Source organism: Sphingomonas sp. Sph1(2015) (assembly GCF_001970915.1).
Taxonomy (GTDB): domain Bacteria; phylum Pseudomonadota; class Alphaproteobacteria; order Sphingomonadales; family Sphingomonadaceae; genus Sphingomonas; species Sphingomonas parapaucimobilis.
Genome location: NZ_MQUI01000022.1, coordinates 1 through 55605, shown reverse-complemented (window position 1 = coordinate 55605; position 55605 = coordinate 1). Strand labels below are relative to the sequence as shown.

At 67.4% G+C, this 55605-nt stretch carries 56 protein-coding genes (1 of these 56 only partly in view); 31 read left to right on the top strand and 25 right to left on the bottom strand.

The window, feature by feature from the left end; genetic code table 11:
• From BSZ14_RS10730 to BSZ14_RS10720, 3 genes are all read left to right on the top strand, one after another.
• Positions 1–512, top strand: partial view of a hypothetical protein gene (locus tag BSZ14_RS10730; protein WP_076710907.1) — the 3' portion only. It extends 127 nt beyond the left edge of the window; the window shows 512 of its 639 coding nt (coding positions 128–639); its start codon lies beyond the left edge, outside the window; the stop codon is at positions 510–512.
• A 33-nt stretch (positions 513–545) separates the two neighbouring features.
• Complete coding sequence (locus BSZ14_RS10725) at positions 546–1007, top strand: RidA family protein (RefSeq protein WP_076710906.1); 462 nt, start codon at positions 546–548, stop codon at positions 1005–1007.
• A 224-nt stretch (positions 1008–1231) separates the two neighbouring features.
• Positions 1232–2362: a GNAT family N-acetyltransferase gene (locus BSZ14_RS10720; protein WP_076710905.1), complete on the top strand. Its 1131-nt coding sequence runs from the start codon at positions 1232–1234 to the stop codon at positions 2360–2362.
• Positions 2363–2415: 53 nt separating this feature from the next.
• Here the strand turns inward: BSZ14_RS10720 and BSZ14_RS10715 are convergent, their stop codons facing one another.
• Complete coding sequence (locus tag BSZ14_RS10715; RefSeq protein ID WP_076710904.1) at positions 2416–4080, bottom strand: hypothetical protein; 1665 nt, start codon at positions 4078–4080, stop codon at positions 2416–2418.
• Between the two features lie 109 nt (positions 4081–4189).
• On the opposite strand from BSZ14_RS10715, the gene BSZ14_RS10710 reads away from it, so the two are divergent.
• Positions 4190–5386, top strand: coding sequence for a glycosyltransferase family 87 protein (locus BSZ14_RS10710; protein WP_076710903.1), 1197 nt, complete (start codon positions 4190–4192; stop codon positions 5384–5386).
• On the opposite strand, the gene BSZ14_RS10705 is transcribed toward BSZ14_RS10710, so the two are convergent.
• Positions 5334–6554 carry an argininosuccinate synthase gene (locus tag BSZ14_RS10705; RefSeq protein ID WP_076710902.1) on the bottom strand — a complete coding sequence of 407 codons (1221 nt, stop codon included), beginning with the start codon at positions 6552–6554 and terminating at the stop codon, positions 5334–5336. The genes BSZ14_RS10710 and BSZ14_RS10705 overlap by 53 nt on opposite strands.
• A gap of 147 nt (positions 6555–6701) precedes the next feature.
• Between BSZ14_RS10705 and BSZ14_RS19650 the strand changes: the two genes are divergently transcribed.
• On the top strand, positions 6702–7067 hold the full coding sequence (locus tag BSZ14_RS19650) for an EF-hand domain-containing protein (protein ID WP_042488312.1): 366 nt from the start codon (positions 6702–6704) through the stop codon (positions 7065–7067).
• A gap of 437 nt (positions 7068–7504) precedes the next feature.
• Here the strand turns inward: BSZ14_RS19650 and BSZ14_RS10695 are convergent, their stop codons facing one another.
• The 4 genes from BSZ14_RS10695 to BSZ14_RS10680 form a co-directional block, all read right to left on the bottom strand.
• Positions 7505–8872, bottom strand: a complete 1368-nt coding sequence (locus BSZ14_RS10695; protein ID WP_042488309.1) for an ammonium transporter — start codon at positions 8870–8872, stop codon at positions 7505–7507.
• A 16-nt stretch (positions 8873–8888) separates the two neighbouring features.
• Positions 8889–9227 (bottom strand): P-II family nitrogen regulator, encoded by a 339-nt coding sequence (locus BSZ14_RS10690; protein ID WP_042488306.1) that lies wholly within the window; start codon positions 9225–9227, stop codon positions 8889–8891.
• Between the two features lie 301 nt (positions 9228–9528).
• Positions 9529–10959, bottom strand: a complete 1431-nt coding sequence (tldD, locus tag BSZ14_RS10685; RefSeq protein ID WP_076710901.1) for a metalloprotease TldD — start codon at positions 10957–10959, stop codon at positions 9529–9531.
• Positions 10960–11178: 219 nt separating this feature from the next.
• On the bottom strand, positions 11179–11412 hold the full coding sequence (locus BSZ14_RS10680; RefSeq protein ID WP_042488299.1) for a zinc-finger domain-containing protein: 234 nt from the start codon (positions 11410–11412) through the stop codon (positions 11179–11181).
• A gap of 98 nt (positions 11413–11510) precedes the next feature.
• On the opposite strand from BSZ14_RS10680, the gene BSZ14_RS10675 reads away from it, so the two are divergent.
• Positions 11511–12443 (top strand): ABC transporter ATP-binding protein, encoded by a 933-nt coding sequence (locus BSZ14_RS10675; protein ID WP_076710900.1) that lies wholly within the window; start codon positions 11511–11513, stop codon positions 12441–12443.
• A 142-nt stretch (positions 12444–12585) separates the two neighbouring features.
• Here the strand turns inward: BSZ14_RS10675 and msrA are convergent, their stop codons facing one another.
• The 3 genes from msrA to pabB form a co-directional block, all read right to left on the bottom strand.
• The gene (gene msrA, locus BSZ14_RS10670) at positions 12586–13251 is read right to left on the bottom strand and encodes a peptide-methionine (S)-S-oxide reductase MsrA (protein ID WP_076710899.1); all 666 of its coding nucleotides are present in this window, start codon (positions 13249–13251) and stop codon (positions 12586–12588) included.
• Positions 13252–13852: 601 nt separating this feature from the next.
• A complete protein-coding gene (locus tag BSZ14_RS10665; protein WP_076710898.1) occupies positions 13853–15052 on the bottom strand; it encodes a pyridoxal phosphate-dependent aminotransferase in 1200 nt (399 codons plus the stop codon).
• A gap of 54 nt (positions 15053–15106) precedes the next feature.
• Entirely contained in the window at positions 15107–16870 is a 1764-nt protein-coding gene (gene pabB, locus BSZ14_RS10660; RefSeq protein WP_241823724.1) for an aminodeoxychorismate synthase component I, read from the bottom strand.
• Positions 16871–16937: 67 nt separating this feature from the next.
• Between pabB and BSZ14_RS10655 the strand changes: the two genes are divergently transcribed.
• Positions 16938–17612: an MBL fold metallo-hydrolase gene (locus tag BSZ14_RS10655; RefSeq protein ID WP_042488290.1), complete on the top strand. Its 675-nt coding sequence runs from the start codon at positions 16938–16940 to the stop codon at positions 17610–17612.
• A gap of 102 nt (positions 17613–17714) precedes the next feature.
• Here BSZ14_RS10655 and BSZ14_RS10650 read toward each other — a convergent pair whose 3' ends face one another.
• Positions 17715–19343 (bottom strand): M28 family metallopeptidase, encoded by a 1629-nt coding sequence (locus tag BSZ14_RS10650; RefSeq protein WP_076710897.1) that lies wholly within the window; start codon positions 19341–19343, stop codon positions 17715–17717.
• Positions 19340–19777 carry an MAPEG family protein gene (locus BSZ14_RS10645; protein ID WP_076710916.1) on the bottom strand — a complete coding sequence of 146 codons (438 nt, stop codon included), beginning with the start codon at positions 19775–19777 and terminating at the stop codon, positions 19340–19342. The genes BSZ14_RS10650 and BSZ14_RS10645 overlap by 4 nt, the downstream gene beginning before the upstream one ends.
• Before the next feature lie 204 nt (positions 19778–19981).
• Between BSZ14_RS10645 and rpmF the strand changes: the two genes are divergently transcribed.
• From rpmF to BSZ14_RS10620, 5 genes are all read left to right on the top strand, one after another.
• Complete coding sequence (gene rpmF, locus BSZ14_RS10640) at positions 19982–20161, top strand: 50S ribosomal protein L32 (RefSeq protein ID WP_042488281.1); 180 nt, start codon at positions 19982–19984, stop codon at positions 20159–20161.
• Between the two features lie 37 nt (positions 20162–20198).
• Positions 20199–21227 (top strand): phosphate acyltransferase PlsX, encoded by a 1029-nt coding sequence (plsX, locus tag BSZ14_RS10635; protein WP_058716553.1) that lies wholly within the window; start codon positions 20199–20201, stop codon positions 21225–21227.
• Positions 21224–22192 (top strand): beta-ketoacyl-ACP synthase III, encoded by a 969-nt coding sequence (locus tag BSZ14_RS10630; RefSeq protein ID WP_056436181.1) that lies wholly within the window; start codon positions 21224–21226, stop codon positions 22190–22192. The genes plsX and BSZ14_RS10630 overlap by 4 nt, the downstream gene beginning before the upstream one ends.
• Positions 22193–22283: 91 nt before the next feature.
• Positions 22284–22583, top strand: a complete 300-nt coding sequence (locus BSZ14_RS10625; RefSeq protein WP_042488275.1) for an integration host factor subunit alpha — start codon at positions 22284–22286, stop codon at positions 22581–22583.
• On the top strand, positions 22567–22932 hold the full coding sequence (locus BSZ14_RS10620) for a MerR family transcriptional regulator (RefSeq protein ID WP_042488273.1): 366 nt from the start codon (positions 22567–22569) through the stop codon (positions 22930–22932). Before BSZ14_RS10625 ends, BSZ14_RS10620 begins: the two co-directional genes overlap by 17 nt.
• Positions 22933–23063: 131 nt before the next feature.
• Here the strand turns inward: BSZ14_RS10620 and BSZ14_RS10615 are convergent, their stop codons facing one another.
• The 5 genes from BSZ14_RS10615 to pheS all read right to left on the bottom strand — a co-directional run bounded on the left by BSZ14_RS10615 (position 23064) and on the right by pheS (position 30042).
• Entirely contained in the window at positions 23064–23585 is a 522-nt protein-coding gene (locus tag BSZ14_RS10615) for a hypothetical protein (protein WP_139330413.1), read from the bottom strand.
• Between the two features lie 58 nt (positions 23586–23643).
• Entirely contained in the window at positions 23644–25170 is a 1527-nt protein-coding gene (locus BSZ14_RS10610; protein ID WP_076710895.1) for a peptide chain release factor 3, read from the bottom strand.
• A 549-nt stretch (positions 25171–25719) separates the two neighbouring features.
• Entirely contained in the window at positions 25720–26601 is an 882-nt protein-coding gene (locus BSZ14_RS10605) for an aldose 1-epimerase family protein (RefSeq protein WP_076710894.1), read from the bottom strand.
• Positions 26594–28957, bottom strand: a complete 2364-nt coding sequence (pheT, locus tag BSZ14_RS10600; RefSeq protein WP_076710893.1) for a phenylalanine--tRNA ligase subunit beta — start codon at positions 28955–28957, stop codon at positions 26594–26596. The genes BSZ14_RS10605 and pheT overlap by 8 nt, the downstream gene beginning before the upstream one ends.
• Positions 28954–30042, bottom strand: coding sequence for a phenylalanine--tRNA ligase subunit alpha (pheS, locus tag BSZ14_RS10595; RefSeq protein WP_198930497.1), 1089 nt, complete (start codon positions 30040–30042; stop codon positions 28954–28956). The genes pheT and pheS overlap by 4 nt, the downstream gene beginning before the upstream one ends.
• A 255-nt stretch (positions 30043–30297) precedes the next feature.
• On the opposite strand from pheS, the gene BSZ14_RS10590 reads away from it, so the two are divergent.
• The gene (locus tag BSZ14_RS10590; RefSeq protein ID WP_076710891.1) at positions 30298–31440 is read left to right on the top strand and encodes a GGDEF domain-containing protein; all 1143 of its coding nucleotides are present in this window, start codon (positions 30298–30300) and stop codon (positions 31438–31440) included.
• A gap of 148 nt (positions 31441–31588) precedes the next feature.
• On the opposite strand, the gene BSZ14_RS10585 is transcribed toward BSZ14_RS10590, so the two are convergent.
• Positions 31589–32800: an LL-diaminopimelate aminotransferase gene (locus BSZ14_RS10585; protein ID WP_042488253.1), complete on the bottom strand. Its 1212-nt coding sequence runs from the start codon at positions 32798–32800 to the stop codon at positions 31589–31591.
• A 120-nt stretch (positions 32801–32920) separates the two neighbouring features.
• Between BSZ14_RS10585 and BSZ14_RS10580 the strand changes: the two genes are divergently transcribed.
• From BSZ14_RS10580 to BSZ14_RS10540, 9 genes are all read left to right on the top strand, one after another.
• Positions 32921–34636 (top strand): PHA/PHB synthase family protein, encoded by a 1716-nt coding sequence (locus BSZ14_RS10580; protein ID WP_076710890.1) that lies wholly within the window; start codon positions 32921–32923, stop codon positions 34634–34636.
• Between the two features lie 85 nt (positions 34637–34721).
• Positions 34722–35615, top strand: a complete 894-nt coding sequence (phaP, locus tag BSZ14_RS10575; protein WP_076710889.1) for a phasin family protein — start codon at positions 34722–34724, stop codon at positions 35613–35615.
• A 282-nt stretch (positions 35616–35897) separates the two neighbouring features.
• Positions 35898–36245: a hypothetical protein gene (locus BSZ14_RS10570; protein ID WP_076710888.1), complete on the top strand. Its 348-nt coding sequence runs from the start codon at positions 35898–35900 to the stop codon at positions 36243–36245.
• A 14-nt stretch (positions 36246–36259) separates the two neighbouring features.
• The gene (ribD, locus tag BSZ14_RS10565) at positions 36260–37201 is read left to right on the top strand and encodes a bifunctional diaminohydroxyphosphoribosylaminopyrimidine deaminase/5-amino-6-(5-phosphoribosylamino)uracil reductase RibD (RefSeq protein WP_076710915.1); all 942 of its coding nucleotides are present in this window, start codon (positions 36260–36262) and stop codon (positions 37199–37201) included.
• A 1-nt stretch (position 37202) separates the two neighbouring features.
• Positions 37203–37805, top strand: a complete 603-nt coding sequence (locus tag BSZ14_RS10560; RefSeq protein ID WP_076710887.1) for a riboflavin synthase — start codon at positions 37203–37205, stop codon at positions 37803–37805.
• A complete protein-coding gene (ribB, locus tag BSZ14_RS10555; protein WP_042488211.1) occupies positions 37795–38946 on the top strand; it encodes a 3,4-dihydroxy-2-butanone-4-phosphate synthase in 1152 nt (383 codons plus the stop codon). The genes BSZ14_RS10560 and ribB overlap by 11 nt, the downstream gene beginning before the upstream one ends.
• Positions 38946–39365, top strand: coding sequence for a 6,7-dimethyl-8-ribityllumazine synthase (gene ribH, locus BSZ14_RS10550; protein WP_042488209.1), 420 nt, complete (start codon positions 38946–38948; stop codon positions 39363–39365). Before ribB ends, ribH begins: the two co-directional genes overlap by 1 nt.
• Entirely contained in the window at positions 39362–39910 is a 549-nt protein-coding gene (locus tag BSZ14_RS10545; RefSeq protein ID WP_076710886.1) for a GNAT family N-acetyltransferase, read from the top strand. The genes ribH and BSZ14_RS10545 overlap by 4 nt, the downstream gene beginning before the upstream one ends.
• Positions 39907–40329, top strand: coding sequence for a hypothetical protein (locus tag BSZ14_RS10540; protein WP_076710885.1), 423 nt, complete (start codon positions 39907–39909; stop codon positions 40327–40329). The genes BSZ14_RS10545 and BSZ14_RS10540 overlap by 4 nt, the downstream gene beginning before the upstream one ends.
• Positions 40330–40540: 211 nt before the next feature.
• On the opposite strand, the gene BSZ14_RS10530 is transcribed toward BSZ14_RS10540, so the two are convergent.
• A complete protein-coding gene (locus BSZ14_RS10530; protein ID WP_076710883.1) occupies positions 40541–41635 on the bottom strand; it encodes an alkene reductase in 1095 nt (364 codons plus the stop codon).
• Between the two features lie 65 nt (positions 41636–41700).
• Here BSZ14_RS10530 and BSZ14_RS10525 point away from each other — a divergent pair, with 65 nt between their 5' ends.
• From BSZ14_RS10525 to BSZ14_RS10500, 6 genes are all read left to right on the top strand, one after another.
• Positions 41701–42675, top strand: coding sequence for a DMT family transporter (locus BSZ14_RS10525; protein WP_076710882.1), 975 nt, complete (start codon positions 41701–41703; stop codon positions 42673–42675).
• A 19-nt stretch (positions 42676–42694) separates the two neighbouring features.
• The gene (locus BSZ14_RS10520; protein ID WP_445190544.1) at positions 42695–43354 is read left to right on the top strand and encodes a COQ9 family protein; all 660 of its coding nucleotides are present in this window, start codon (positions 42695–42697) and stop codon (positions 43352–43354) included.
• 169 nt (positions 43355–43523) lie between these two features.
• Positions 43524–43775, top strand: coding sequence for a FeoA family protein (locus BSZ14_RS10515; protein ID WP_042488197.1), 252 nt, complete (start codon positions 43524–43526; stop codon positions 43773–43775).
• Positions 43776–43791: 16 nt separating this feature from the next.
• On the top strand, positions 43792–45651 hold the full coding sequence (gene feoB / locus BSZ14_RS10510) for a ferrous iron transporter B (RefSeq protein WP_076710881.1): 1860 nt from the start codon (positions 43792–43794) through the stop codon (positions 45649–45651).
• A gap of 20 nt (positions 45652–45671) precedes the next feature.
• Entirely contained in the window at positions 45672–46274 is a 603-nt protein-coding gene (gene ssb, locus BSZ14_RS10505) for a single-stranded DNA-binding protein (protein ID WP_042488192.1), read from the top strand.
• Between the two features lie 28 nt (positions 46275–46302).
• Positions 46303–47916 (top strand): sensor histidine kinase, encoded by a 1614-nt coding sequence (locus BSZ14_RS10500; RefSeq protein ID WP_083748206.1) that lies wholly within the window; start codon positions 46303–46305, stop codon positions 47914–47916.
• A gap of 36 nt (positions 47917–47952) precedes the next feature.
• Here the strand turns inward: BSZ14_RS10500 and BSZ14_RS10495 are convergent, their stop codons facing one another.
• The 3 genes from BSZ14_RS10495 to metX all read right to left on the bottom strand — a co-directional run bounded on the left by BSZ14_RS10495 (position 47953) and on the right by metX (position 50163).
• Positions 47953–48345: a response regulator gene (locus tag BSZ14_RS10495; protein WP_076710880.1), complete on the bottom strand. Its 393-nt coding sequence runs from the start codon at positions 48343–48345 to the stop codon at positions 47953–47955.
• 67 nt (positions 48346–48412) lie between these two features.
• The gene (gene metW, locus BSZ14_RS10490) at positions 48413–49006 is read right to left on the bottom strand and encodes a methionine biosynthesis protein MetW (protein WP_076710879.1); all 594 of its coding nucleotides are present in this window, start codon (positions 49004–49006) and stop codon (positions 48413–48415) included.
• Positions 49003–50163, bottom strand: a complete 1161-nt coding sequence (gene metX, locus BSZ14_RS10485) for a homoserine O-acetyltransferase MetX (protein ID WP_076710878.1) — start codon at positions 50161–50163, stop codon at positions 49003–49005. The genes metW and metX overlap by 4 nt, the downstream gene beginning before the upstream one ends.
• A gap of 64 nt (positions 50164–50227) precedes the next feature.
• Here metX and hisC point away from each other — a divergent pair, with 64 nt between their 5' ends.
• Positions 50228–51334: a histidinol-phosphate transaminase gene (gene hisC / locus BSZ14_RS10480; protein WP_076710912.1), complete on the top strand. Its 1107-nt coding sequence runs from the start codon at positions 50228–50230 to the stop codon at positions 51332–51334.
• A complete protein-coding gene (locus tag BSZ14_RS10475) occupies positions 51334–52245 on the top strand; it encodes a prephenate/arogenate dehydrogenase family protein (RefSeq protein ID WP_076710877.1) in 912 nt (303 codons plus the stop codon). Before hisC ends, BSZ14_RS10475 begins: the two co-directional genes overlap by 1 nt.
• A 96-nt stretch (positions 52246–52341) precedes the next feature.
• Here BSZ14_RS10475 and BSZ14_RS10470 read toward each other — a convergent pair whose 3' ends face one another.
• From BSZ14_RS10470 to ftsE, 4 genes are read right to left on the bottom strand one after another with little or no spacing between them, the layout of a single operon-like run.
• A complete protein-coding gene (locus BSZ14_RS10470) occupies positions 52342–53052 on the bottom strand; it encodes a lysophospholipid acyltransferase family protein (RefSeq protein WP_089413627.1) in 711 nt (236 codons plus the stop codon).
• Positions 53049–53582 carry a YdcF family protein gene (locus tag BSZ14_RS10465; protein ID WP_042488177.1) on the bottom strand — a complete coding sequence of 178 codons (534 nt, stop codon included), beginning with the start codon at positions 53580–53582 and terminating at the stop codon, positions 53049–53051. Before BSZ14_RS10465 ends, BSZ14_RS10470 begins: the two co-directional genes overlap by 4 nt.
• Positions 53583–54482 carry a cell division protein FtsX gene (locus BSZ14_RS10460; protein WP_052811502.1) on the bottom strand — a complete coding sequence of 300 codons (900 nt, stop codon included), beginning with the start codon at positions 54480–54482 and terminating at the stop codon, positions 53583–53585.
• Entirely contained in the window at positions 54479–55216 is a 738-nt protein-coding gene (gene ftsE, locus BSZ14_RS10455) for a cell division ATP-binding protein FtsE (RefSeq protein ID WP_076710876.1), read from the bottom strand. The genes BSZ14_RS10460 and ftsE overlap by 4 nt, the downstream gene beginning before the upstream one ends.
• 164 nt (positions 55217–55380) lie before the next feature.
• Between ftsE and BSZ14_RS20035 the strand changes: the two genes are divergently transcribed.
• On the top strand, positions 55381–55605 hold a 225-nt coding region (locus BSZ14_RS20035), incomplete at its 3' end, for an MJ0042-type zinc finger domain-containing protein (RefSeq protein WP_241823723.1).

The following is a 55605-nucleotide window of genomic DNA, read 5'->3' as shown; positions in this document are numbered from 1 at the left end:
TGACCCGGCGGAGCGGCGGCCCCGCGCCCACCCAGGAAGAGGCCTGGGACCTGCTGCACGGTTTCTTCCCCGGCCAGATGGATCGCCAGACGCTGGTACCCCACGCCGCCGAGGCGCTGGCGGCACTGGCGGCCCGTGCCGATATCGTGGTCCTGACCAACCTGATCGAGGAATGCCGCACGCCCCGCATCGAGCAGCTGGCGCGATTCGGCATCCATCACCGGGTCCAGTGCAATTCGGGGCCGAAGGGCGCGCCGGTCGCAAAGCTGGTCGCCGATCACGGCAACCCTGTCACCGTCTTCGTCGACGACCTGGCCCAGCATCACGCCTCGGTCGCTACCCACGCGCCGCAGGTCCACCGGCTGCACATGGTTTCGGAGCCCGAAATGGCCCCGCATATCGCCCCCGCGCCCGAGGCCCATGCCCGGATCGACGACTGGCGCGAGGCGGAAGCCTGGATCGTCGCGCGTTTCGACGAAGGCCAGCCCGCCCCGAACCGACCGGGCGCTTGACCTGAACGGGGCCGGCGCGCCATGTCTGGCCCCATGACCACGCATATCGATCGCGCGCTCGAGCAGCTCGGCCTCACCCTGCCGGAGGCTGCCGCCCCCGTCGCCGCCTATGTCCCCGTCGTCGAGGCGGGCGGGCTTCTCCACATTTCGGGCCAGCTGCCCTTTATCGACGGCCAGCTCGTCACCGGACGGCTGGGCGACGGCGTCTCGCTGGAGGACGGGCAGAAGGCGGCGCAGGCGTGCGGCCTGATGCTGGTCGCGCAGATCAAGAAATATATCGGCGACCTGTCCCGCGTGAAGCGGATCGTGAAGCTGGGCGTGTTCGTCAATTCGACCGCCGACTTCACCGACCAGCCCAAGGTCGCCAATGGCGCGTCGGAGCTGATGGTGTCGCTGTTCGGCGATGCCGGGCGCCATGCGCGCTCGGCGGTCGGCGTGCCGGTGCTGCCGCTGGGGGCTGCGGTCGAAGTGGATGCGATCGTCGAGCTGGCGTAACTGGGAAAGTCCGTGAGTACGTAGCTCGCGGCCCTGCCCTCCCCCATCCCCTCCCGCCTGCGGGAGGGGCGTGTTGTTTGGCTGGTGGTGGAATTCCTCGTTAACTTCTAGCCGCTCCCCTCCCGCAAGCGGGAGGGGATGGGGGAGGGAAAGCCACAAGCGAACACCTCGCAAACCGCTCCCCCCCTTGTCCCACCCTGCCCCGCACCGCATATCCCACCGCGATGACCACCGCCGTCGCGCGTATCCTGTCCGGCATCGCCGCCCTGTCCCCCGATCAGTGGGACGCTTGTGCGGGCACGGCCAATCCGTTCGTCTCCCATGCCTTCCTGACCGCGCTGGAGACATCGCACAGCGTCGGCGGCCGGTCCGGCTGGACACCCGCCCCCATCGTCATCGACGGCCCCGACGGACAGCCCGCCGCGATCGCGCCTGCGTATCTGAAGGCGCACAGCCAGGGCGAATATGTCTTCGACCATGGCTGGGCCGACGCCTGGGAGCGCGCCGGGGGACGCTATTACCCCAAGCTCCAGATCGCCGCGCCCTTCTCGCCGGTCCCAGGTCCCCGGCTGCTGCTGCGCGACCCCGCGCTCGCCCCCGCGCTGATCGCGGCGATCGAGGCGGTGACCGACCAGAACGAACTGTCCTCCGCGCATGTCACCTTCGTCGCGCCCGACCAGCTGCCCTATTTCGAGGCGGCGGGCTGGCTGATCCGCGAGGGGGTGCAGTTCCACTGGCGCAATGACGGCTATCGCAGCTTCGACGACTTCCTCGACGCGCTCGCCAGCCGCAAGCGCAAGGCGATCCGCAAGGAGCGCACCGCCGCCGTCGAAGGGCTGACCATCCGCCACCTGAGCGGCGACCAGATTGGCCCCGAGCATTGGGATGCCTTCTGGGTCTTTTATCAGGATACGGGCAGCCGCAAATGGGGCCAGCCCTATCTGACCCGTGCCGCCTTCGACCGGATCGGCGAGCAACTGGGCGACAAGGTGCTGCTGATCCTGGCGATGCGCGACGGGGTGCCGATCGCGGGCGCGCTCAACCTGATCGGCGAGGATACGCTCTACGGTCGCTATTGGGGCGCGACCGAGGAGGTGCCCTTCCTCCATTTCGAGCTATGCTATTACCAGGCGATCGACGCGGCCATCGCGCGCGGGCTGACGACGGTGGAAGCGGGGGCGCAGGGCGAGCACAAGCTGGCGCGGGGTTACGTCCCCGTGCCGACATTCTCGGCGCATTACATCCCGCACCCCGCCTTCCGCCGCGCCGTCGCCGAGTTCGTGGACCGCGAGCGTCAGGCGATCGAGGCGGAAAGCGAATATCTGGGCGAACTCACCCCGTTCCGGCGGGGGTAATCAAGGCGAAAGCCCCCCTTTAAGGGTAGGGGAGCCTCTCATGTCATACTGCCTTAATTATCGTCCTTGTCGGGGGTCGCCTTGCGACGCGCGGGTGCCCGCTTATCCTCATCGGGCGACGGACGGCTGAGCAGTTCATAGGCCGCCGGGTCGATGATCGGGCGGCGATCGTCGATCCGGTAGAGAACGCTGTCGCCTTCGCGCCAGATCGGCGTCAGCCCGCGGGTCAGCGCCTCGTCATAGCGTGGCGCATGGACCAGCCAGACATAGTCGAACGCGTCGCGCGGCATCAGCTTCAGCGCGGTTTCGACCGGACGCCACCATTGCCCGCGACAGCGCCGCTGGGTCACGATCTCCGACGGGTCATGCGCGAACCGCTTGGCGGGGGCATAGCGCACGGTCAGCAACTGCCCGCCCGCCATCGACCATTGGTCGTTGGCGTAAGCGAGCTTCCTCTCCAGCGCGAGGCCCGCGACATGCTCCAGCCGGCTGGAGGGCCAGACATCGGCGCAATATTGACGGCCGACGAAGGTCAGCAACCGTGCGCGCGGCGGCACATGATCGAGCGCGGTCAGCACCCGGTCATAATCGTTGCTGTACATTACATAGCTGATCGTGGTCGCGCCGATCCGCACGACGAAGAACAGCAGCCCCACGATCGCCAGCGTCGAGGCCCCGCGCAGCGACAGCCCGCGTCGGGGGCGCAGCGCGATCAGCGCGATGGCCAGCACATAGGGGGCCAGCCGCATATCGGCATAGGCCGATCCGAAGACGACGCGCGGCAGCAGCAGATAGACGACGAACAGGAAGGCCGCCGACAGCACCAGGTTGCGCGAATATTCGACCCGCTCGTCGCGCACGCCCTTGAGCAGGACGAGGAACAGCACCGTGACCGAGGCGAGGTCGAACGCCATCCAGCGATCGCGCAGCACCATCGTGATCCAGTTGATCTTCCAGCGCCAGTTGAACCAGTCGCCGGTCTTGCCGGTCACGTCCGCGCCCGAACGCCACAGCACCATCAGCACCATGGGCAGCGCCAGCGGGATACAGCCCAGCCCGGCATGGAAGGCCGACTCGGCCCAGCCCCGCACCCCGCGCGCGCCCTTGGCCCGGCGGATGTCGTGCTGGCGAATCAGCTCTGCCGAGAAGGCCAGCACGCCCAGCACGCCCCAGCCGAAGGTGTGTGCCACCCAAAGCAGGCAGGACAGCGGCACGAAGATGATGGCGCGCAACCGCACCGCGCCCAGCCGCCCCATGCGCAGCCACAGGCCGAACAGGTTCAGCGCCAGCGCCATCGCCAGCGCGAAGTTCACGAAGCCGAACTGGAACGGATAGCTATAGGCCAGCGGCAGCGCGAACAGCGCGGTGGCCGGAATGCGCCCCTGCACCTCGCGCGCGATCCACAACAGGCCGGTGACGGTCAGCACCGGAATGGCGATGACGATCAGCTTGACCGCCAGCTCCAGCCCGAAGATCGGCGCGAGCGGTTCGACCAGCAGGTCGATGCCCAGATTGCCGATCATCTGCCATTCGAAGCGATACCAATGCGCCAGCCAGGGCTGGTTCGCATATTCCAGCTGGACGCGATACCGCCCCATATGCCCCGGCAGGTCGACCAGCGGCGGCACGGCGGGCCAGAGCAGCGGCACGGCGGCGAGCAGCGCCATCGCCGCCACGAACCACCGCGTCTGCCACCAGTTGAGCTTTCCCCCATTCATGCCGGTCGGCCTAGCGGATGGAAGGGGGCTTGGACAAGACGAACGCGATGGACGGCGGGTCCGGCGGCGTATCAACCGTTCCTCAATCGATCGGCCCTATCGACAGGGCATGGACGCTCGCCCCGCCTCTCCCCTGCTTCTGCCCGCCCCCATCATCTGGGTGTTCGGCAGCCTGATCGTCCTGATGCTCTTCATCCTCGACGTCAAAAGCGCGCATCACGGCATGATCGGCCTGTCGGAAATGTGGGGCCGAGATTTCGCCAATGTCTGGACGGGTGGCACGCTGGCGTTGAACGGCCAGCTCGACATCCTTTACGATATCGAACGCTATCGGGGCGCCGAACATGCCCTATATGGGACGATCGGCAGCCACAATTATTCCTATCCGCCGATCGCGCTGTTCCTCGACATTCCCTTCGCGCTATTGCCCTATCACGCGGCGCTGCTGCTGTGGCTGGCCGGGACCGGAGCGCTTTTCGCGCTGGCGGCGCGGCCCTGGCTGCCCGAGGGCGGGATGCGCTGGCTGCTGTTGCTGACCCCGGCGGCGCTGATGAACATCTGGGCCGGACATTTCGGGTTCCTGATCGGCGCGCTGTTTCTGGCGGGCTGGCACTGGCTGCCGGAGCGGCCGCGCCGGGCGGGGGTCTGTTTCGGGCTGATGGCGCTCAAGCCGCATGTCGCGGTGCTGGTGCCGATCATCCTGTTGCTGCGCGGCGACTGGCGCACCGTGGCGACGGCGGCGCTGACGGTCGGGTTGCTGGTCCTCTTCAGCACGCTCGCCTTCGGTCCCGATCTGTGGACGCGGTATCTGACCGTCACCTCGGGCGTGCAGGCGCGGATGATCGATCCGGGGCAGGAATTTTACGGGCTTATGGCGACGTCGCTCGCCAGCGCGCTGCTGCGCCAGCATGTGCCCGCCGCCATCGCCTATGGGCTCCAGGGTATGGCGATGGTCGGGATCGCCATCGGCGTGACGATCGCGACGGTGCGTGGAGCACCACCCGCCGCACTGGCGCTGCTGGCCGCGACGGGAACGTTCGTGCTGCTCCCCTATGCGTTCAACTATGACCTGACGGTCGTCATGCTGGCGGCACTGGTCGCCTATGGCCGTCCCGATGCCTCGCCCATGGAAAAGGCGGTCGCACTGACCGCCTTCCTGACCCCGCAATGGGGGATGGTGGCCAGTGCGATCGGCGTCCCCCTGACGCCGATCGCACTGATCGCACTCTTTGCCGTCGAACTGCGACGGCAGATCAGTCGCGGTCGCGACGTCCCAGCAGGCGCAGGCGCAGTGCGTTCAGCTTGATGAAGCCCGCTGCGTCGCGCTGGTCATAGGCGCCCTGATCGTCCTCGAAGGTGACGACCTTTTCCGAATAGAGCGAATAGGGCGACTTGCGGCCGGTGACGATCGCCTGGCCCTTGTACAGCTTCAGGCGGACGGTGCCGGTCACCTTCTCCTGGCTGTAATTGACGGCGGCCTGCAGCATCTCGCGCTCCGGCGAGAACCAGAAGCCGTTATAGACCAGCTCGGCATAACGCGGCGCCAGCTCGTCCTTCAGGTGCGCGGCACCCCGGTCGAGCGTGATCTGCTCGATGCCGCGATGCGCCAGCGCATAGATGGTGCCGCCCGGCGTCTCGTACATGCCGCGGCTCTTCATGCCGACGAAGCGGTTCTCGACCAGGTCGAGGCGGCCGATGCCGTGCTTGCGGCCCAGCTCGTTCAGCTTGGTCAGCAGCGTCGCGGGCGAGCATGCCTCGCCGTTCAGCGCGACGCCGTCGCCCCGCTCGAAATCGATGGTGATCGTCTCGGGCTGGTCGGGCGCGTCTTCCGGGTTGACGGTGCGCGAATAGACGTAATCCGGCACCTCATCCCACGGATTCTCCAGCACCTTGCCCTCGGACGAGGTGTGCAGCAGGTTCGCGTCGGTCGAGAAGGGCGCCTCGCCGCGCTTGTCCTTCGACACCGGGATCTGGTGCGCCTCGGCGAATTCGATCAGCTTGGTGCGGCTGGTCAGGTCCCATTCGCGCCACGGCGCGATGACCTTGATGTCGGGGTTCAGCGCATAATAGCCCAGCTCGAAACGGACCTGGTCGTTGCCCTTGCCGGTCGCGCCGTGGCTGACCGCGTCGGCGTTCACCATCTTGGCGATCTCGATCTGGCGCTTGGCGATCAGCGGCCGCGCGATCGAGGTGCCCAGCAGATACGTGCCCTCGTACAGCGCATTGGCGCGCATCATCGGGAAGACGTAATCCTTGACGAACTCCTCGCGCAGGTCGTCGATGAAGATATGTTCGGGCTTCACGCCCGCCATCTCGGCCTTCTTGCGCGCGGGCTCCAGCTCTTCGCCCTGGCCCAGATCGGCGGTGAAGGTCACGACCTCGCAGTTGTAATGCTGCTGCAACCACTTGAGGATGACGCTGGTGTCGAGGCCGCCCGAATAGGCGAGGACGACGCGCTTGATATCTTCGCTCATGGCAAAGTCCTTCGAAGAGGGGATGGATTTGCCCCGCGCCCTATGCGCTGTCGCGCCCCCACGCAACCTTCGCTTGGGTTCGTTCATTGCGGCGACAGCCAAAGGCCGTCAGGAGCGGCCGGGATGATCCGTTCAGGAGTTTGCCGCATGACCCGTTTCCTCGTCGCCGGCCTGATTGCCACGACGCTGTCCGTCCCCGCCCTGGCGCAGGACACCCGCGCGTCGGCCGCCGCGAAATTCTCGCGCGAGTTCAAGGCGCGCGACACCAACCACGACGGCGTGCTGACCAAGGCCGAGGTCAAGGCCGCGATCATGAAGATGGGCAATGGCAAGAAGCAGATCGACGCGGTCCATGCCCAGCGGCTGACCGACCTGTGGTTCGACAAGGCAGACGCCAACAAGGACGGCAAGGTGACCGAGGCCGAAGCCCAGGCGCTGCTGTCGCGCACCTTCGACGAATATGAGGCGGCCAAGGCGGCGCAGGCGCAGGCGGCGGGTCCGAAGGGGCGGTAGAGCATGATGACATGGGATCGAACCGAGCCTAGCCCCTCCCCTTCAGGGGAGGGGTTGGGGTGGGGCTTCGCCACAGGTCCGGTGTTTGCGGAAACGCCCCACCCCCGGCCCCTCCCCTGAAGGGGAGGGGTGGATCAAGCCGATCTCATCATGCGCTATGGGACGGCGCGCCTCCCCTATACTCCGACCCTTCCTCCACCGCCGTTCAGCCTGAGCGAAGTCGAAGGCCACGCCCCACCCTATCGGCGAGCGAGTCCCGTGCACTTCGACTTCGCTCAGTGCGAACGGAGGTTGGGTTTCATCTCCCGCTGAACGCAGGTCGGGAATTCCTCCCTCCCCACACGCAAAAAAGGCCCGGTGCGTTGCCGCACCGGGCTTAGGTCGTCCGCAGGAGGAACGTCGTGGGGTGCGGGGGTTCTGCGTGCCCCCGCTCCCGATCAGTTATAGGCGCGCTCGCCGTGCTCGCCGAGGTCGAGGCCTTCCTGCTCGACTTCCTTCGAGACGCGCAGGCCGGTGATCGCCTTGGCGACATACATGGCGATGACGGTGCCGATGGTGGCCCAGACGATGGTCGTGGCGACCGCGCCGAGCTGGACCAGCAGCTTCTGGCCCATGGCGTAATCCGCCGCACCCGGCCCGCCCAGCGAGGGGGCATAGACCACCGCCGTGCCGATCGCGCCGATCATGCCGCCGATGCCATGGACACCGAAGGCGTCGAGCGCATCGTCATAGCCGAGCTTGGGCTTGAGGACCGAGACCGCATAGAAGCAGACCACGCTGGCGATGGCGCCCAGCACGATCGCGCCGAACGGACCCGAATTGCCCGCCGCCGGGGTGACCGCGACCAGACCCGCGACGATGCCCGAGCAGAAGCCCAGCGCCGAACCCTTGTGCCCCGCCAGACGCTCGGCGAGCATCCAGAACAGACCGCCCGAGGCCGTCGCGACGAAGGTGTTGATCATCGCCAGACCCGCCGAGCCATTGGCCTCCAGCGCCGAACCCGCATTGAACCCGAACCAGCCGACCCACAGCAGGCCCGTGCCGACCCCGGTCAGCGTCAGCGAGTGCGGCGGCATCGGCGTGGTCGGATAACCCATGCGCTTGCCCAGGATCAGCGAGGCGACCAGCGCCGAGACCCCGGCGTTGATATGCACCACGGTGCCCCCTGCGAAGTCGAGCGCGCCCGCCTTGAAGAACAGGCCCGAGGACGCCCACACCATATGTGCGATCGGGAAGTAGACGATGGTCAGCCAGACGGCGACGAAGGCCATCACGGCCGAAAACTTCATCCGCTCGACCACCGATCCCAGTACCAGCGCGGCGGTGATCGCGGCGAAGGTCATCTGGAAACAGATGAAGACATATTCGGGGATTTCGACGCCTGCGGTGAAGGTCGCCGCCTGGCTGGCGGGCGTGACGCCCTTCAGGAAGGCCTTGCCCAGCCCGGCGATGAAGTTGGACGCGCCCCCCGACACGTCCGGCCCGAAGGCCAGGCTATAGCCGTACATCACCCAGATCAGCATCGCGAGGCACGCGGCCGCGCCGATCTGCGTCATGGTGGACAGCATGTTCTTCGCGCGGGTCAGACCGCCATAGAACAGCGCAAGGCCCGGCAGGATCATCATCATGACCAGCACGGTCGAGGTGAGCATCCAGGCGGTGTCGCCCTTGTTCACCGTCGCGGCGGGCGCGGCGGTGGCGGGCGACTGGAGCGCGGCGGCGTCCTGCGCCCAGGCGGGCAGCGCGGCGAACAGAGTCAGGCCGAGGCCCGCCGCACCGCTCGCGAGTTTGGTGACATGCTTCATCGAAATCCCCCCTTGCTCAGAGCGCCGATTCGTCGGTTTCGCCGGTGCGGATGCGCACGGCCTGGCCGACATCGAGCATGAAGATCTTGCCGTCACCGATCGCGCCGGTGTTGGCGGCGGCCTGAATCGATTCGACGACGCGGTCGGCAATCTCGGACGCGCAGACGACCTCGATCTTGATCTTGGGCACCATGTTGGTGCTGTATTCGGCCCCGCGATAGATTTCGGTCTGGCCCTTCTGCCGCCCGAACCCCTTCACCTCGGTCACCGTCATGCCCGCCACGCCCAAGGTGGTCAGCGCCTCGCGCACCTCGTCGAGCTTGAACGGCTTGATGATAGCGATGATCAGCTTCACCTGCGCCCCCTTTGATTACCCGAGGGACCACCCCGCAAGGGGCGTGCCAGTTTACGTTTTTGTTACTTTTACGGGATCGGTATGGTGCGGTGCGGTAGGAATGGCGCACCGACCTGCATCAATTTTTAGGCATTCGGTCTGATCTGCCCGATTTTTGGGCATTCAATCCTCCCCTGCAAGGGGAGGTGGCAGCACCCAGTGCTGACGGAGGGGGACTTCCCCAAAGGACAGCCCTCGCGGCACGCCCCCTCCACCACCGCTTCGCGGCGGTCCCCCTCCCCTTACAGGGGAGGACTTTAAGTTACGCCGCCAGCGCCGTCCCGCCGACGGTCAGCCCCTCGACCAGCAGCGTCGGCTGGCCGACGCCGGCGGGTACGCTCTGCCCGCCCTTGCCGCAGACGCCGACGCCCTCGTCCAGCGCAAAGTCGTTGCCGATGCCCTTCACCCGGGTCAGCACGCTCGGCCCGTCACCGATCAGCGTCGCGCCCTTGATCGGCGCGCCCAGCTTGCCGTTCTCGATCCGGTACGCCTCGGTGCAGGAGAAGACGAACTTGCCCGACACGATATCGACCTGCCCGCCGCCGAACGACTTGGCGAAGATGCCGTTCTTGACGCGCGACAACAGCTCGGCGGGATCGTCCTGCCCGCCCTTCATGAAGGTGTTGGTCATGCGCGGCATCGGCGCATGGGCGAAGCTCTCGCGCCGGCCATTGCCGGTCGGCGCGACGCCCATCAGCCGGGCGTTGAGCCGGTCCTGCATATAGCCCTTGAGGATACCGTCCTCGATCAGCACGACCTCGCGCGTCGGCGTGCCCTCGTCATCGATCGACAGCGAGCCGCGCCGGTCGGCGAGGCTCCCGTCATCGACCACGGTGACGCCGGGCGCGGCGACCCGCTCGCCGATGCGGCCCGAAAAGGCCGAGGTGCCCTTGCGGTTGAAATCACCCTCCAACCCGTGCCCGATCGCCTCGTGCAGCAGCACGCCGGGCCAGCCCGGCCCGAGCAGCACGGTCATCTCGCCCGCAGGCGCGGCGACCGAGTCGAGATTGACCAGCGCCTGCGCCAACGCGACGTCGATGCCGCGCTCCCATGTCTCGCGCGCGACCAGCCGGTCGTACAGGTAACGCCCGCCAATGCCGAAGCTGCCCGTCTCGCGCCGCCCATTCTGCTCGACGACGACCGATATGTTCAGCCGCACGAGCGGGCGGACATCGGTGGCGACGAAGCCGTCGGCGCGGACGATCTCGACCACGCTCCAGCTGCCAGACAGGCCGACCGACACCTGCACGACGCGCGGGTCACGCGCGCGGGCGGCGGCGTCGATCGTCTGGCAGAGCGACACCTTATCCGCGAACGGGATCAGATCGAGCGGATCGGTCGCGGTGTAGAGGTGTCGGTTGGTCCCCTGCGGCGGAGGCGCGGCGGCACCCTTCGCCGGGTCGATCAGCGCCATGGTCTGTGCGGCGCGCTGGATCGCGGCCTCGGACAGCTCGTTGGCGTGGGCAAAGGCGGTCATCTCGCCCGACACCGCGCGCAGGCCGAAGCCGGAGTGCGTGTCGTAGCTGGCCGTCTTCAGCCGCCCGTCGTCGAAGCCGAATGCCTCGGACCGCTTATATTGCAGATAGAGTTCGCCATCGTCCGCCCGCGACAGGGCGTTGGCGGTGAGGCGCAACGCCGCGTCCGGGTCCAGCGTGTCGCGATACAGGAACGAGCGGGGGTCGGTGGCGGTCATCTTGGGGATATAGGATGCCCGGCCGAGGTTTGAAACTCCAAGCCGCGCTACCCCTTCTTCTCCCCTCCCGCAGGCGGGGTTCCCTCTTCTTGAGCCCCTCCCGCAGGCGGGAGGGGTTTGGGGAGGGCACGGAGTCTCACCGAGACCAACGCCCGTGGCTTTCCCTCCCCCATCCCCTCCCGCTTGCGGGAGGGGCGCGAGTCTCATTCGCGTTGGGGTTTAGCGCCCGGCGCCATCCCCATGATCGGGAAGCTGCGCCTGATCCGCCCCATCCGCCGGACCGCCGATCAGCACGAAACGGCGATCGCAGTAGCCGCAATCGACATAGCCGGTCTCGTCGATCTGCAACCACACGCGCGGATGGCCGAGGGCAGCGCCGCCGGGAATGTCGGTGGCACCGTCGCAAGCGACGCGGGTCTGGGTGACGCGGGTGGTTTCGGGCGGCGGCAACATAGGCTCGCGCGATAGCAAGGCGTGGCCTCGCGTGCAATTACCCAAAGAGCGGCAAAACCGGCTTGGCCTGTCCCGCGCACGGGCCTATCGCTACGCCCATGACCGCCAGCACAGAAGCCGCCATTTCGATCCAGGGCATCGCCAAGACCTATCAGGGCGGCAAGCGCGCGCTCGACGGGGTCAGCTTCGACGTGCCGAGGGGCCAGATCTTCGGGCTGCTGGGGCCGAACGGCGCAGGGAAATCGACGCTCATCAACATCCTGGCCGGGCTGGTGATGAAGACCGAAGGATCGGCGTCGATCTGGGGCTTCGACATCGACCAGCATCCGCGCAACGCCAAGGCCTCGATCGGCATCGTCAACCAGGAGATCCTGTTCGACCCCTTCTTCACGCCGCTGGAGACGCTGGAAATCCAGGGCGGGCTGTACGGCGTGCCCAAGGCGCAGCGCCGCTCGATGGAATTGCTGCGCGCCGTCCATCTGGAGGACAAGGCGAACGCCTATTCGCGCACCCTGTCGGGCGGCATGAAGCGCCGCCTGATGGTCGCCAAGGCGATGGTCCATTCGCCGCCCGTGCTGGTGCTCGACGAACCGACGGCAGGCGTGGATATCGAGCTTCGCCAGCAGCTCTGGGCCTATGTTCGCTCGCTCAACGATCAGGGCGTGACGGTGGTGCTGACCACCCACTATCTGGAGGAGGCCGAGGAGCTGTGCGACCGGATCGCGATCATCAACCATGGTCGCCTGGTCGCCAACGAACCGACCCGCGAACTGGTCGGCAAGGCGCAGGAAAAGATCGTCGCGGTGACGGTGGACCGCGACGTGGCCGCGGTGCCCGACCATACCAGCTTCGGCAAGATCGTCCTGAAGGGCAGCCGCACGCTGGAAATCACCTATGCCAAGGACAAGGTGAATGCGGGCCAGGTGCTCGCGGCGGTGCAGGCGGACGGGTATGGTATCGTCGACGTCTCGACCAAGGAAGCCGATCTGGAAGACGTGTTCCTGTCGCTGACGCGGAGCGTGAGCGTCTGAGGATTACTCCTCCCCGGTACGGGGAGGTGGCAGCGCGAAGCGCTGACGGAGGGGGGCTTCCACAACGGACACCCCTTGAGGCGATCCCCCTCCACCATCCTGCGGATGGTCCCCCTCCCCGTGCCGGGGAGGAATTTGAAGCTCACCCCGCCCGCGCGAGGTCCGGGAAGCCCGCGCGGAAGCCCGCGACCTTGGGTTTGTCCCAGCGGACGATGTACGGATAGGTCGGGTTGCGGTCGTAGAAATCCTGATGCTCGGCCTCGGCCGGGAAGAAGCCGCCCTGCTCGATCCGGGTCGTGATCGGCTTGGCGAAGGCATGGGCGCGGGTCAGCTGGGCGATATAGTCGCGCGCGACCTTCGCCTGTTCGGGCGACTGGGCGAAGATCGCCGAGCGATAGCTGGGACCGCGATCGGGGCCTTGGCCACCGACCTGGGTCGGATCATGCGCGATCGCGAAATAGACGCGCAGCAGCGTGGCGTAGGAGACTTGGCGCGGGTCATAGGTGATGCGGATCGCCTCGGCATGGCCGGTCCGCTCGGTCGAGACGGCGGAATAGTTCGCATCCTCGCGGCGGCCGCCTGCATAGCCCGCCGTTACCGAACGCACGCCCTTCACCCGCTCGAACACCGCCTCCATGCCCCAGAAACAGCCGCCTGCGAGCACAGCCACCTGCGGGCGGGACGACGCGGGCACGTCGACCGCTGCCCTGGGTAAAGGCACCGCGCGTTCCGCGCTGGCGGGGAATGAGGACAGGGCGACCGCTCCGAATGCGGTCGCGGCCAGGGCGATGCAGAGGCTATTGCGCATCGCTGGGATATGGGGTGTTTTTGAGGTTCGGCTAGTGGCCAACGTCGGTGCGTGGGCTTCGACTTCGACGCGCTGCGTCGAAGTTTATCCTGAGCGGCTGGCTTGCCAGCCAGCCGAAGGGCTCAGCCTGAACGGCGGTGGTGCTATTAAGCCTTTCCCCACCTCCGTTCCGCCTGAGCGAAGTCGAAGGCCACGGGAATCATCCCGCCAAGAAGCCCCTTAGCGAACCGCCTCAACCGGCGCCGAACCGTAACGGCTGGGCGCTTCGGCGGGGTGGAGGACCACGAGACCCAGGGCTCCCAGCGCAAATCCGCCGGCGAACTGCCACACGAAACTGGACTTGAGGAGGGCACGCATCGTCACTTCACCTGTCTTAGCGGGTCACTCCCCGGTGGGGCGAGCGATCATCCGGGCGCCATCTGGTCGATCGGCGCCGTTCCGACAATGGCGTTTATAGAAACGCTGCATTAACGGCACGTGGACGTGTCGTTCATGCCACAGTTAAGCCTTATTGCTGCACCGCATATAGACCCATGAAAAAGCCAGCCAATCCGGCATCTTGGCCGGACTGACTGGCTTTCGCGACCGCTTGAGCGGCAAATTATTTCAGCGCGGCGCAGGCCGTCTGGATGCGGGTGCAGGCTTCCTTGAGCAGCGCGTCCGAGGTCGCATAGCTGATTCGCATCGCGGGCGAGAGGCCGAACGCTGCGCCCTGCACCGCCGCCACCTTCGCATCGTCGAGCAGATAGCCGACAAAGGCCTCGTCGCTGTCGATCAACCGGCCCGAGGGCGTCGACTTGCCGATCAGCGGCGCGAAAGACGGATAGACATAGAAGGCGCCCTCCGGCGTCGGGCAGGTCATGCCCTCGATCTCATTGAGCATCGCCACCACCATGTCACGCCGCGCCTGGAACGCCAGATTGCGCTCGGCGAGGAAGCTCTGGTCGCCGGTCAATGCCGCGGTCGCCGCCGCCTGCGCGATCGAACAGGGGTTGGAGGTCGACTGCGACTGGAGCTTGGCGATCGCCTTGATCAGCCAGGGCGCGCCGCCCGCATAGCCGATGCGCCAGCCGGTCATGGCATAGGCCTTGGAACAGCCGTTCACGGTCAGCGTGCGCTCGTAGAGTTCGGGGCAGACCTGCGCGATGGTGGCGAAGCGGAAGCCGTCATAGACGATATGCTCGTACATATCGTCGGCAAAGACCCAGACATGCGGATGGCGCAGGATCACCTCGCCCAGCGCCTTCAGTTCGTCGGCGGTATAGCCCGCGCCGGTCGGGTTGGACGGCGAGTTGAGGATGACCCACTTGGTCTTGGGCGTGATCGCCGCGTCGAGCGCCTCGGGGGTCAGCTTGTAGCCCTGTTCGGGTCCGGCCTTCACGATCACCGGCACGCCGCCCGCAAACTGGACGACGTCCGGGTAGCTGACCCAATAGGGCGCGGGGATCACCACTTCGTCCCCTGCGTCGATCGTCGCGACCATCGCGTTGAACAGGGTGTGCTTCCCGCCGACATTCACGCTGATCTGGTCGGCCTTGTAGGTCAGGCCGTTGTCGCGCGCGAACTTGGCCGCGATCGCCGCCTTCAGCTCGGGCGTGCCGTCGACGTTCGTGTACTTCGTCTTGCCGTCGCGGATCGCCTGGATCGCCGCCTCTTTCACGAAGTCCGGCGTGTCAAAGTCCGGCTCGCCTGCGCCCAGCCCGATCACGTCGACGCCAGCGCGCTTCAGCTCCATCACGCGGCTGGTGATGGCGAGCGTGGGGGACGGGCTGATACGGCCGAGCGCGGCGGAGGGCTGCATGAAACGGAACCTTTGCGTCAGGAGATTGCGCGTGGCCCTTAGACCGTCAGCAGCTCAATCCGCAACCATCTCCGCACGAAACAATCCGCGAAGCGCATTGCCAAGCAAGAATCCGTCTTGCAGGTCGGCGCGGGTGAGCGTGCCCTCGATCGCACGGCCAGCCTCGATCAGATGCGCACGAAGCACGCCGGGCAGCAGCCCGAGCGACAGCGGCGGCGTCACCAGCACATCGCCGCGCGGCACGAACAGCGAGGTATAGCTGCCCTCGGTCAACAGGCCGTCGGGCGTCTCGAACACCACTTCCCCGGCCCCCGCCGCCGCCCGCGCCGCATCGTAAAAGCCGCGCGCGCTGGTCTTGTGCCGCAGCCGCAGGTCAAGCGGCGAGACGGGCAGCGGCACGACCCGCACCGGCATGACGCCATCGAAGCGGGCGGGCGCAGGCCCGACCTCGACCACCAAAGCGCCGCTCCGCGCCAGCAACAGCCGAACGCGCCGGGCATCGCGCAGGCGGAAGGTCGCCGCCTGCAGTTCGTTGCGCGCATCATGCCGATTAAACGTGAAGCCCAGCGCGATGGCGCTCGCCTTCATCCGCGCCAGATGCGCCTCCAGATGCTGGATGCCCTCGAGCGGATCGAAGGCCATGGTCTCGATCAGGTCGAGGTCCGGCCACCCCCCGGCCAGGAACGCCGCCTTGGCCAGGCATTCGTCCCATTCGTCCGCCGCCACCGAGTCGGCGACGACGCCGGAGCCGATGCCCAGCGTCGCGCGGGTTTCGCCCTCGGGCCAGACCAGGGTGCGGATCGCGACGTTGAACATCGCGTCGCCATTCGCGTCCAGCCGCCCGATCGCGCCGGTATAGAGGCCGCGCGGCGAGTCCTCGATGTCGGCGATCGCCTGCATCGCGCGGATCTTGGGCGCGCCGGTGATCGAGCCGCAGGGAAAGAGCGCCGCCAGCACGTCCAGCGCGTCACGCCCCTCGGCCAGATCGGCGGTGACGGTCGACACCATCTGATGCACCGTCGGATAGGGTTCGACCGCGAACAGCTCGGGCACCGCGACGCTGCCCGCCCGCGCGACCCGCGACAGGTCGTTGCGCATCAGGTCGACGATCATCAGATTTTCGGCGCGCTGCTTGGGATCGTCGCGCAAGCCTTGCGCCGCGCGCGCATCGGCGGCGGGATCGTCCTCGCGCCGTGCGGTGCCCTTCATCGGCCGGGCGGTCAGCCTGCCCCCTTCGAGCGCAAAGAAGAGTTCGGGGGACAGCGACAGGATCGTCGCCTCGCCGGTCGCCACCACCGCGCCCCAGCCCGCCCGCGACCGGGCGCGCAGGCCCGCATACAGCGCCAGCGGATCGCCGAGCACGGGGGCGGTCGCACGGAAGGTCTGGTTCACCTGATACAGGTCGCCCGCCGCGATCAGCGCCTGGACGGCGGCGAACTGCTCGGCATGGCGCGCGGCGTCCAGTTCGGGCACCATCTCGCCGATCCAGCCCCCTGCGGGATCGGGAAGCAGCGACTCCGGCGTGACGGCCTCATATCCCTCGAACAGGCCGAACCAAAGAAGCGGACCGCCGATCGCGCGGGGCGGCACGCCGGACTCGAACGCCACGCCCGCCTCATAGGCCAGATAGCCGACCGCCTCGAGGCCCTTTGCCCGCGCCGTGCGCAAGGCGTCGAGTGCCGCCCGAACCTCCTCTACCCGGTGCGTGGTGACGATGCCGACCGGCCGCGCATAGAGACGCGCCGCCGCTCCCCCGTCACGGGCGTCGTCGAGCAGGACGAAAGGAGGAGGGGGACGCACCATGGAATGACGATCCATGCACGTCGCCTGCCCCCCCATGCAAGTATCGATTGGCCCGGGCCGTCCCAGCCCTTATCGCCGGGGTATGACCAGTGCTCCCCAGAACCCGCCGCTCCGGGCCGCGATCGTGCCCGTCACCCCGCTTCAGCAGAATTGTTCGATCGTGTGGTGCACCGCGACGATGAAGGCGGCGGTGGTCGATCCCGGCGGCGACCTGCCGCGTATCCATGACGCCATCGCCAAGACCGGGGTGACGGTCGAGAAGATCCTGCTGACCCATGGCCATATCGACCATGCGGGCGGCGCCAAGGAACTGGCCGACGCCTTGTCGGTGCCCGTCGAGGGGCCGCAGGAAGAGGATCGGTTCTGGCTCGCGCGGCTGGACGAGGATGGCCAGGCTTACGGCATCCCCGCCCAGGTGCTGGAGCCGACCCGCTGGCTGTCGGAGGGCGACACGGTGACGATCGGCGACCTGACCCTGGATGTGTACGAGACGCCGGGCCATACGCGCGGCCATGTGATCTTCCACCACGCGCCCTCGCATTTCGCGCTGGTCGGCGACGTGCTGTTCCAGGGATCGGTCGGGCGATCCGACCTGCCCGGCGGGGATCACGACACGCTGATCCGCTCGATCGTCGAAAAGCTGTGGCCGCTGGGGAACGAGACCGCGTTCATTCCGGGCCATGGCCAGCCCAGCACCTTCGGGCATGAGCGGCAGAGCAATGCGTTCGTCGCGGACCGGGTTCTGGGCCTGGGGTGAGGGTTTCGCGTGGGCTTCGACTTCGCTCAGCCTGAACGGATGTAGGGGCTGGGCCTAAACCCCAAACCCCGTTCAGCCTGAGCGAAGTCGAAGGCCAAGGGATTACCGCCGTTCCGCAGCACTCTCGCTGCGAATCGCCTTGAACTCGGACCCGGCGCGCCATTCCGGCCAATCCCGCCCATCGGCCAGGTCGCGCCCGATCCGGTACAGCAGCCCGACATCCGCCGCCGCCCCGCGCAGGTCCCAGTTCGCGTCCCACGCGTCGCAGGTCTGGTGGTAACAGCGCATATAGCCGTCCAGCCACTTCTGCCCCGCAGGCCGCCCGCCCGCGACCAGATCGGGCGCGCCGCTGATCGCCATCAGCAGCAGCGTCGGCACACCCCGCCGCGCGACGGAGAAGTGATCGGCGCGATAGAACAGCCCGCGCTCGGGCAGCGCCTCGGGCGTCACCGTACGGCCCTGCGCACCCGCCGCGGCCTTCAGCCGGTCCTCCAGGTCGTTCTGCCCGTCACCGACCAGCATCACGTCCCGCGCCGGTCCCGCCGTCTGGAGGATATCGAGCGTCAGGTTGGCGACCGTCTTGCCAAGCGGATAGACCGGCTTCACCGCATAGGTTTCCGACCCCAGCAGCCCGCGCTCCTCGCCGGTCCATAGCGCGAAGACCAGGCTGCGGTCGGTTGGCGGGGCCGCCTTGAACGCGCGCGCCAGTTCCAACACGCCCGCCACGCCCAGCGCATCGTCGTTTGCGCCGGGGCGGATCACCCGCCCCTGCGAATCCGGTGCGCCCTTGCCATAGGCGTCCCAATGCGCGCCGAACATCACCACCTCGTCGGGGTGCGTCTTGCCGGGCAGCCTGGCCAGCACGTTGCGGCTTTCGGCGCGGACGGTGGTGACGGGCAGGTCCGCGGAGAAGGTCTGCCCCTTCAATTCCACCGGCCGGAAGTCCGCACGCCTTGCGCGCGCCCGCTGCTGCGCCAGGTCCAGTCCGGCGGCGGCGAACAACTGGCTTGCCGACTCACCCGACAGCCAGCCCTGCAACAGGATGCGCGAGGTCGGGTCGCTGCGGACGATATCGTAATTCTCGCCCGCCGGCGCGGTCACCGTCGCCCAGCCATAGCCCGCGCCCGGCGTGTCATGGACGATCAGCGCGCCGATCGCGCCCTGCCGCGCGGCTTCCTCATATTTATAGGTCCAGCGGCCATAATAGGTCATGCGCCGGTCGCCGAACCTGCCCTTGGCATCGTCGCCCGCCACCGCCTCGAAATCGGGATCGTTGACCAGAAAGACGGCGATCTTGCCCTTCAGGTCGACGCCCTTGAAGTCGTCCCAGCCGCGCTCCGGCGCGTGGACGCCGTAACCGACAAAGACCATCGGCGCGTCCTTGATCGCCACCCGGTCGACCGGCCGCACGGTCGAGACATAGACGCCCTGCCCCTGAACCAGCGGCATGGCCCCGGCGCGCATCGTCCCCTGACCGATCTGGGTACGGATCAGCGGCACGGGTTGCGTCCACTGGCCATCGGGCCCGCCGGGTTGCAGGCCCATCGCCCGGAATTGCGCGACCAGCCAGTCGACGGTCTTTGTTTCTCCCGCCGTGCCCGGCGCTCGCCCCTCGAACGCGTCCGAGGCGAGCGTCTTCACATCGTCGGACAGCCGCTGTGGCGAGATGGGATCGGGGGCGGCACCGGTCAGCGTGACGGCGGCCAGAGCGATCAGGGGAAAACGAATCATCGCTGCTCAACCTTATAGACGGTGACCCCGGTCACGGGGGTGGTGTTGGCGGTATAGACGATGCCGATCGCCCACCCGGCCAACAAGGCCAGGATCGCCCAGGTTCCGATCGCACCGCCCGCGCGGCCGATATTGGGCGCGGGCCGCATCATGCCCCAGCCATGGCCGATCCGCGCCAGGATGAACGCCCCACCCAGTACCCACAGCCAGAAGGCCGAGCCGCCCGCCAGCTCGATCAACCCCATCAGGATCAGGACGAAGGGCGCATATTCGACGAAATTGGCCTGGGCGCGCATGCCGCCTGCGAGTCGCGAATCGCCGCCATCGCCCAGCAGGATCTTGCCGCGCACCCGCCCGACGACGATTCGCAGGGCGAGCCATAGATTGACCAGCGCGGCCGCCGCCGCGATGCTGAGCGTGACGGGCAGGATCATAAGCGGCGCATTCTCCGGGATTTGGACCAAGAAGCGGAGTGCCATTCCCCAGCCCGGCTTGCAACATCGGCAAAACTCGCTATAGGCGCGGGGCTTCGCGATGCGTCCGGCTGGGTGCTCACGCGGCCGGGTCCTCGATCCGGGCGCGCAATGGGTGCTGATCGTGGCGTATTCCACCCATTGTTCGATTGATAAGGTGCCGCAATGGCCGTCCCCAAGAGAAAGACTTCGCCCTCCAAGCGCGGCATGCGCCGTGGCCACGACTCGCTGACGGTCGCGGCGTTCCAGGAATGCCCGAACTGCGGCGAACTGAAGCGTCCGCACAATCTGTGCACCGCCTGCGGCCATTATAACGGCCGTGAGGTCGTGTCGGTCGAGGGCTGATCCCTCTACCTGACCTGACTGACCGTTAGAGGAACGCATGGCCGATAACGCCTGGATCGCCGTCGATGCGATGGGCGGCGACGACGGGCTGGCCGTGATGCTGGCCGGTGTCGCCAGGGCGCGTCGTCGCTTCGAGGGCATGCGCTTCTTCCTGGTCGGGGACGAGGCACAGATTGCGGAGGGGCTGAAGGTCCATCCCAACCTGTCCGCCGCGTCCGAGATCATCCACGCGCCCGAGATCGTCGGTTCGAGCGAAAAGCCGAGCCAGGCGATCCGGCGTGCGCGTGTGACGTCGATGGGTATCGCCATCGATCTGGTGAAGCAGCGTCGCGCTGCCGCCATGGTGTCGTCGGGCAATACCGGTGCGCTGATGGCGATGGCCAAGCTGTCGCTGCGCACCCTGCCCGGCATCGACCGACCCGCCCTTGCCGCGCCGCTGCCGACGCTGGGCGACAATGACGTCGTCATGCTCGACCTCGGCGCCAATACCGAGTGCGATGCCCGGAACCTCGTCCAGTTCGCGGTGATGGGCGCGGCCTATGCCCGCATCCTGCTGGAACTCGACAATCCACGCGTCGCGCTGCTGAATATCGGGTCCGAGGATCAGAAGGGCACCGACGAGATTCGCGATGCTGCGGCCGTGCTGCGCGGCCAGAATCACCTGCCGCTAAACTTCACCGGCTTCATCGAGGGCAACCAGCTGGCCCGCGGCGAGGTCGATGTCATCGTTTGCGACGGCTTCGCGGGCAATATCGCGCTCAAGACCGCCGAGGGCACCGCCCGCTTCGTCGGCGACCTGTTGAAGCGCGCCTTCCGCTCGTCGGCGCGGTCGAAGCTCGGCTTCCTGATCTCGCGACCCGCCACGCAGTTGCTGCGCGATCACCTGGACCCCAACAACCATAATGGCGCGGTCTTCCTGGGCCTGAACGGCGTGGTCGTGAAGAGCCATGGCAGCGCCAACGAACTGGGCGTGGCCACCGCGATCGGCAATGCGGCCAAGATGGTGCGCGCCGACCTGACCCGGCGTATTGCCGAGGATCTCCTGAACTTCGAGGACGCCGCATGATTCGTTCGATCGTCACGGGTACGGGGTCGGCACTTCCAACCCGGCGGGTGTCGAACGAAGAACTGGCGCAAGAGGTCGACACGTCTGACGAGTGGATCGTCGAGCGGACCGGCATCCGCTTCCGCCACATCGCTGGGCCCGAGGAAACGACGGCGACGCTGGCCGCCGACGCCGCCAAGGCCGCGATCGCCGCCGCTGGTCTGTCGGCGCAGGACATCGACCTGATCGTGCTGGCCACCGCCACCCCGGACCAGACTTTCCCGGCGACCGCCACCAAGGTCCAGGCGATGCTGGGCATCAACGACTGTGTCGCGTTCGACGTGGCCGCCGTCTGCTCGGGCTTCCTCTATGCCGTGCAGGTCGCCGATGCGATGCTGCGTTCGGGCGTGCAGCGCCGCGCGCTGGTGATCGGCGCGGAAACCTTCAGCCGCATCCTCGACTGGGAAGATCGCACCACCTGCGTCCTGTTCGGCGACGGTGCGGGCGCGATGGTGCTCGAAGCGCGCGAGAGCGACGATGAAGGCGGTCGCGGCATCCTGGCGACCAAGTTGCATGCCGATGGCCGCCATAACGGCCTGCTCTATGTCGATGGCGGCCCGTCGACCACCGGCACCGTCGGCAAGCTGCGGATGAAGGGGCGCGAGGTGTTCCGCCACGCCGTCGTCAACCTGGCGCAGGTGATGGAGGAATCGCTGGGTCTGGCGGGCCTGACCTCGGCCGATGTCGACTGGGTCGTGCCGCACCAGGCCAATGCCCGCATTCTCGACGCGACCGCGCGCAAGCTGAACCTGCCCGCCGAAAAGGTCGTCGTCACCGTCGACCGCCATGCCAATACCTCGGCGGCCTCCGTGCCTCTTGCGCTCGACACGGCCGTGCGCGACGGCCGCATCCGCGAAAACGACATTCTGGTCCTGGAAGCGATGGGCGGCGGGTTCACATGGGGTGCCGCGGTGATACGCTTCTGAACAATCGATTGACATTGAGCGAGATAAATCCCTTTCGGTCCCATCGGGCGGTATGATACCGGATCGCCAGATACCATTGGGGGATGGCCACATGACGAACGCTGGAACTTTGACGCGCGCCGACCTGGCAGAATCGCTGCATCAGGAAGTCGGCTTGTCGCGATCCGACTCGGCCGATGTGGTCGAGCAGATTCTCGTCGAGATGTGCGAGGCACTGTCGCGGGGCGAGAACGTCAAGATTTCGGGGTTCGGGACCTTCGTGCTGCGTGACAAGGGGGAGCGGATCGGCCGCAATCCCAAGACCGGGGTGGAGGTGCCGATCGCACCGCGCCGCGTGCTGACCTTCCGCGCCAGCCAGATGATGCGCGATCGCATTGTCGCGGCGGGATAGGCCCGAACGGCCCGCGGATGGCGGCAAGGCCGATGGTGCATTGCGCACCATCGGGGAGGTTTCGCGTGAGACCGGCGTGGCGCAGCATGTCCTGCGTTACTGGGAAGGCCGCTTTCCGCAGCTGAAACCCGTGCAGCGCGCGGGCAATCGCCGCTATTACCGGCCCGAGGACATGGCGCTGATCCGGCGCATAGACCAGCTGCTCAACCAGCAGGGCTATACGGTGCGCGGCGTGCAGCAGCTTCTGGAAAGCGAATCGCGGGCCAAGGACGATCCGGCGGCGATCCTTCGCGCGATTCGCGATTCGCTGGTCGAGGGACTCGCCTGGGACGACCGGGCCGGGCGGTGAGTTTTGGGGCGTAGGGCCGGTCGTGGGCCTCGACTTCGCTCAGCCTGAACGGAGGTTGGGGATATGGTCCGCTTCAAACAGCCGTCCAGGCCGAGCGAAGTCGAAGCCCACGCCCCATCGTCCGGCCAAGATCAGGCAGGCTGAACCACCCCGCCCTGTTCACCCAACAACAAATCCCGACACTCCCGGTTATAGGCGTGCGCCTTCCACCAGAACCAGCCGCCATTGCCGACGCCCCAGGCCGCCACGCCCAGCGCCGCCCAGGGCAGTCCGCGTGCCGCACGTCCGCCACGCGCCGCCACCCGGCCCGCCGCCAGGCCACCCCGACCGATTTTGCGCGCCGTCTTGGCCAGCCGCCCGGCCGCCTTGGCCTGCGACAGCAGCCCCGCGCCGCCGCGAAGGTCGCTGAACAATGCGGCCGGACCGACAAAGCCCTTCAGCTTGCTGACGACCTCCTGCGCCTCGATCGCCATGCCGGGCTCCAGCTGGCGACGCTGCGCGCCGGTCAGGCCATAGGCATCGCCGATCGCGTCGATCGTCTCGGCCAGGCTCTCGGTGCCGATGGTCAGCGCCTTGGCCCCCGCCTTCAGCGCGCGGCGGCGGATCAGCTTCTCATTGGCTTCGAAGGTCTGCTCGATTGCGGTGCGGTCCATGCCAAGTCCCTGTTCGATCATGCGCCATGAAGCCGCGACACGGGCCTCCGGTTCCGTCTCAGCGCTCGCGCGTGGCGAGGAAGCGGACCTTGGGATAGCGATCGGCGACATAGCCGACCTCCCAGGCGCTCTTGGCGAGGAAGACGGGGTTGTCGTCGCGGTCCTTGGCCATGGCCGAGCGGTTCAGATCCATGAACGCCTTCAGGTCGACGGGATCGTCCGCTGTGATCCAGCGCGCGGTGTCGAACGGCGCAGGCTCCAGCCCCGCCGCGACCTTATACTCCGCGTCCAGTCGCGACAGCAGCACGTCGAGCTGGAGCTGCCCGACGACGCCGATGATCCAGTTCGACCCGATCTCCGGGTAGAAGACCTGCGTCACCCCCTCCTCGGCCATGTCGTCCAGCGCCTTGCGCAGTTGCTTGGTCTTGGTCGGATCCTTCAGCGCGACGCGGCGCAGGATTTCGGGGGCGAAGTTGGGCAGGCCGGTGAAGCGCACGTCCGCCCGCTCCGACAGCGTGTCGCCGACACGAAGCGTGCCGTGGTTCGGAATGCCGATGATGTCGCCCGGAAACGCCTCGTCCGCGACTTCGCGATTCTGCGCGAAGAACAGGATCGGCGAGTGGACTGCGATCGGCTTGCCATGGCCGGTCGGCGTCAGCTTCATGCCGCGCTTGAACGTGCCCGAGCACAGCCGCATGAAGGCGATGCGGTCGCGATGCTGCGGGTCCATATTCGCCTGCACCTTGAACACGAAGCCGGTGACTTCCTTGTTGTCCGGCGAGACGGGCGCGGGCTCGGCGGGCTGTGGGCGTGGGCTCGGCGCATGGCGGCTGAGCGCGTCGATCAGCTCGGCGACCCCGAAGTCCTTCAGCGCGGAGCCGAAATAGACCGGCGTCAGGTCGCCATTGCGATACGCCTCGCCATCGAATTCGGCATAACCGGCCTGGGCCAGCTCGATTTCCTCGGCGATCTCGGCGGGCAGGGTCGGCGCATCGTCCACCTTGCCGTGAAAGGCGCGGCTGTCGCCCTCGGGACGGCTGACCTTGCCGGTGGTCAGGTCGAGAATGCCCTCGAACAACCCGCCCATGCCGACCGGCCAGCTCATCGGCGCGACATCGAGCGCGAGGATGTCGGCGATCTCGTCGAGGAGTTCGAAGGGCGGACGGCCCTCGCGGTCGACCTTGTTGATGAAGGTGATGATCGGCACCGAGCGCAGGCGGCACACCTCGAACAGCTTGCGCGTCTGCGCCTCGATCCCGCGCGCCGCGTCGATGACCATCACGGCCGAGTCGACGGCGGTCAGCGTGCGATAGGTATCCTCCGAGAAATCCTCGTGGCCCGGCGTGTCGAGCAGGTTGAAGGTCACGCCGTCCTTCTCGAACGTCATCACCGAGGACGTGACCGAGATGCCGCGCTGCTGCTCGATCTTCATCCAGTCCGACCGCGCGCGGCGATTCTGGCCCCGCGCCTTGACCTCGCCCGCCAGATGGATCGCGCCGCCGAAATACAGCAGCTTTTCGGTCAGCGTCGTCTTGCCGGCGTCAGGGTGCGAGATGATCGCGAAGGTACGGCGGGGGGAAGTCATGGGCGGCTCTGTCGAATAGGGAAATGGCGCGTCCGAGCGCCCGAGATGATGCGCCTGTTACAGCAAATTGTGGCACAAGACAGGCCCCGGATTGCGGAGGCCGTTTCTCCCCCTTCAGGGGAGGGGTTAGGGCGGATCGCCATTCAGAATTGCTTTTTCTTTCCCTCTCCCCTGGAAAGGGGAGAGGGTTAACGAAGCTTGCCAGCCTGCTGGCTAGCGCAGCTTGGGTGAGGGGTTGAGCGAGCCTGAAGGCTCGCGCGGCGCCACCCCTCACCCAGCTCCGACTAGAGTCGAAAACGATCAACTCTGCTCACCCCTCCCCTTCAGGGGAGGGGCCGGGGGTGGAGCGCTTCCGCAAGCGAAACGCCCATGGCGATGCCCCACCCCAACCCCTCCCCTGAAGGGGAGGGGCTAAAACCGTGCAATGCTGATCGCTTTCAACTCTAAGCCTTTGCTACGCAAAGACCAAGTCTGCGCAACCCTCTCCCCTCAATGAGGGGCGAGGGACGGAAAGGCGTCGCTGAATGTCGATCGGCCCCTAGGCGGGGCTTACCCCGCCAGCGTCACCGTCATCTGCATGACCTTCTCACCGCCGACCGGCACGACGAAGACGCCGGGCTTGTCGGTGAACTCGCCGTCATACCCTTCCGGGTCGGCAATGCCGTGCCAGGGCTCGACGCAGACATAGGCCGCGCCGGGCTTGGTCCAGATGCCGAGCTTGTCGGTATCGGGGAAGGCTATGCGCAACTGCGGCGCGCCGTCCGCGCCATAGGTGACATGGCGGCTCTCGACCGGGTCCCAGACCAGCGCGTCGTTGGTGAACAGGTCGTCGGCCAGGTGCAGAACGCGGCCATCAAGTGGACTGTCGCGGCGGGCTTCAGCGATCAGGCCGTCGGGCGCGATCTCGCGGAGACGGGCGGGCTCGTCCTTCTCGAAGACGATGCGGTGGTCGACGCGGGCCTTGCCATAGGGCAGCGGCCAGGCGAAGGCGGGGTGGAAGCCGAAGCTGGCGGGCATCGGCACTTCGCCGCGATTGAGGACGCGGACCTCCACCGCGAGCGTCGCCTCCTCCAGCCGGAACTCCACCTCCAGCCGAAAGGCGAAAGGATAGGAGGTGCGCGTTTCCTCGCTGTCGCCCAGCGAGAAGACCGCGCGGGTGGCTTCGAGCGTCACCAGCTCGAAGGTCGAGTGGCGGGCAAAGCCGTGCTTGGCCATCGGATAATGCCGGCCGTCCAGGCGGATGCCGTCGCGGGTCACGCCGATCACCGGGAACAGCAGCGGCGCACGACCGGTCCAGAAAGCCGGGTCCGCGTTCGTCAACAGCTCGCGGCCCGCTGCATCCTTCAGCGAGGACAGCTCGGCCCCGAACGGATTGATCGCCGCCGACAGATGGTCGTTGGCGATGCGGACCCAGTTTTCCTCATTAGCCACGAAGTTGCGCTCCCTGTTTGGCGGCCGCCGCGACGATCTTGTCGGCGATGGCCTTCAGTTCCTCGTCGGTGAAGCTCTTCTGCTGCGGTTGCAGAAGGACTTCGACCGCGACCGACTTATGCCCCTCGGGCACGCCCTGCCCGGCGAACACGTCGAAGACGCGTGCGGCGGTGATCGCCGCCTTGTCGGCCCCGCGCACGGCGCGGATCAGTTGGTCGGCGGCCAGATCAACGGGCACCAGGAAGGCGAAGTCGCGCTTCACGGACTGCAACGCCGGGGGCGTGTAGGCCGGACGCATGAAGCCAGTCGCGCGCTTGGGCGGGATCGCGTCGAGATACAGCTCGACCGCCGCCACCGCGCCGTCGAGGTCGAACGCCTTCAACACCGAAGGGTGGACCATGCCGAACGCCGCCAGCACCGTCTTCGGACCCAGCCGCAACGTGCCTGACTGGCCGGGATGCCAGGCATCGCCCGCCTCGCCCATCACCTGGAGATTGTCGACCGGCGCACCCGCCTGCGCGAGCAATGCGATGGCTTCGGCCTTGGCGTCATAGGCGTCGTAGCCCTGCGCCTTGCCCGCGCGCCAGTTGCGGGGGCTCTTGTCGCCTGCCAGCACCACGCCGAGCGTCGGCCGCTCGGCCTCTTCCAGATAGCGGCGACCGATCTCGAACAGGCGCACCGACGTCGCGCCACGCTTGATGTTGCGCTCGGTCGCGGCGAGCAGGCCGGGGAGCAGCGAGGGCCGCATGACCTTCAGATCCTCGCTGATCGGGTTGGCGAGCGTGAAGGCGCCGCCGCCGAATGGCGCGGCCTGCGCCTCGCTGATGAAGCTCCACGTCACCGCTTCGTCCAGACCACGCGCGGCGGCGGCGCGGCGGGCGCGGCGCTCCAGCTTCTGCTGCGGCGTAGCGGTGGGACGCGCGACGCCGGGGGTGCGGGGGAGCGCAACTGGGGGAACATGGTCGATCCCCTCGATACGGATGACTTCCTCGACCAGATCGGCGGGGCCGTCCACGTCGCGACGCCAGCTCGGTGCAGTCACCTGCCAGTCGGCGGTGACGGTGAAGCCCAGCGACTCGAGGATCGCCTTCTGACGGTCGGCCACGATGGCCAGACCGCCCAGCGTCTCGGCCAGGTTCGGGTCGTAGGCGATGGTCTTGCCCACGACCGGCGGCTGGCCCGCACGGGTCACGGCGCTGGCCGTGCCGCCGCAATATTCCAGAACGAGGAAGGTCGCGATGGCGAGGCCGTCGTCCAGGAAGGCCGGGTCCACCCCGCGCTCGAACCGGGTCCGCGCGTCGGAGGTCAGCGCCAGTTTCTGGCCGGTGCGCGCGATCGCCTCTGGGGCGAAGTACGCGCATTCGATGATGACGTCGGTGGTCGTCTCCGACACGCCCGAATGTTCGCCACCCATGATGCCGCCGATGTCGTGCACACCCGCCGCGTCGGCTATGACAGTCATGCCTTCCGACAGGCTATAGGTCTTGCCGTTGAGCGCCTCGACCGTCTCGCCGTCGCGGGCCTGGCGCGCGACCAGACCGCCCGACAGCTTGGCCTTGTCATAGACGTGCAAGGGACGGCCGAGATCGACCGTCATATAGTTGGTAATGTCGACCAGCGCCGAGATCGGCTTCTGCCCGATCGCGGTCAGCCGCTGGCGCATCCATTCGGGGGCCTCGCCATTGGTCAGGCCCGACACGGTCTGTGCATAGAAGGCCGGGCAACCCTCGGCGTCCTCAATGCGCACATCGGGGCCGGGACCCTCGCCCGCCACTTCGGGCACAGTCGGCGCGATCAGCGTGCCGAGACCGGCGGCGGCGAGATCGCGCGCGATGCCGTGGACGCCCATGCAGTCCTGGCGGTTGGGCGTGATCGACACGTCGATGACCGGATCGTTCAGCCCCGCATAATCGGGGAAGGAGGTGCCGACGACCGCATCCTCGGGCAGTTCGATGATGCCGTCATGACCCTCGCCGATCTGCAACTCGCGCGCCGAGCACATCATGCCGTTCGACTCGACGCCGCGGATGGCAGCGACCTTCAGCGTCACGTCGAGGCCGGGAACATAGGCCCCCGGCGCGCCGAACACACCGACCAGGCCCGCGCGGGCATTGGGCGCGCCGCACACGACCTGCATCGGGCCGTCACCGGCATCGACCGACAGCACTTGCAGCTTGTCCGCCTGCGGATGCCGCTCCGCCGACAGGATGCGCGCGACGCGGAACGAGGAGAGCGCCTCGCCCGGATTGTGCACGCTCTCGACCTCCAGGCCGATACGGGTCAGCCCCTCGACAATGGTGTCGAGCGACGCGTCGGTGTCCAGATGGCTCTTCAGCCAGCCCAGGGTGAACTTCATGCGCCGACTCCTCCCGACAGCGTGGGTACGTCGAGGCTCGCGAACCCGTAATGCTTCAACCAGCGGATATCGCCGTCGAAAAAGGCGCGCAGATCGTCCATCCCGTATTTCAGCATGGCGAGACGATCGATGCCGCAGCCGAATGCGAAGCCCTGCCACTCATTGGGGTCGAGCCCACAGGCCTCGATGACCTTGGGGTGGACCATGCCGCTGCCCAGCACTTCCATCCAGCCGCCGTTCTTGCCGTCTGGGGACCCGCCGATGACGCGCTTGCCCTTCTCGATGGTGTAGCCGACATCGACCTCGGCCGAGGGTTCGGTGAAGGGGAAATAGCTGGGGCGCAGGCGCAGCACGATGTCGTCGCGCTCGAAGAACGCCTTCAGGAAGGTCTCCAGCGTCCATTTGAGATGGCCGAGCGTGATGCCCTTGTCGATCACCAGCCCCTCGACCTGATGGAACATCGGCGTGTGGGTCGCATCCGAGTCGGAGCGATAGGTGCGGCCCGGCGCGATGATGCGGATCGGCGGCTTGCTGTCCAGCATGGTGCGGATCTGCACCGGCGAGGTGTGGGTGCGCAGCACGCGGCGCACCGTACGCTCGTCGCCGCCCGCCTCGACCCCCGCCAGATAGAAGGTGTCGTGCATCGCGCGTGCCGGATGCGTCTCAGGGATGTTGAGCGCGGTGAAGTTGTGCCAGTCGGTCTCCACCTCCGGCCCCGTGGCGACCGCGAAGCCCAGATCGGCGAAGATCTCGGCCAGCTCGTCCATCACCTGGCTGACCGGGTGGACGGTGCCGAAGCTGCCGCCCTCGACCGGCAGGGTCATGTCCAGCCGTTCGGACGCGAGGCGCGCGTCGAGTGCCGCCTGCTCCAGCGCGGACTTGCGGGCACCCAGCGCCTCGGTGACGGCCTCGCGCAGGCCGTGGATCTTCGGCCCTTCGACCTGGCGTTCCTCGGGGCTCATCTTGCCCAGCGTCTTCAACAGCTGGGTGATGCGCCCCTGCTTGCCCAGCGTGTCGACGCGGATCGTCTCCAGCGCATCCAGCGCGGGCGCATCGGCGATGGCGGCGAGCAGCGGCTCACGCATTTGTTCGAGTTCGTTACTCACATGTCACTCCGTCGGCCGTTCTGGCGCCCCCGTGAAGGGCGTGGCCCGTTGGCGGGATTGCCCCTGCCGTAGCGGCTGGGTGGCCATGGGATCAATCCTTCACGCATGATCCGCGATCGTGACGGCCGCCATGATGCCCGATGTCACGGCAACCTTTCCTCAATATGTCATAGGTTAAGATTGCCTCGCGGCCCTTGGGAGGGGCCGTGCCATGCCCGGTACGGAACGCCCATCTTGATTCTCGATGTCTTTACCATCCAGGTGATCGCCGCGATCAGCCATTTCATCATCGGCGCGCTGCACCTGACCCCGGGCCTGACACGCCGGGACCGTGGCGGATGGGTGCGCGACTGGGGACTGGCGAAAATCCTGATCGGCCTGGCCAACGGGCTGTCGCTGCTCTTCGACGGCTCCAACGCGATGCCGGTCGAACGCCTGCTCAACCTGACCCTGGTGATCGGCCTCGCCCTGAGCATCCGCAGCACCGCGACCATCAGCGGCCGGACGCCGCCGCGCCTCCTGATGCTGCTGTTCGGGGCAACCGGAGCGGCGCTGGTCGCGCTCCTGCTGTTTGATCCCCATGACGTCCGCTGGACCGTGGCGGCGATGGGCATGGCCCGAACGCTGTGCCTGTTGTCGCTCACCTGGCTGGTGACCGGCATCGCCCGGCGGGAGGGGCTGAAGACCGCCTGGATCATGGCGGGCATCTTCGCCCTCTCGACGATGGCCTTCCTCCTGAACATGGCGCTGAACCTGATCGGATTCACCTTTACCGACTGGCAGGCCCAAACCGATCCGATAGCGCATTGGGCGGTCGGCATCGCGATCATCATGGTGACGCTGACCCATTTCTCGCTGCTGCTGATCGAGTCCGAGCGCACCCAGCGCGAACTGCGCGAACAGGCCTGTCGCGACAGCCTGACCGGCGCGCTGAACCGCTTCGGACTGGACCAGAACCGGATCGCCATGCACGGCCCGGTCGCCCTGCTGCTGATCGATATCGATCATTTCAAGGCGCTCAACGACACGAAAGGTCATGCGGCCGGGGACTTGGTGCTGCGCCTGCTGGTCGACCTGGCCCAGGCCGAACTGGGCGCACGGGGACAGGTGGTTCGGATCGGAGGCGACGAGTTTCTCTGCGTCCTGCCCGCCGCCAGCCATGCCGAGGCAGACCTGCTGCGCAAGGCCCTGTCCCAACGTTTCGACCGTGCGGTGATCGCCGCCGTCGATTCGCCCTATCCGCCGTCGCTGAGCATCGGCCTTGCGACCGGATCGGCGGACAAGGGACTCGACCGGCTGATCCGGCAGGCGGACGAGGCGATGTATGCCATCAAGCGGGTCCGCCATGCGCGACGCCCGCACGCGCAAGCCGCCTGACCCGATCTCTCGAAGCGCGCCATGGGCAAGGGCGGGCGGCCGGTTGGCGGCCCGCCCTGCTCGGTCGGATCGACATTCACCTTTTCCTCCCCTTGCAGGGAAGGAATGAAAGGGGTGGCCGGATGTCGATCCGTCCTCGCCTCACGCGTCAGAGCGCCTTGGCCGACCCCGGCGTGTTGACGCCCATCGATTGCAGATACCGCTTGATGTTGCGCGCCGCCTGACGGAGCCGCTGCTCGTTCTCGACCAGCGCGATGCGGACGAAGCCCTCGCCATTCTCGCCGTAGCCGACGCCCGGCGCAACCGCGACCTTCGCCTCGGTCAGCAGTTGCTTGGAGAATTCCAGGCTGCCCAGATGCGCGAGCGCGGGGGGCAAGGGCGCCCAGGCGAACATCGAGGCCTTGGGGCTCGGAATGTCCCAGCCCGCCCGGCCGAAGCTCTCGACCAGCACGTCGCGACGCTTGTGATAGAGCTGGCGGTTCCGCTCGACGATATCCTGCGGCCCGTTCAGTGCGGCGCAGGCGGCCGCCTGGATCGGGGTGAAGGCGCCGTAGTCGAGATAGGACTTCACCCGCGTCATCGCGGCGATCAGCTTCTTGTTGCCGACCGCGAAGCCGATGCGCCAGCCCGCCATCGAATAGGTCTTGGACAGCGAGGTGAACTCGACCGCGACGTCCTTGCCGCCCTTGACCTGAAGGATCGAAGGCGTCGGATTGCCGTCATAATAAAGCTCGGAATAAGCGAGGTCGCTCAGCACCCACAGCTCATGCTTCTTCGCGAACGCCACGAGGCGCTCGTAAAAGGCCAGGTCCACCGTCTCGGCGGTCGGGTTGGACGGGTAATTGACCACCAGCACCGAGGGGCGCGGCACGGTGAAGTGCATCGCCCGCTCCAGGCTCTCGAAATAGGCCTCGTCCGGCGTGGTCGGCACCGCGCGGATCGTCGCACCCGCGATGATGAAGCCGAAGGTGTGGATCGGATAGGAGGGATTGGGCGCCAGGATCACGTCGCCCGGCGCGGTGATCGCGGTGGCGAGGCTGGCCAGCCCTTCCTTTGACCCCATGGTGACGACCACCTCGGTCTCGGGATCGAGATCGACGCCGAAGCGGCGGCCATAATAATTGGCCTGGGCACGGCGCAGGCCGGGGATGCCCTTGGACTGGGAATAGCCATGCGCGTCGGGCTTCTGGATCACCTCCATCAGCTTTTCGAGGACATGCGGCGGCGGCGGCAGGTCGGGATTGCCCATGCCCAGGTCGATGATGTCCTCGCCGCCCGCGCGCGCCGCCGCCCGCATCGCGTTGACTTCGGCGATGACATAGGGCGGCAGGCGCTTGATGCGGTAGAACTCTTCGGACATGGGTCCCTCTGTGTAACGATTTGGGACCCGGACCTTAGCGTCTTTCGTTTCCCAACGCGACCCGACATGACGGCGCAATATCCTGACGCTAAGACGGGGTTATACGAACGAGAGGATGCGATGACGGCCCGCCCCGCGACAGTCCCTGCCATGCCTACCCTGGAAGAGTTGCAACACTGGACCTGGGTGATGGGCCGAGCGCAGCAGATGATGATGGAGGCCGCACTTTCGCCCCCGCCCGAGGGCATGCCGGTGGTGCCGGGCTTCAACGACCCCGCCACGATGGGCCGGGTCCGTGATTTCTGGTCCGATTCGATGAAGCTGTGGCAGCGATTCGTCGACCCCGCCGCCGAACCGAGCGTGGCTCCCAAGGCGGATCGCCGCTTCAAGGCCGAACAGTGGCAGTCGCCGCTCTTCGACTGGATCCGGCAAAGCTATCAGGTCATCTCAGACCATATGCTGCGCGGCGTCGAGGCGATCGAGGGCGTCGACCCGAAGCAGAAGGAGCAGATCCGCTTCGCCGCGCAAGGTTTCATCGACGCGATGAGCCCGACCAACTTCCCCGCGACCAACCCCGAAGTGCTCGACCGGATCGTCGAGACGCGCGGCGAGAATCTGTTGAAGGGCTTGCAGAACATGCTCGCCGACATGGGTCGCGGGCAGCTGACGCACAGCGATTCGCGCGCCTTCGAGGTTGGGCGCAACCTGGCCGCGACGCCGGGCAAGGTGGTGAAGCGCACCGACCTGTACGAGCTGATCCATTATACCCCGACCACCCAACAGGTGGCGGCGGTGCCGATCGTAATCTTTCCGCCCTGGATCAACCGCTTCTACATCCTCGACCTCGCGCCCGAGAAAAGCCTGATCAAATGGCTGGTCGACCAGGGGTTCAGCGTCTTCATGGTGTCGTGGAAGTCGGCCGACGCGACGATGAAGGACGTGATCTGGGACGATTATGTCGCGGCGCAGGTCGATGCGATCGATACGGTGCGCGAGCTGTTGTCGGTCGAGGCGGTACACAGCGTCGGTTATTGCGTGGCCGGCACGACGCTGGCCGCGACGCTCGCCTATCTCTCCGCGAAGGGCGAGGCGGCGAAGGTCGCCAGCGCCACCTTCTTCACCGCGCAGGTCGATTTCTCCAAGGCGGGCGAGCTGCTGCACTTCGTCGATGACGAGCAGTTGAAGCTGATCGCGTCCCTGTCGCCCGAGGGGTATCTGGACGGGCGCTATCTGGCGATGACGTTCAACCTGCTGCGCGGGCGCGACCTGATCTGGAATTACGTCACCAACAACTATCTGCTGGGGCGCGATTATGTGCCGTTCGACCTGCTCCACTGGAATGGCGACGTCACCAACCTGCCCGCCAAATGGCATCTGAGCTATCTGACCGATCTTTACCGCGACAACATGCTGGTGAAGCCCGGCGCGATGGCGGTGGCGGGCGTGCCGCTCGACCTGACGAAGGTCGCCACCCCCGCCTATGTCCAGGCGGGGCGCGAGGATCATATCGCGCCGCCCGAAAGCGTATGGAAGATCACCGAGGCGTTCACCGGCCCCTTGCGCTTCGTGCTGGCGGGATCGGGGCATATCGCGGGCGTGGTCAACCCGCCCGCCTCGGGCAAATATCAATATTGGACCAATGACCAGCCCGCCGCGACGCTGACCGAGTTCGTCGCGGGCGCGACCGAGACCAAGGGCAGCTGGTGGCCCGACTGGGCTGGCTGGCTGCGCCAGCGCGACTCGACCACTGTCGCGGTCACGGGTGCGCGGGTGCCGGGCGAAGGCGCACTTCCCGCCCTCGACGAAGCGCCCGGACGCTACGTCAGACAGCGTTAGTTTCGGTTTTGCTGCACCGCACAATAGACTTGATTTCGACAGTCCGAATCGCTATTGTGCAGCGCAACAAATCGGGAGAGTGTTCTTGGACAAGACCAAGCCGACCGTCCCCGCCGCGAAGTCGGCGGCCAAGCCTCGTCGCAGCGCCAAACCGGCCGCCGCGAAGACGTTGCCCGGTCTTCCTTCCGATCCCCCGTTCGATGCCAAGCCTGCGGCGGCGGCGCCCGTTGCCAAGACGGCGCCCGCGAACACCGGCCTGCCGCTGACCTCTCCGGCCAAGACTGCCGAGAAGACCGTCGCGCCGGTGGTCGCCGCGCCCGTCGCTGTCGCCCCGGTGATCGCCAAGGTGGCGAAGCCCGCTCCGGCTGCATCGGTCGCCGAGGCTCCCGCTCCGGTGGCCACGCCGGTCAAGGTGCCGGTCGAAGCGGCCAAGCCTGCCGAGGCCAAGCCGGAACCGGCAGCGCCCATCCTTTCTTCCCCGACCGCCGCGGTTTCGGCGGACTCAAAGCCCAAGGACACCATCATGGAAGCCACGAGCACCATCGAAAACGCCGCCAAGGACACCGCCGCCAAGACCCAGGCGATGTTCGGCGAAGCCCAGGCCCGCACCCAGGCCAGCATGGAAAAGAGCGCCAAGCTGTTCGAAGACATGATCGCCTTCAACAAGGAAAACCTGGAAGCGGTCGTCGAATCGTCGAAGATCGCCGCCAAGGGCGCCGAGACGCTGGGTCAGGGCGCGGCCGACTATGCCAAGCGTTCGTTCGAGCAGGTCAGCCAGGTCATGCAGACCCTGTCGCAGGTCAAGTCGCCGACCGAGTTCATGAAGCTGCAGTCGGACTTCGCCCGTTCGAGCTTCGACTCGATGGTCGCCGAGACCTCGCGCTCGACCGAGCACATGATGAAGCTGGCTGGCGAGATCGCCCAGCCGCTCAGCAACCGCCTGGCGGTCGCGGCCGAGAAGATGAAGACCGTCGCGTAATTCGCTGACGCTTTCCTTCGCGGGAATGAAGGGGCGGTCACTTCGGTGGCCGCCCTTTTTCGTTTGGGGAGATGCGGCGCGTAAATCGCCCGTGGCTTACCCTCCCCCATCCCCTCCCGCCTGCGGGAGGGGAGCGGCAAGATCAAAGGGTTCGATCAATCCGTGAACGCAGTCCTTGGCACGCCCCCCCCGCAAGCGGGAGGGGATGGGGGAGGGCAAGGTGTCTCACCGAGACCAACACCCCACTAGCGCCCCAAGCCCACACCCCCTACATTCCCCCTCATGTCGTTCTTCGGCCGCTTCTCCCCCGTCCGCGCGATCCGCGACCTGCGGCTCTTCCTGTCGCAGCGCCAGCCCTATGAACTGGTCTTCCTGATGATCGCGGTCGGGATCACCGGCTTCTTCATCTATGCCTTCGCGCGCGACGATTATGTGCCGGTGCCGTACAAGCCCGACATCATCTATGTCGAACAATGGCGCGCCGACCGCAGCGAAGCGGAGATTCTGGCGCAGCAGAAGATCGACTATGTGAAGAAGAAGCAGCGGCTGGCCGAGGAAAAGGCCGCCAACGATCAGCGACAGGCCGAATTCAAGAAGGTCGACGATGCGCTGAGCAAGTGGGGCATCTGATCGATCGTCGCTGGATGGGGGCGGCACTGGCGCTGGCGGATCGCGGCGTCGGGCGGACCGCGCCCAATCCCAATGTCGGATGCGTGCTCGTCCGCGACGATCGCGTGGTCGGGCGCGGCTGGACGCAAGCAGGCGGCCGTCCCCATGCGGAGGCGATGGCGCTGGCCGAGGCGGGCGAGGCGGCGCGCGGTGCCACCGCCTATGTCACGCTGGAGCCGTGCGCGCATGTCTCGCAGCGTGGCCCTGCCTGCACCGACCTGCTGATCGCCCACCGGGTCGCGCGGATCGTCGCGGCGATGGGCGATCCCGATCCGCGCACCGATGGCGCAGGCTTCGCCCGCGCCCGCGCCGCCGGGATTATGGTCACGACCGGCGTGCGCGAGGCCGAAGCGCGCACGATGGTCGCGGGTTTCCTGACCCGCCGGGCGAAGGGTCGCCCCTTCGTCACGCTGAAACTTGCCACCTCGCTCGACGGGAAGATCGCCCGTCCCGATGGTGAGAGCCGCTGGATCACCGGGCCGGAAGCCCGCGCCCATACCCATTTGGAGCGCAGCCGCCACGAAGCGATCCTCGTCGGGCGCGGCACGCTGGAAGCGGATTCGCCCAGGCTGGATGTCCGCCTGCCCGGCCTCGGGTCGCACAGCCCGCGCCGTATCCTGCTTTCGCGCACGCCCGAGGCGGGCTGGGAAACCATCCCCTCCCCCGCCGCCATCGCCGATCTGGCGGGCGTCGACCGGCTGATGGTCGAGGGGGGGGCACAGACCGCCTCCGCCTTCCTGGCCGGGGATCGGGTCGACCGGCTGCTCCTCTATCGCGCACCCATCCTGATCGGTCAGGGGCGCGCGGCGCTGGGCGATATCGGCCTCACCCGCCTGGCCGAGGCGCATGGCCGCTGGCGGCTGGCCGATTCACGGATGCTTGGCAGCGACCGGTTGGAGGTCTACGAGCGCGACTGATATGTTTACCGGGATCGTCACCGACATCGGCTCCGTCACCAGCGTGGAAACGCGCGGTGACACGCGGGTCGTCATCGCCACCGCCTATGATACAGGCACCATCGACCTGGGCGCGTCGATCGCCTGTTCGGGCGTCTGCCTGACCGTGGTCGAGAAAGGCCCCGACTGGTTCGCCGTCGATGTCTCGGCCGAGACGATCGGGCGCACCGCCGACCAGTGGGCAACCGGCCAGCGGCTGAACCTGGAACGCGCGATGAAGCTGGGCGACGAGCTGGGCGGGCATATCGTCACCGGCCATGTCGACGGCGTCGGCACTGTGGTTTCGGTGGCCGAGGAAGGCGGATCGCACCGTGTCTTCGTGTCCGTGCCCGCCGACCTCGCGCCCTTCATGGCGACCAAGGGATCGGTGACGGTCGACGGCGTCTCGCTGACCGTCAACAGCGTCGAGGACACCGAAACCGGCACCGTCTTCGGCCTGAACATCATCCCCCACACCGCCGCCGTCACCACGCTGGGCGGCATTGCGGCGGGCCAGCGCGTCAATATCGAGATCGACGTGCTCGCCCGTTACCTGCAGCGCATGGAGCATTATCGTGGCCGCTAATCCCGACGCCCTGGCCGGTCTGCGGCGCGGGTTTCTCTCCAGCCCCGAAGAGATCATCGACGAGGCGCGCAACGGCCGCATGTTCATCCTGGTCGATGACGAGGACCGCGAGAATGAGGGCGATCTGGTCATTCCGGCGCAGATGGCGACGCCGGAAAAGGTCAACTTCATGGCGCGGCACGGACGCGGGCTGATCTGCCTCGCCATGACGCGCGAGCGGGTCGACACGCTCGGCCTGCCGCTGATGAGCCCGAAGAACGGGACGCGGCACGAAACCGCCTTCACCATCTCGATCGAAGCGCGCGAGGGTGTCACCACCGGCATTTCCGCCGCCGACCGTGCGCGGACCATCGCGGTCGCGATCGACGCGTCGCAGGGTCCCGACTCGCTGGTGACGCCGGGCCATGTCTTCCCGCTGGTCGCGCGCGACGGCGGCGTGCTGGTGCGCGCAGGGCACACCGAGGCGGCGGTCGATGTCGCGCGGCTGGCGGGCCTCAACCCCTCGGGCGTGATCTGCGAGATCATGAACGAGGACGGCACGATGGCGCGGATGGACGACCTGGTGTCCTTCGCGCAGCTCCACAATCTGAAGATCGGCACGATCCGCGACCTGATCGCCTATCGCCGCCGCTACGACCATCTGGTCGAGCTGCAGTCCGAGGCCACGTTCGAAAGCGAATGGGGCGGCACCTGGACCGCGCGCGCCTATCGCAACAAGGCGACCGGCACCGAGCAGGTGGCGCTGGTCAAGGGCAAGCTCGACACCGACCAGCCGGTGCTGGTGCGGATGCACGCGCTGTCGCCCTTTGCCGACGTGTTCGGCGAGGCGGGCGCACGTGGCGCGCTGCTCGCCAAGTCGATGCGGATGATCGCCGAGGAAGGCTCGGGCGTGATCGTCGTCATCAACCGCCCGCGCACCGACGCCTTCACCACCGCCGTTCGCCTGAAAGCGGGCGAAGAGGTGCAGATCGATATGGAGGAACTGCGCGATTACGGCGTCGGCGCGATGATCCTGGCCGAACTGGGCGTGCAGGACATGGTGCTGCTGACCAACACCCATCACACGCTGATCGGCCTCGACGGCTATGGCCTGTCGATCGTCGGCGAACGTCGTATCGAAAATGCTGAGGGAGACGCCTGATGGCGCATGTGTTGATCGTCGAGGCGCGCTTCTACGAGCATCTGAACGACCTGCTGCTGGCGGGCGCGCGCGCCGCGATCGAGGAAGCGGGCCACAGCCATGAGACGATTACCGTCCCCGGCGCGTTGGAAATCCCCGGCGCGGTGGCGATGGCGGCGGATACGGGGCGCTACGACGCGTTCGTCGCGATCGGCGTGGTGATCCGCGGCGAGACCTATCATTTCGAGATCGTCTCGAACGAAAGCGCGCGCGGGCTGATGGCGCTGACCATGGACGGGCTGCCTATCGGCAACGGCATCATCACCACCGAGAACGAGGCGCAGGCCCTGACCCGCGCCAAGCCCGACGAAAAGAACAAGGGCGGCGAGGCGGCCAAGGCGGCGCTCGCCATGCTGGCGCTGAAGGGCCGGTTCGGGTGACAAGCCCGGTCCTCCAGACCGAGCGGTTGACCTTGCGGCTTCCCTCGGCGGAGGATTTCGAGGCCTGGGCGGCGTTCCACGCCGAAGAGGACACGATGCGCTTCCTGGGCGGCGTGCAGGCGCGCGGGGCGGCGTGGCGCAACCTTTGCACCATGGTCGGCGCGTGGAGCGTGCGCGGTTTCGCCATGTTCTCGGTGATCGAACGCGATACCGGGCGCTGGGTCGGCCGCATCGGCCCGTGGCAGCCCGAGGGGTGGCCGGGGCGCGAGGTCGGCTGGGGCGTGGCGCGCGCATTCGCCGGGCGCGGCTATGCCCATGAAGCGGCGGTGGCGGCGATGGACTATGCGGTCGATGTGCTGGGCTGGGATCATGTCATCCACACCATCGACCCGGACAATACAGGCTCGATCAGGCTGGCGCAGCGGCTGGGTGCGGTGAACGAAGGGCCGGCAAGCCTGCCCGCACCGCTCGAGAGCTTCCGCGTCGATGCCTGGGGCCAGAGTGCCGAGCAGTGGCGTGCCCGGCGGGGAATGCGCCCGCAATGACCGACATGCCGCCCAGCCGCTTTCGCGTCGTCGAGCGGGGTCGGCGGCTGGAGGTGATCGACACCCAGGCGGGCAGGACACCGCCTGCCCACCGGACGCAGGGACCGCGCCCGATGGACGGCGGCAAGCCCCGGTTCATGCTGCCCGAGAAGATGCGCTTCGATGGCGGCGGTTCCTGGGCGACCGATAGTTTCTACGATGCGAAGGGACCGCGTACCGTGACGCTGGACACGGGCGCGATGCAGAAGCTGCGTTATGCGGGGGCTGGCCTGGTGGCGCTGGTGATCCTTTGGGCGCTGCTGGGCTTTGCTATTCCAATCCTGTGGGGTGCGCCGATGCTGCTGATCAATCCCAAGATGCGCGAGACGATACGAGACCAGACGACGCGCTTCATCGATGGGTTGGAGAGTGCCGGATAGCTTTAGCTCCGTTCAGGCTGAGCGGAGGTAGAGAAGAACGCCCCCCGCCATGGCGTCGCCTTGGCGGAGGCCGGGGTCCAGGTGCCTCTAATCCGGTTGCGCATGCGTCGCGCGCCCTCGACAGCGCATCTCAACTGGACCCCGGCCTTCGCCGGGGTGATGTGAAAAAGGTCAGGTGAGAAGGGCGGGATAAACTCCCGCCCCCCCATGGTCACGCCGACCGCGCGGCCTCGTCGAGCGTGGGGTAATCGATATACCCCTCCGGCCCCTGGCTGTACCAGGTCTTCATGTCGCTTTCGTTGAGCGGCGCATCGGTGCGCAGCCGCTCAGGGAGATCGGGATTCGCCAGGAAGGTCCGGCCGAACGCGATGCCGTCGGCGACACCCGAGTCGATCGCGGCCTGCGCCTTTTCGCGGCTGTCATAGTCGCTGTTGAGGATCAGCGGCCCCTGGAACACCTCGCGGATCTGCGGCGACAGCTTGGGCACGTCGCTTGCGCCATAGGTGCCGTCCGGCCCCAGTTCGCGCAGTTCGAGGAAGGCGATGCCCAGGTCCGACAGCATCCTGGCGGCGGGCACGAAGACCGAGGCGGGATCGCTGTCGTCCACGCCCTGGCTGTCGCCATTGGGCGAGAGGCGTACGGCCACGCGCTCCTTGCCCGCGACCGAAATCACCCGCTCGGCGATTTCGCGGAGCAGGCGGATGCGGTTTTCCGGCGCGCCGCCATATTCGTCCTCGCGATGGTTCGCCCCGTCGCGCAGGAATTCGTCGATCAGATAGCCGTTGGCGGCATGGATCTGCACCCCGTCGAACCCGGCAGCCAGCGCGTTGCGCGTCGCCCGTTCATAATCGTCGAGCAGGCGCGGGATTTCCGACAGTTCCAGCGGGCGCGCCGTCTCGAAATCCTTCTTGCCCTCGAAGGTATGCGCCTGCCCCTCGGTACGGGTGGCCGAGGACGACACCGGCTGCATCCCCGTGACCGAGCTGTGGACCTGGCGGCCCATGTGCCAGAGCTGCGCGACGATCCGGCCGCCCGCCTTGTGTACCGCCTCGGTCACCGGCTTCCACCCTTCGACCTGTTCGTCGGTCCACAGGCCCGGCGCATAGGGCCAGCCCAGCCCTTCGCGGCTGATGCCGGTGGCTTCGGAGATGATCAGGCCCGCGCTGGCACGCTGGGCATAATATTGCGCCATGATCGGGGTCGGCACCGCCTCACGCGTGGCACGGGCGCGGGTCAGCGGCGCCATGAGGATACGGTTGGGGGCGTGGATCGCCCCGAAATCGATGGGGTCGAAGAGCGTTGGCATCAAAATGCAATCCTTTTGCGGCCTTTCCGGCCTGACGCAACGCAGATAGGGCGTTAAGGGACCCGATGCCCGTGTCTCACCCCCCAAGAAAAAGTGAACAGACGCAAAGCGATGGTCTGTCGGACCGGGGCGGCCCCAAGGCGACGCCGCCGCTCGCCTTCGCTGCGGTCATCCTGGCCAATGTCGCGCTCGCCTTTGGCCCGCTGTTCGTGCGCATGGCCGATACCGGGCCGGTCGCCTCGGCCTTTTGGCGGATCACGCTGGCCGCCCCCATGCTGGCGCTGGTCGCATGGCTGGGTCGCGCGCGGCCACGGGCGCCGGGTGGGACCCAAGCTGGATTGTGGATGCTGTTGCTGGTCGGCGGGATCGCCTTTGCCGGGGATCTGGGCGCCTGGCATATCGGCATCCGCCAGACGACGATGGCCAATGCCACGCTGTTCGGCAATTCGGCGACCTTCATCTTTCCGCTCTATGGCTTTCTCGCGGCCCGCGCCTGGCCGTCGCGGGTGCAGGGGCTGGCGCTGCTCCTGGCGGCGCTGGGCGCGGGGCTGTTGATGGGGCGAAGCTATCAGGTCGATCCGCGCCATCTGGTCGGCGACCTGATGTGCGTGCTGGCGGGCGTGCTATATGCGCTCTACTTCATCCTGATGGCGCGGGTGCGGATCGCGATGCCGCCGATCCCCGCGCTCGCCTGGTCGACGGCCGCCAGCATCGCACCGCTGTTCCTCTTTGCGCTGGCGCTGGGCGAGCGGATATGGCCCGGACACTGGACCCCGCTGCTGCTGCTGGCGCTGGGGAGCCAGATCGTCGGCCAGGGGTTGATGATCTATGCGCTGGGGCTGCTCAGCCCGCTGGTCGTCGGGGTCGCGCTGCTGGTACAGCCGATCGTCGCGACGGCGATCGGCTGGGTGGTCTATGGCGAGACACTGGCGCTGCCCGACTGGGTCGGCGTCGCGATGGTCGCCGCCGCGCTGGTGCTGGTCCGGCGCGGATCGACGAGTAGGGCGGTTGCCAAGCCGAACGACAGGGACGACGGGTAAGATGATGACCGAGGCTGCCATGACCGATGTTCAGGACCTGACTCTCGACGAGGTGCGCGCGCTGCTGGCCGACGGCATCGCGTCCAATGCCGCGTTCGACGGCTGGGGCGACGATGCCCGCGACATGGCGGCGGATGCGGCGGGCGTCGACCGCGACATTGCGCGACTCGCCTTCAAGGACGGCCCGGTCGCGATGATCGATGCCTGGTTCGCGTCGATCGACCAGGCGATGGTCGAGGCCGTGCCCGCCGAACAGGCCGCGCAGATGAAGATCCGCCAGCGCATCACGGCACTGGTCGAGGCACGGCTGGCCGCCGTCGCTCCGAATCGCGAGGCGCTGCGCCGCGCGCTGACCATCCTTGCCATGCCGCAAAACGCCGCCAGCGGCGCGCGACTCGGCTGGCGCACGGTCGATGCGATCTGGGCGCAGGCGGGCGATACCGCGACCGATTACAACCACTATACCAAGCGGGCGACACTGTTCGCGGTCTATGGATCGACCATCGCGGTGTTCCTGAACGACGAGAGCGAGGATCACACCGATACCCGCGCGTTCCTGGCGCGACGGATCGAGGGGATCATGCGGTTCGAGAAGTGGAAGGCGGGCATGGCCAAGCGGGGCGAGAATATGCCCAGCCTGTCGCGGTTCATCGGGCGACTGCGATATCCGGCGGTTTGAGGGATTCCCTTGGCCTTCGACTTCGCTCAGGCTGAGCGGAGGTCGGGGAATGGGCTGGACACCAAACCCCGTTCAGGCTGAGCGAAGTCGAAGCCCACGCTCCGAACCCCCGCACCCATTTCATCAACAGGTAATTGATAATCAATCGCACCGGCGTTATGTAGTCCGCATGGCGATGCTCAGCAGTCTCGAAACCCTTCCCCGGCGGCAACCGGCGACCGTGGCCGCGATCGACTGGACCCAGCTGGCGCTGCCCGAGGCGCGCCGTCTGCGCGAACTGGGTTTCGACGAGGGCGTCGGTGTCGAGGTGCTGCACCGCGCGACCCTGGGCGGCGGGCCGATCGCCTGCCGGATCGGCCGGATGACCGTGGCGCTGCGTCGCCGGGTCGCCGCCTCGATCCGCGTCGCGACCGGCGCATGAGGTCCAACCGAACGTAATGAACGCCGCACCGCTGGTTGCGCTCGTCGGCAATCCCAATGCCGGCAAAAGCGCCCTGTTCAACGCGCTCACCGGCGCGCGCCAGAAGGTCGGCAATTATCCCGGCGTCACCGTCGAGCGCCATTCGGGCCGACTCGTGCTGGACGATGGTCGTCCGGTCGAGCTGGTCGACCTGCCCGGCGCCTATAGCCTTGATCCCGGCAGCCTGGACGAACAGGTCACGCGCAACGTCGTGATGGGGTCGCAGGCGGGCGAGCGCCGCCCCGACGCGCTGGTCGTCGTGGTGGACGCCGCCAATCTCGACAATCACTTGCGCTTCACGCTGCAGCTGATCGCGCTGGGCCTGCCGGTCGTGGTCGCGCTCAACATGGTCGACCTGGCCGAGCGTGACGGGCTGACGCTCGACGCCGATGTCCTGGCGCGCGAACTGGGCGTGACGGTGATCCCGACCGTCGCCGTCCGCCGTCGCGGACTGGATACGCTGAAGGCCGAGATCGACCGGCTGGTCAGCGAAGGCCATAGCCAGCCCGTCGCCGCCGCCGACCGGATCGACGACATCGTCACGTTGCAACGCCGCGCGCGCCAGATCGCCGCAAGCGCGACCGTGGCCGAGACGCCGACGCGCCGCTGGACGCACATGCTCGACTCGGTCGCGCTGCATCCCATTTTCGGGCCGATCCTGCTGGTCGGGCTGCTCTTCATCATGTTCCAGGCAGTCTTTTCCTGGTCGGAAGCCCCCATAAGCTGGATCGAGCAGGGCTTTGTCTGGCTGGAGGCGCAGGTCGGCGCCACGCTGCCCGAGGGCTGGTTCCGCAGCCTCATCACCGACGGCCTGATCGCCGGTGTCGGCGCGGTCCTCGTCTTCCTGCCGCAGATCCTGATCCTGTTCCTGTTCATCCTGGTGCTGGAGGCGACCGGCTATATGGTCCGTGCCGCCTTCCTGATGGACCGGCTGATGGCGCAGGTCGGGCTGTCGGGACGCGCCTTCATCCCGCTGCTCTCCTCCTTCGCCTGCGCCGTGCCGGGCATCATGGCGACCCGGACGATCGATGACGAGAAGGACCGGCTGACCACGATCCTGATCGCGCCGCTGATGACCTGTTCGGCGCGGCTGCCGGTCTACACCATCATCATCGGGGCGTTCATTCCCGACCGCCAGGTGCTGCCGTTCGTGGGGCTTCAGGGGCTGGTGCTGCTCGGCCTCTATCTGATGGGCATCGTCGGCGCGTTCGTCGCCGCGCTGCTGCTCCGCCGGACCGTCACCAAGGGCGCGTCGTCGGGCTTCATGATGGAGATGCCGAAATATCAGTGGCCGCAGATTCGCGACGTGGTGCTGGGCCTGTGGAGCCGGGCGCTGATCTTCCTGAAGCGCGCCGGGACCACCATCGCGCTGACCACCGTCATATTATGGGCGCTGCTGTCCTTCCCCAAGCCGCCGGAAGGATCGGGCATCTCGCCGGTCAATTATTCCATCGCGGGCCGCATCGCCAACGGGATCGAGGTCGCGGTGCGCCCGATCGGCTTCAACCGCGACATCGCGCTGGCCCTCGTCCCCGCCATGGCGGCGCGCGAGGTGGCGGTCGCGGCGATCGGCACCGTCTATGCCATCGACGATACCGAGCATGAGGGCGGGCAGAAGGCGATGACCGACAAGCTGAAGCGCAACTGGTCGCTGCCGACCGCGCTCGCCTTTCTGATGTGGTTCGTCTTCGCGCCGCAGTGCATCTCGACCATCGCGGTGACGCGCAGGGAAACCAACGGCTGGAAGTGGCCGGCCTTCATGGTGGGCTACCTTTTCGTGACCGCCTATGTCATGGCGGGTATCACATATTGGCTGGCCGTATTCGCCGGCCTCTAGGCAAGATACAGGACTGATACATGGCGGGCAGCGTCAACAAGGTGATTCTCGTCGGCAATCTGGGACGCGATCCCGAGAGCCGCTCCTTCCAGAATGGCGGCAAGGTGGTCGAGCTGCGCATCGCCACGTCCGAATCGTGGAAGGACCGCAACAGCGGAGAGCGCAAGGAAAAGACCGAGTGGCACACGGTCAAGATTTTCAACGAAGGTCTGGCCAATGTCGCCGAGCGTTTCCTGCGCAAGGGTTCCAAGGTCTATATCGAAGGCGCGCTGACCACCCGCAAGTGGCAGGACCAGCAGGGTAACGACCGTTACTCGACCGAGGTGACGCTGCAGGGCTTCAACTCGGTGCTGACCATGCTTGACGGTCCCGGCGGCGGTCAGGGTGGCGGCGGCCGCGGCGGCAGCGACTTTGGCGGCGGTGACGATTTCGGTGGCGGTGACTTCGGTGGCGGGTCGAGCGGTTTTGGCGGCGGGTCTTCGGGCGGCGGCTATGGCGGCGGAGCGCGCGGCGGCTCGGGTAATTCGGGCGGCGCGAGCCAGAGCGGGAACGGCGGCAATCGTGGCGGGTTCGGACAGGGCGGCGGCTTCGCCGACGATCTGGACGACGACGTTCCGTTCTGATCGGGCACGGTTTCCCCAAGGGGCGGAGATGGACAAGACGCCGGAAGGCGATGCGACGACCTGTCACGACGTGGGCGTAGGCGTGGCGGACACCCCCGCGCCCGCGTCCACGAGCAAGGCCGACCGCGCCGCCGTCATCCGCGCCTATGATCTGGCGGGCTATCGCGACAGCGGCCAGCTCGACGATCTGGCGGCCTTCGCCTCCGAATTGTGCGGCACCCCGATCGCGCTGGTCAGCGTGGTGGAGGAGGAAACCCAGCAATTCCTGGCGACGATCGGCATCGACGCCGATCAGACGCCGCGCGATACCTCCTTTTGCGCGCATGTGATGGTCGGGCGTGCCGAGACGATGGTCGTTCCCGACGCGCGCCGCGATGTGCGCTTTGCCGATTATTCGCTGGTCAAGGGGCCGCCGCATATCCGCTTCTATGCGGGTGCCCGGCTGCTTTCGCGCGAGGGCGTTCCGCTGGGCGCGATCTGCGTCATCTCGCCGGAACCCCGGCCCGAGGGGCTGACCGCGTTCCAGCGGCGCGGGCTGGAGGTGCTGGCCACCGCCGTCATGGGACGCTTGCATGACCGCCGCGTCCGGCGTGAGCATGAGCAGGCGGTCGAGGCCTCAGAGGCGCGCGTCGCCGACAGCGAGCAGCGGTTCCGCACCCTGGCCGACACCATGCCGCAAATGGTCTGGTCGACGCTGCCCGACGGCTTTCACGACTATTACAACGCCCGCTGGTATGACTTCACCGGCATGCCCGACGGCTCGACCGATGGCGAAGGCTGGAACGGGATGTTCCATGCCGACGACCAGGATCGAGCCTGGGCCCGGTGGCGGCACAGCCTGGCGACCGGCGAGCCCTATCAGATCGAATATCGGCTGCGGCACCGCGACGGCACCTATCGCTGGGTGCTGGGCCGCGCGCTGCCGATCCGCGATGCCGAGGGAAACATCACCCGCTGGTTCGGCACCTGCACCGATATCCACGAGCAGAAGCTGGCGCTGGAAGAGCGTGAGATCGTCAGCCAGGAGCTGAGCCACCGGATCAAGAACATCTTCGCGGTGATCTCCGGCCTGATCGCCTTTGCCGCGCGCAGCCATCCGGGCTTTGGCGGTATCGCCAGCGACCTGCGCGACCGGATCACCGCGCTGGGCCGCGCCCATGACTTCGTCCGCCCGCACAGCCCCCAGTCCCGCCCCAAGGCGCGGCAGGATTCGCTGCACGGTCTGCTCGGCGACCTGTTCGAGCCCTATCGCGGCGACCAAGATGGCGCGCGCATCCAGGTCATCGGCGACGACGTACCGGTCGACGACCGTTCGGCGACGCCGCTGGCGCTGCTGTTCCACGAACTGGCGACCAATGCCGCCAAATATGGCGCACTATCGATCCCGACCGGCCATGTCGAACTGGCCGTCCACCGCGCCGATAGCGAGATGGTGAAGCTTTTCTGGCAGGAGAAAGGCGGGCCGAAGCTGGAGGCGACGCCGGATCATAGCGGCTTCGGTTCGCAACTGGTCGAACTGTCGGCGGTCCGCCAATTGGGCGGAAAGGTTCGCCGCGACTGGCAGCGGGACGGTCTGGTCGTGACGATCGAGGTGCCACTGGCGGCGTTCAGCCGTCCGCCGGGCACGGGACCCTGCCGGTGACAGGGCTTGCTGGCGCGGGCGGCGCCAGCTCATGAATTACAGGGCGATGCCCAGGGGGATGACGTCTTCCGACGCGGCCTGTCCGGCCCCCGTCGCCAGTGCGGCGGCCGCGAGGATGGCACGTTCGCTGAACGGCTTGCGGATATAGCCCAGCGCCTCGATGCCGGTATCGATCTGTGACGGATTGGCGGTGACGAACACGATCTTGACGCCGTAATCCTTGGCGATGCGACGCGCGATTTCCGGCCCTGTCGCGCCGTCGCGCAGGTTGACGTCGACAAAGGCGAAGGTACAGCCCGGTGCGCATTCCATCGCGGAGCGGCTATCTGCCGCAATTCCGGCCACATTATAGCCGGCGTCGGTCAGAATGCGCTCCAGATCGAGGGCCACGAAAATCTCGTCTTCCACGATCAGGGCGGTTTGGCTCATGTCAAATTCCCGTCACTTTCCGGGTCAACACTCTTGATCCAGATAAAGTTCCGCTATTGTCATCATTTCACCGACGCAACAAAAACACGGCGTGTTCGGCCCGGAAGTTGGCCGCCGCCGCGCTGGTCGGTCGTCCGCGCGACAGGAACCAGCTGCCCTCCACCGTGATCCGCCGCTGGCGGACGAAGGCGCGGAAATCGTCGATCGTCACATGGTGGATATTGGGCGTGTCATACCATTGTTCGGGCAGCAGCGGCGTCACCGGCATCCGCCCGCCCCACAGCAGCGACATCCGCACCCGCCAATGCGCGAAATTGGGAAAGGACACGAAGGCGCGGCTACCGATGCGCAGCAGATGGTCGAGCACCTGGTCGGGCGCGCGCGCGGTCTGCAATGTCTGGCTGAGGATCGCATAGTCGAACCCCTTATCGGGATAGCCCGCCAGGTCGACATCGGCATCGCCCTGCACCACCGCCAGCCCGCGCCCCACTGCCGAGGCGACATTGGCCGGATCGATCTCCAGCCCGCGCGCATCCACCCCCGCCTCGTCGCGCAGCGCCGCCATCAGCTGCCCGTCGCCGCAGCCGACGTCGAGGACGCGCGCGCCCCGCGCGACATGCCGCGCGATGATCGCCAGGTCGGGGCGTAGCGCCTCGCTCATGGCTCGGCCCGCAGAAAGCCGTCGATCACCCGATTCATCTCGGGTGCCTCCAGCAGGAAGGCGTCGTGGCCATAGGGGCTGGACAGCTCGACAAAGCTCGCCGCCGCGCCCGCCGCGTTCAGCGCCTGGACCACGGCACGCGACTCGGCGGTGCGATAAAGCCAGTCGGTGTCGAAGCTGACGATGCAGAACCGGGTCTTCGTGCCCTGGAAGGCGTTGGCGAGCAGCCCGCCATGCTCCTCGGCCAGATCGAAATAATCGAGTGCGCGGGTGATGTAGAGGTACGAGTTGGCGTCGAACCGGTCGACGAAGCTCAATCCCTGGTGGCGCAGATAGCTCTCCACCTGGAAATCGGCATCGAAGCCGAAGCTCTTGGCGCCGTCCGGCCGGTCGGGCCGCGCCTGCAGCCGCCGCCCGAACTTCTCGGTCAGCCCGGCCTCGGACAGATAGGTGATATGCGCCGCCATCCGCGCGACCGCGAGGCCCGCGGCGGGGGGATCGTTCGCCTCGTAATAGGCGCCGCCGCGCCATTTCGGGTCGGCCATGATCGCCTGCCGCCCGACCTCATGGAACGCGATGTTCTGCGCCGAATGCCGCGCGGTCGACGCCACCATGACGCAGGCGCGCACCCGTTCGGGGAAGGTCGCGGCCCAGCTGATCGCCTGCATCCCCCCCATCGATCCGCCGACCACCGCCTTCAGCTGGCCGACGCCCAGATGGTCGAGCAGCATGGCTTGCGCGCGCACCATGTCGCGGATGGTGATGACGGGGAAACGCATCGCCCAGGGTTCGCCTGTCGAGGGGTCGATGGTCGCGGGGCCGGACGATCCCATGCAGCTGCCGATGACGTTCGAGCAGATGATGAAATGCCGCGCCGGGTCGATCGGCTTGCCCTCCCCCACCAGGCGCGTCCACCAACCGGGCTTGGCCGTCCGCGGATGGGGCGAGGCGACATGCTGGTCGCCGGTCAGCGCGTGACAGATCAGGATAGCGTTGGAGCCATCGGCGTTCAGCGTGCCATAGGTCTCGTACCCGATCTCGACCGGGGACAGCAGGCCACCACCGTCCAGCCGAAGCGGTCCGGGCAGCACGACATGGCGCGACAGACCGAAACGCTGGTCGTCGCCAAGGGTTTGCGTGGAAACGGAAGCGGCCATGGAGCGATATCCGCTAGGCCGCGATGCTTGGCAACGCAAGGGCGAGGCCGCTATGGCGGGTCCCATGACCGACCGCAAAGCTCCCGAACCGATCTCCTGGGTCCAGGCCATCGCGCCCTATGTCCCCGGCCGCGCGACGACCGATGACGGACGCAAGGTCATCAAATTGTCGGCCAATGAGAATCCGCTGGGCACCAGCGAAAAGGCGCGTGCCGCCTTCGCCGCCGCCGCCGCGCATCTGGAGCGTTATCCCGATGCGGGCGCGACCGCGCTGCGCGAGGCGATCGGCGCGGTGCATGGTCTCGACCCGGCGCGGATCATCTATGGCACCGGCTCGGACGAGATCCTGCATCTGGCGGCGGGCGCGTTCGCGGGGCCGGGCGACGAGATCATCCATGTCCGCTACGGCTTTGCGGTCTATGAGATCGCGACGCGGCGCGTCGGCGCGGAGCCGGTGGTGGTCGCCGATCACGACTATGCCACCGATGTCGACGCGATCCTGGCCGCCGTGACGGACAAGACGAAGGTCGTCTTCGTCGCCAACCCCAACAACCCCACCGGCACCTATGCGGGCGCGGGCGAGATCGCGCGGCTGCACGCTGGCTTGCCGAGCCATGTCCTGCTGGTCCTCGACCAGGCCTATGCCGAATATCTGGAGCCGGGCGAGGATGATGGCGGGCTGGCGCTGGCCGAGCAGGCGGGCAACGTGCTGGTGTCGCGCACCTTTTCCAAGATCCACGGCCTGGCCGCCGAGCGGATCGGCTGGGGCTATGCCGCCGCCCCCATTATCGACGCGCTCCACCGCATCCGCGCGCCGTTCAACGTCACCATCGCAGGGCAGAACGCCGCGATCGCGGCGATCCGCGACCGCGCCTTTGTCGAGGCGTCGCGCGCCCACAATGCCCGGTGGCTCGGCTGGTTCGAGGAGCAGATCGCGTCGCTGGGCAATGCGGGCCTGCGCTGCGTGCCGTCCAAGGCGAATTTCTCGCTGGTCCTGTTCGAGGGCCAGCTGACCGCCGAGCGCGCCTATCATGGCCTGATGGATGCCGGTTACATCGTCCGCTGGCTGCCCGGCCAGGGGCTGGGCCATGGCCTGCGCATCACCATCGGCACCGAGGATGAAGTGAAGGGCGTCGTCGCGGCGCTGCGGGCCATGGTGGACGCCGCATAATGCTGCCCTTCGCCCGGATCACCATCATCGGGCTCGGCCTGATCGGCTCCTCGGTCGCGCGGGCGACGCGCAAAGCCATGCCGACCGCGCGGATCACCGCCTATGACGCCGACCCGGCGGTGCGCGAGACGGTGCGCGCGCTCGACCTGGCCGATGACGTCGCCGACACGGCGGGGGCCAGCGTGATCGACGCCGACTTCGTGATCCTGTGCGTGCCGGTCGGCGCGATGGGCACGGTCGCCGCCGAGTTTGCCGACGACCTGCCCGGTGACGCCATCGTCTCCGACGTGGGTAGCTGCAAAGGCTCGGTGCTGGCCGCTCTCACCGAGGCGCTGCCCGGCGCGACGATCATCCCCGCCCACCCGGTGGCAGGCACCGAGCGCAGCGGGCCGGAGGCGGGCTTCGCCACCCTGTTCCAGAAGCGCTGGTGCATCGTCACACCCCCCGAAGGCGCGGACGCGCTGGCGGTCGAGCGAGTCGCGGAATTCTGGCGGCGGCTGGGCGCGGATGTCGAGCTGATGGCCCCCGACCATCACGACCGGGTGCTCGCCGTCACCAGCCATCTGCCGCACCTGATCGCCTATACCATCGTCGGCACCGCCAGCGACCTGGAGGAAGTGACCCAGTCGGAGGTCATCAAATATTCGGCGGGTGGCTTTCGTGACTTCACGCGCATCGCCGCGTCCGACCCGACCATGTGGCGGGACGTGTTCCTGACCAATCGCGAGGCGGTGCTGGAGATGCTCCAGCGCTTTTCCGAGGATCTGAGCCAGCTGCAACGCGCGATCCGCTGGGGCAAGGGCGACGAGCTGTTCGAGCTGTTCAGCCGCACCCGCACCATCCGCCGCTCGATCATCGACCAGGGCCAGGACGATGCGCGCGAGGATTTCGGGCGCAGCCACGAGGGCTGACGATCCTCCCCGGCACGGGGAGGGGGACCAGCGAAGCTGGTGGAGGGGGTTCACCGCGAGGGACGACCTGTGTGGAAGCCCCCCCTCCGTCAGGGCTTACGCCCTGACACCTCCCCGTGCCGGGGAGGATTCCAGCGCATTCATCGCGGCGTGGACCCGCGCCTCCGCTTCCGCGCGCGGCAGGCCGGGCGGGATCACCTCGCCGAAGCGCAGCGTCACCACGCCGGGCCGCTTCAGGCCCTTGCGCGGCCACACGATCCCCGAATCGGTCGCCACCGGCACCACCGGCAGGTTCAGCATCCGGTACAGCCCCGCAAATCCGGGTTTGAGCGGCGGCGTCTCGCCGGGCTTTACCCGCGTGCCTTCGGGGAAGATCATGATCGCCCGCCCCTGCTCGACCGCCACCTTGGCATCGCGCATCATGCCGCGCATCGCCTTGGCCGAGGCCGAGCGATCGACGACGATCGCGCCGTACTTGCGGACCGTCCATCCCCAGACCGGGATGTTGGCCAGCTCGCGCTTCAGCACCATGGCCGGGCCGTCCAGGATGCGTTGCAGCTCCATCGTCTCGAACATCGCCTGGTGCTTGGCCGGGTAGAGCGCGGGCGTCGTCGGCCGCGTCCCCTCCACCTTCACGCGGATGCCCAGGATCCAGCGCGTGCACAGCCGGTGGAAGGTCGTCCAGCCGGTCGCCCAGTGGACCACCGCATGGCGTCCCCCCACCGCCACCAGCGGCGACAGCAGCGCCATGATCGCCGATATCGGATAGAAGATCGCGACAAACACGATGTTGCGAAGAAGAATCACGCGCCAACCCCCGTCCAAAGCGCGACCCTGCGCAGGATCAGCTTGTTATACTCATTGACCAGGGTGCCGATGCGCGGCTCGGACGGCACGCCGTCGCCCAGCACCAGCACCTGTTTGCCGAGCGCGGCGGTCAGCTCCATCCTGGCGCGCGGCAGATGCCAGTCGGAGGTAACGAGCCGCACCGTGCGATAGCCGTGCTGGCGTACCCAGTTCACCGTCTCCTCGGCATTGGTACGGGTGTCCACCGCCTCGCCGCCCAGATCGATGCAGCAGGAAAACAACGCGGGCGAAGTGCGATAGGTACGCGCCAGATCGATCGGCCGCACGCCGGGCGCCACGCCGGTGACGAGCATCCGCTTGGCCTGATGCGCCTTCAACAGCGCGATGCCGCGGTCGATCCGCCCCGGCCCGCCGGTCGGCACCACGATCGCATCGGTGGTATTGTTCTCCAGCGGATGCGGCAGGGTCAGCATGAAGGCTGCGAACCCCAGGCACCAGGCGAGCGCCGCCAGACCGATCAGCCGCAGCATCTACAGCATCCGCCGCATCTGGCGCAGCACCGCCAGTCGTGCCGCCCCCACCGCCAGCACGACAAAGCCGAAGGGCAAGGCGATCAGCATCGCCATATCCCCCATCCCCAGCCGCATACCGCCCAGCAATTCCGAATCGAGCGCGCCCACCTGTCCCGCGATCAGCAGGATCGCTGCCCCGGCCATCACGCCGCCCGCCACCGCGCCGATCCCCGCGTCGAGCGCGATCCGCCGCTGGAACAGCCGCGCGACCTGCCGGTCGGTGGCGCCCAGCATATGGATGACCTCGATCGTGCCGCGATGCGCCTCCAGCCCGGCGCGCGCCGCCAGCATGACGACGGCGGTGGTCGCGACCAGCATCAGCAGGATGATCGCCCCCGCCAGCCACGCGGCGGTGTCGAGCAGCCGCCCGACCGGCCCCAGCCAGGTGGCATGGGCGTCGACCCGCGCCGCCGCGCTGGCCCGCGTCACCGCCTTGCGCACACGGGCGATGGCGGCCGCGTCGTCGCTGGTCAGGTCGACGTCGATCAGCGCCGGGACCGGCAGCCCCGCCGCCTCCGCATCGCTGCCCAGCCAGGGTTGCAGCATCCGCGCGAGATCCGCCTGCGCCACCGGCGTCGCCAGCGCGACGTCGGGCTGGGCGCGCAATACCCCCAGCACCTGTGCGGCGGCGGCGTCACGACGCTGCGCCTCGCCCTCGACGATCTGCACGGTCAGGCGACCCGCCATCTGCCGGTCGAGCGCTCCGGCGGCGCGCGCGGTCGCCAGCCCCGCCGCCCCGGCCAGCAGGGTCAGGAACAGCATGATCGCGATCACCCAGCTCATGACATGCGCGCCGCCGCCATCGTCCAGCGCCCGCGCCTCCGCGCCGGTTGCACGGGATTTACGCCCCTGCTTCACAAGCCGCTCCGCACGATCGTGGACGGCTTCGCCTCGGCACGGGGCGGCGAGGCGGGCGGAAGCGGATCGGGATCGACCAGACGCCCGCGCTCCAGATGCAGATGATGTGCCCCCGGCACCCGCTCGATCAGGTGCCAGTCATGCGTCGCCATCACGACGGTGGTGCCCAGCCGGTGGAGCGAATGGAACAGGTGCAGCAGCCGCTCGGCCATGGCTGGATCGACATTGCCCGTCGGCTCGTCCGCGACCAGCAGTTCGGGCCGCGCGATCACCGCGCGCGCGATCGCCACCCGCTGCTGTTCGCCGCCCGACAAAGTGGCGGGGCGTGCGGCCGCCCGTTCGGACAGGCCGATCCAGTTCAGCATCTCGCGCACCGCGCGCGCGACCTCCGACTCGGCCATGCCCGCGACGCGCAGGGGCAGCGCGATATTGTCCGCCGCCGACAGATGCGGGATCAACCGGAAATCCTGGAACACCACCCCGATCCGCCGCCGGAACCCGGGCAGGCGGTCGCGCGGCAGGATCACCGCATCCTCGCCGAACAGCCGGATGATGCCCCGGCTGGGCCGCTGCGACAGATAGAGCAGGCGCAGCAGCGAGGTCTTGCCCGCCCCGCTGGCCCCGGTCAGGAAATGGAATTGGCCCGAGCGCAGCGTGAAGCTGACGTCGCACAGGGTCTCTTCCCCGACGCCGTAGCGCAGGCCGACATTCTCGAACTGGACGATGTTCGCCATGCCTTCATGGCCTTGGCATGGGCGGGCGCGCGCTTCAAGTTCCGCGCTTCAATGCTTGCCACGCCTAGGGGCGGCGTGCTTACTGGATTATCGAAGGGGGCCTGACTGAATAGGGATGGCCCAGACCGTCCGTCGATCCGTCCTGTCCTGAAGTGCCCCATCGCATGATCCTCGAATGCCCTGAGTGCCGCACCCGCTATCTGGTGCCCGACAGTGCGATCGGGCTGGAGGGGCGAACCGTGCGCTGCGCCAATTGCCGGCACAGCTGGTTCCAGTCGCCGCCCGAGCCGGAGGGCGAGTCCGGGCTGCCGCTGTCCCCGATCGCGTCCCCGGCCGCGACGCCCGTCGAGGACATGGAGCCGCGCGTGGCCTTGGCCGAGCCGCCGCCT

Coding starts and splice junctions, on each gene's coding strand:
- BSZ14_RS10725 (WP_076710906.1), top strand. CDS start 546: ATGACCACGCATATCGATCGCGCGCTCGAGCAGCTCGGCCTCACCCTG.
- ssb (WP_042488192.1), top strand. CDS start 45,672: ATGGCGGGCAGCGTCAACAAGGTGATTCTCGTCGGCAATCTGGGACGC.
- ftsE (WP_076710876.1), bottom strand. CDS start 55,216: ATGGCGAACATCGTCCAGTTCGAGAATGTCGGCCTGCGCTACGGCGTC.
- BSZ14_RS10610 (WP_076710895.1), bottom strand. CDS start 25,170: ATGACTTCCCCCCGCCGTACCTTCGCGATCATCTCGCACCCTGACGCC.
- feoB (WP_076710881.1), top strand. CDS start 43,792: ATGAACGCCGCACCGCTGGTTGCGCTCGTCGGCAATCCCAATGCCGGC.
- BSZ14_RS10580 (WP_076710890.1), top strand. CDS start 32,921: ATGACGGCCCGCCCCGCGACAGTCCCTGCCATGCCTACCCTGGAAGAG.
- BSZ14_RS10570 (WP_076710888.1), top strand. CDS start 35,898: ATGTCGTTCTTCGGCCGCTTCTCCCCCGTCCGCGCGATCCGCGACCTG.
- metX (WP_076710878.1), bottom strand. CDS start 50,163: ATGGCCGCTTCCGTTTCCACGCAAACCCTTGGCGACGACCAGCGTTTC.
- BSZ14_RS10585 (WP_042488253.1), bottom strand. CDS start 32,800: ATGTCCGAAGAGTTCTACCGCATCAAGCGCCTGCCGCCCTATGTCATC.
- BSZ14_RS10680 (WP_042488299.1), bottom strand. CDS start 11,412: ATGTTGCCGCCGCCCGAAACCACCCGCGTCACCCAGACCCGCGTCGCT.
- BSZ14_RS10645 (WP_076710916.1), bottom strand. CDS start 19,777: ATGATCCTGCCCGTCACGCTCAGCATCGCGGCGGCGGCCGCGCTGGTC.
- BSZ14_RS19650 (WP_042488312.1), top strand. CDS start 6,702: ATGACCCGTTTCCTCGTCGCCGGCCTGATTGCCACGACGCTGTCCGTC.
- msrA (WP_076710899.1), bottom strand. CDS start 13,251: ATGCGCAATAGCCTCTGCATCGCCCTGGCCGCGACCGCATTCGGAGCG.
- BSZ14_RS10615 (WP_139330413.1), bottom strand. CDS start 23,585: ATGGACCGCACCGCAATCGAGCAGACCTTCGAAGCCAATGAGAAGCTG.
- BSZ14_RS10530 (WP_076710883.1), bottom strand. CDS start 41,635: ATGCCAACGCTCTTCGACCCCATCGATTTCGGGGCGATCCACGCCCCC.
- BSZ14_RS10525 (WP_076710882.1), top strand. CDS start 41,701: ATGCCCGTGTCTCACCCCCCAAGAAAAAGTGAACAGACGCAAAGCGAT.
- BSZ14_RS10465 (WP_042488177.1), bottom strand. CDS start 53,582: ATGCTGCGGCTGATCGGTCTGGCGGCGCTCGCCTGGTGCCTGGGGTTC.
- plsX (WP_058716553.1), top strand. CDS start 20,199: ATGGCCGATAACGCCTGGATCGCCGTCGATGCGATGGGCGGCGACGAC.
- BSZ14_RS10515 (WP_042488197.1), top strand. CDS start 43,524: ATGGCGATGCTCAGCAGTCTCGAAACCCTTCCCCGGCGGCAACCGGCG.
- BSZ14_RS10710 (WP_076710903.1), top strand. CDS start 4,190: ATGGACGCTCGCCCCGCCTCTCCCCTGCTTCTGCCCGCCCCCATCATC.
- BSZ14_RS10475 (WP_076710877.1), top strand. CDS start 51,334: ATGCTGCCCTTCGCCCGGATCACCATCATCGGGCTCGGCCTGATCGGC.
- BSZ14_RS10650 (WP_076710897.1), bottom strand. CDS start 19,343: ATGATTCGTTTTCCCCTGATCGCTCTGGCCGCCGTCACGCTGACCGGT.
- pheS (WP_198930497.1), bottom strand. CDS start 30,042: ATGCGTGAGCCGCTGCTCGCCGCCATCGCCGATGCGCCCGCGCTGGAT.
- ribH (WP_042488209.1), top strand. CDS start 38,946: ATGGCGCATGTGTTGATCGTCGAGGCGCGCTTCTACGAGCATCTGAAC.
- BSZ14_RS10560 (WP_076710887.1), top strand. CDS start 37,203: ATGTTTACCGGGATCGTCACCGACATCGGCTCCGTCACCAGCGTGGAA.
- BSZ14_RS10675 (WP_076710900.1), top strand. CDS start 11,511: ATGACCGCCAGCACAGAAGCCGCCATTTCGATCCAGGGCATCGCCAAG.
- BSZ14_RS10500 (WP_083748206.1), top strand. CDS start 46,303: ATGGACAAGACGCCGGAAGGCGATGCGACGACCTGTCACGACGTGGGC.
- pheT (WP_076710893.1), bottom strand. CDS start 28,957: ATGAAGTTCACCCTGGGCTGGCTGAAGAGCCATCTGGACACCGACGCG.
- metW (WP_076710879.1), bottom strand. CDS start 49,006: ATGAGCGAGGCGCTACGCCCCGACCTGGCGATCATCGCGCGGCATGTC.
- ribD (WP_076710915.1), top strand. CDS start 36,260: ATGGGGGCGGCACTGGCGCTGGCGGATCGCGGCGTCGGGCGGACCGCG.
- pabB (WP_241823724.1), bottom strand. CDS start 16,870: ATGGATCGTCATTCCATGGTGCGTCCCCCTCCTCCTTTCGTCCTGCTC.
- tldD (WP_076710901.1), bottom strand. CDS start 10,959: ATGACCGCCACCGACCCCCGCTCGTTCCTGTATCGCGACACGCTGGAC.
- BSZ14_RS10655 (WP_042488290.1), top strand. CDS start 16,938: ATGACCAGTGCTCCCCAGAACCCGCCGCTCCGGGCCGCGATCGTGCCC.
- rpmF (WP_042488281.1), top strand. CDS start 19,982: ATGGCCGTCCCCAAGAGAAAGACTTCGCCCTCCAAGCGCGGCATGCGC.
- BSZ14_RS10495 (WP_076710880.1), bottom strand. CDS start 48,345: ATGAGCCAAACCGCCCTGATCGTGGAAGACGAGATTTTCGTGGCCCTC.
- BSZ14_RS10705 (WP_076710902.1), bottom strand. CDS start 6,554: ATGAGCGAAGATATCAAGCGCGTCGTCCTCGCCTATTCGGGCGGCCTC.
- BSZ14_RS10520 (WP_445190544.1), top strand. CDS start 42,695: ATGACCGATGTTCAGGACCTGACTCTCGACGAGGTGCGCGCGCTGCTG.
- BSZ14_RS10715 (WP_076710904.1), bottom strand. CDS start 4,080: ATGAATGGGGGAAAGCTCAACTGGTGGCAGACGCGGTGGTTCGTGGCG.
- hisC (WP_076710912.1), top strand. CDS start 50,228: ATGACCGACCGCAAAGCTCCCGAACCGATCTCCTGGGTCCAGGCCATC.
- BSZ14_RS10540 (WP_076710885.1), top strand. CDS start 39,907: ATGACCGACATGCCGCCCAGCCGCTTTCGCGTCGTCGAGCGGGGTCGG.
- BSZ14_RS10695 (WP_042488309.1), bottom strand. CDS start 8,872: ATGAAGCATGTCACCAAACTCGCGAGCGGTGCGGCGGGCCTCGGCCTG.
- BSZ14_RS10720 (WP_076710905.1), top strand. CDS start 1,232: ATGACCACCGCCGTCGCGCGTATCCTGTCCGGCATCGCCGCCCTGTCC.
- BSZ14_RS10625 (WP_042488275.1), top strand. CDS start 22,284: ATGACGAACGCTGGAACTTTGACGCGCGCCGACCTGGCAGAATCGCTG.
- BSZ14_RS10665 (WP_076710898.1), bottom strand. CDS start 15,052: ATGCAGCCCTCCGCCGCGCTCGGCCGTATCAGCCCGTCCCCCACGCTC.
- BSZ14_RS10630 (WP_056436181.1), top strand. CDS start 21,224: ATGATTCGTTCGATCGTCACGGGTACGGGGTCGGCACTTCCAACCCGG.